The following is a 42,364-nucleotide window of genomic DNA, read 5'->3' as shown; positions in this document are numbered from 1 at the left end:
AGGCCTGCCGCCAGCGTTCAATCTGAGCCATGATCAAACTCTTCAATTTAAAGTTTGATGCTCAAAGAATTCTGACTAATTAGTTCGTAATGAATTAACTGTTGTTCACTCTTCAAGACTTTAAAACATATTTTTTTGTGATACGGTCTTGTGAGTGCCCACACAGATTGTCTGATTAATTGTTAAAGAGCAGGCTGAATCAAAATTTAATATTCTCGTTCAGCCGGGCTGCGTATACTACGCTTTTCGCCCGCAGAGTCAAGCACTTATTGGCTGGTTCTCTGCCTGACCTCACAATGTTTATCAGCGTTGTGTCGGTCAGTGGTGGCGCATTATAGGGAGTTCTTTGGCGCTGGCAATAGTTATTTTTAAAAAAATTGATCGCTTGATTAATTCCACAGCAAAGCTCTACTTTATACCCACTTACCAACAGATTTATCCACAAATGGCTAGTTGGATGAAAATTTATCGAGCATCACGCAAACGTTTTCGTTACAATCCGGTGGTTAAAATCATCAAACGATTTTATCTGACTATTATTGAAATGTTATTGCAGTGCCCATTTTTTATGTCCTGATATATACCCTATGGATTTCAAGATGCATCGTGACGGCAAGGGAATGAATCCCCGGGAGCATAGATAACTATGTGACCGGGGTGAGAGAGTACAGCCAACTAAAGAGGCAACTTGAAAGATAACGGGTATAGTGGGTTCTTCCCAATAACATGTTACTGCCTTACAAAATCCAAGGGATCAAATCCATGCAACAGCTTCGTCCAATCCGTCGTGCCCTGCTTAGCGTTTCCGATAAATCAGGGGTTGTTGAATTTGCAAAAGCCTTATCTCAACGCGGTGTCGAATTGCTTTCCACTGGTGGCACAGCTCGTTTACTCGCTGAATCAGATCTAAAGGTTACTGAAGTTTCAGATTACACCGGCTTTCCTGAAATGATGGATGGCCGTGTTAAGACGTTGCATCCTAAAGTACATGGCGGAATCCTTGGCCGCCGTGGACAAGATGATGAAATCATGGCACAACACCAAATCTCACCGATCGATATGGTGGTTGTGAATCTATATCCATTCGCTCAGACCGTAGCTAAACCCGATTGCACTTTAGCAGATGCTGTTGAAAACATTGATATCGGCGGTCCAACTATGGTTCGCTCTGCGGCTAAGAACCATAAAGATGTAGCAATTGTGGTTAATAGTCATGATTACGAAAAAATCATTGAAGAGATGGACAACAATCAGGGGTCATTAACACAATCGACTCGCTTCGATTTAGCCATTAAGGCTTTTGAGCACACGGCTGCTTATGACAGCATGATTGCTAACTATTTTGGCAAGCTGGTTCCTCCTTATTATGGTGATACTACTCAGCCATCAGGACGTTTCCCACGTACTCTGAATTTGAATTTTATTAAAAAGCAAGATATGCGCTACGGAGAGAACAGTCATCAGGATGCTGCTTTCTATATAGAAGAGAATCTCTCTGAATCATCTATTGCAACTGCAACTCAGTTACAAGGTAAAGCGCTTTCCTATAATAACATTGCAGATACAGATGCAGCCCTGGAATGCGTTAAAGAATTCACAGAGTCCGCATGCGTTATTGTCAAGCACGCTAACCCATGCGGTGTAGCCATTGGGAAAGATATCCATGAAGCTTATGATCGCGCATTCAAAACAGATCCAACCTCCGCTTTCGGCGGTATTATTGCTTTCAACCGCGAACTTGATATTAAAACCGCACAAGCCATTATCGACCGCCAATTCGTCGAGGTAATTATTGCCCCCTCAGTCAATAAAGATGCACTACCGGTGCTAGCTACTAAGCAAAATGTCCGCGTTCTGGCATGTGGTGAATGGGAAACCCGAACTTCTGGCCTTGATTTTAAACGAGTCAATGGCGGCCTGCTGGTACAAGATCGCGATCTTAGGATGGTAGCAGCAACGAACTTACGTGTAGTTTCCAAACGTCAACCCACAGAGCAAGAAATGAAAGATGCTCTGTTCTGCTGGAAGGTTGCTAAGTTTGTCAAATCCAATGCCATTGTTTACGCAAAAAATGATATGACCATCGGTATTGGCGCAGGCCAAATGAGCCGTGTCTATTCCGCAAAAATTGCGGGGATCAAAGCAGCCGATGAAGGCTTGGAAGTTCAGGGATGCGCAATGGCGTCTGACGCATTTTTCCCATTCCGTGACGGCATTGATGCCGCCGCGGCTGTTGGCGTGAGTTGCATTATCCAACCCGGCGGTTCAATCCGTGACGACGAAGTGATTGCCGCAGCTGATGAACACGGTATTGCTATGATTTTCACCGGCATGCGCCATTTTCGCCACTAATCAATAGCAGGAGTTAATCTGATGAATATTTTAATTGTTGGTAGCGGTGGACGCGAACATGCTCTGGCATGGAAAGCAGCTCAATCGCCTTTAGCTGATAAAGTCTATGTCGCGCCAGGAAATGCAGGAACTGCTCTAGAAAGCAATCTCGAAAATATTGACATCTCAGCGACAGATATCAACGGTTTGTTAGTATTTGCGCAAAGCCATGATATTGGGCTGACTATCATTGGCCCTGAAGCACCATTGGTGATGGGTATTGTCGATGCATTCCAAAAAGCCGGGTTAACTATTTTTGGCCCAACTCAGGCAGCCGCTCAATTAGAAGGTTCAAAAGCATTTACCAAAGATTTTCTGGCACGCCATCACATCCCAACTGCGGCTTATCAAAATTTTACAGAAATCGAACCAGCTCTTGCCTACCTGGATAAAGTCGGCGTCCCTATTGTTATAAAAGCTGACGGACTGGCTGCGGGTAAGGGTGTGATTGTTGCGATGACACGGGAAGAAGCCCAATCCGCCATAAAAGATATGCTAGCAGGAAATGCGTTTGGTGATGCAGGCCACCGTATTGTTATTGAAGAATTTTTAACCGGTGAAGAAGCTAGTTTTATCGTTATGGTCGATGGCAAGAATGTTATTCCAATGGCAACCAGTCAGGATCATAAACGTATAGGTGACGGTGACACAGGTCCAAATACCGGCGGTATGGGAGCCTACTCTCCCGCTCCAGTCGTTACCGATGAAATCCACCAGCGCATCATGGAAGAGATTATTTACCCTACCGTAAATGGTATGGCTGCTGAGGGTCATGTCTATACAGGTTTTCTTTATGCCGGTTTGATGATCAACGAAAATGGCGAACCAAAAGTCATTGAATTTAACTGTCGCTTTGGTGACCCGGAAACTCAACCCATTATGATGCGTATGCGTTCTGATCTGGTTGAACTCTGTCTAGCTGGCGCAAAAGGAGAACTTGCGGGTAAAACTTCTCATTGGGATGAACGCCCTGCTTTGGGTGTAGTACTTGCTGCTGGCGGGTATCCTGCTGATTATCACAAAGGAGATATTATTCACGGTTTGCCTCAACAAGAAAATGCAAGTAGCAAAGTTTTCCATGCAGGTACGGCAATGAAAGGCAATGACGTTGTTACCGCCGGTGGACGCGTTCTGTGTGCTACAGCATTGGGGGAAACCATTATAGATGCACAGAAAAATGCTTACCAACAAGCAGAAGAGATTGAATGGAATTGTTGTTTTTACCGTAAGGACATCGGATATCGGGCAATTAACCGATTGAAGTAATCATACAACTGACGAAGGTCAGAGGCTGTCCTTCGTCGGTTCCCAACGACAAAAGTCATTATTGGCTACCAACAATAATTCGCGGCCAGCAGGCGCTTCCAACCAGGCAATGGTTAATTGGCCGTAGCTGTTTTTTTCGCGCTGTTCAAGCCATGTCCTCGCGTAAGGTTCAAACTCAACAGAAATCGTTTCACCCGCACAGGTAGTGACTTTACCGTTACTCCAGTGCCCTTGCATCAAACGTACATTTCCCACGATCAACGCATCACTTAATTCAAGCGTCCGTTTAGCGTCAAACTGCATACGAACAATATCATCGCTGGAAAGTAACTCACGCCGCGTTTTCGACTGTTTTTGCATAAAAATCACCTCACCGGATTTATCCAAACGAAGTTGTTCAGACAGTGGATTTTTATCACTCAAAATTTCACGACGAATTTGGCGCAAATCGCCCTGCTTATATTCATAAAAAGTCACGACGGTATTGTCATTACGGTAGGGGCTGTAAACACTCATCAGCACCCGAGGTTTACTATCCTGATCATTGAGACGCCACAAGCGGACAACGCCATCATCGGCAATGAATCCACTTGCGCTGAAAGAAGGTTCTTTAGGTTGATTGGTACAGGCGCTGAGCGCGAAGACGAATCCTAGTGTCATCAGCCCCTGACGAACCAACAAAAGGGGATAAATAATACCCCTTCTATTTTTTCTTTTTTGCAATGAAATTATTTAACTGCGTCTTTCAGAGCCTTACCAGCAGAGAAAGCAGGTACGTTTGCAGCCGCGATGGTAATTTCTTTACCGGTTTGCGGGTTACGACCAGTACGTTCTGCGCGGTGGTTAACTTTGAAAGTACCAAAACCTACCAGTTGTACTGAATCACCCGCTTTCAGGGATTCGGTGATTGCATTCAAAGTTGATTCCAGAGCAGCTTTTGCCTGAGCTTTAGTCAGGTCTGTGCTTTCTGCGATTGCATCAACTAATTCAGTCTTATTCATAGATTATCCTTACAGTGTGTTTATCGTTTGCAAAGCATCGAGTGCGACGGATATGCCGAATGACAGCACCCCTGCATACACGCACCGATAGCCACTTCTTTTCACCCCCCAAATGTAGAACAGAGTGGGGGCAAAAGTGAAGCCTTTGAACATGGCATTTAAAGCATTAAATCACGTTTTTTCACTTTACTGCGTTAAATTTATGCCAATGTTGCTCGTTCCTGACTCCCGGAGGTCAGCTTTCAATCCTTTAATCAACTCAATATCCCGCTCTTCGCAGCTAACCAATAAGCGATAAATTTCCCATTGGATATCCCACTCTTGTTCAATAGCAGGTAACATTTTTAGTTCTTCATCGGTCATTTCTTTCCCGGCTTGGGTCATTTCAAGCATAGCAACGGTGCGAATTGAAATCTCACTCACTGCAATTGCATGCTCCAATGTTTCACCACTCAGACGAGTATGAATAGTTTCCCCTAATGCAATACATGCATCAATTGCCGGGTACACACCGTAAATATCGTAATCATCCGCTGAGGGAATAATTTGTTCCAACTTTTCTAGCTGATTATCAAAATTCACTTTGGCATCTTTTACAACTAATATTTCCCACACCAAATCCAGAATACGGCGGTAAAGAGCTGGTTCTGCAAACGCGGTCTGGCAACAGAACATCTGGTAATTTGGATACATCCGTTCGCACAGACTTGCCATAAAGGTCAGATGCTGCCAGCTTTCAAGTTTTTCCAGCCGTAAATGTATCGGGTTTCGTAACATTAGCTTTTACTCATTATGCACAATTTGCTTCGCAGTTTACCTGAAATTCAAGAATATCCACACGCTTACACCGAATTTAAGGATTTTTCTGTATCATTTGTTCAAAAAACGGCCTATTTGAGGCTGCGCCATCCGCCCAACGGGTTGTTTCAGGCAGACGATAGCCTTTCATACAACGTTCCACCCATAACAATGCACTCTCCAGGCTGATGCGGTGACCTGTTGAAATATACAGTGGATTGCAACGTTTTTTACTTCGCCATACCCAACCAATCTGTTCCTCTTTATCAATCAAAGGTTGACAACTTCCGGGCTGTTCTCCCAATGGTTCACTTTCACCACATAAACGACGCTTTGCCACACCAATCGTGGGTACATTAGCTAATAAACCAAAATGGCTGGCAACACCTAAACGACGTGGATGAGCGATGCCATGACCGTCCACCATCACCAGATCAGGTTTATGTTTCAACAACTGCCAAGCAGCCATTAATGCAGGGTATTCACGGAAAGAGAGTAAACCGGGAATATAAGGCAACATAGTTTCAATTCGAGCTATCTGATATTCCACCAGCTCAAGGGCAGGATAAGAGAGAACCGCTATTGCTGCGCGGGTAACCGCACCCTGCTGTTCGAAGCCCACATCAGCACCAGCAATCAATTTAGGCAGGGAAAAATCATCATAACGGATAACCTGTTGAGCCTTTTCTACTTGTTCCTGACGTAACGCTTTCGTATTAATCATATTCTTACTGATGATATTTAACTGAAAGTTTATGTACCGCCTCAACAAATACACCCGCGTGTTCCGGCAGTACATCCTGATGGATACCATGACCAAGGTTAAAGACATGACCAGCACCCGCGCCAAAACCTTGCAAAATTGTCGAAACTTCCTGTTCAATCCGCTCAGGAGAAGCATATAACATGGATGGGTCCATGTTACCCTGCAAAGCCACTTTACTCCCCACCCGACGGCGGGCATCGGCAATATCTGTCGTCCAATCCAGACCAAGCGCATCACAACCGGTTTCAGCCATTGCTTCCAGCCATTGTCCACCACCTTTAGTAAACAGCGTCACCGGCACACGACAACCTTCATTTTCACGGATCAGACCATCAACAATTTTGTGCATATAACGCAGGGAAAATTCCCGATAATCCCGCCCTGTCAGGACGCCCCCCCAAGTGTCGAAAATCATCACAGATTGAGCGCCTGCTTTAATTTGAGCATTAAGATACAGAATAACGCTGTCTGCCAGCTTATCCAGCAACAAATGCATTACGGCAGGTTCAACATACATCATTTTTTTGATTTTAGTGAATGCCTTGCTGCTGCCACCTTCCACCATATAAGTCGCCAGTGTCCACGGACTACCGGAAAAGCCAATCAAAGGAACCTGCCCCGCCAGAGCCTTACGAATCGCACGTACTGCATCCATTACATAACCCAGCTCCATTTCTGGATCAGGCACCGGTAATTCTTCCACATCAGCACGGCTGGAAACAGGAGATTTAAAACGCGGGCCTTCACCTGCTTCAAAATAAAGTCCCAGTCCCATAGCATCAGGAATGGTGAGAATATCAGAGAAGAGAATTGCCGCATCCAGTGGGTAACGCCGCAAAGGTTGTAAAGTGACTTCACAAGCGAGTTCAGTGTTTTTACACAAAGAAATAAAATCACCAGCTTCAGCACGAGTAGCTTGATACTCAGGTAAATAGCGGCCAGCCTGGCGCATCATCCAAACAGGCGTAACATCAACGGGTTGGCGTAATAAAGCTCGCAAATAACGGTCGTTTTTCAGCTCATTCATGACAGGCTCCATCTATTTATTGGCCGCAATATAATCTGACTATAATGATTAGGTGCCATTGTAACATGATAGGTAGCTCTCTCCCGTTGAATTGCGACAAACTGTACATTACGCATTTCGGCACAGAACAATCGTATCTTCAATCAACCGACGAGCAATAGTATTGTGTAGTGGAATCAATGGCAATTGCTCATAGTGATACCAATCCGCACTAATCAGCTCTTTCGGATCATGACGGATCTCCCCACTGTCATAATCAGCCAGAAATGCCATCATCAATGAATGAGGGAAAGGCCACGGTTGAGAAGCCACATAACGTAAATTGCGAATTTTAATATTACTCTCTTCCATCACTTCGCGGACGACAGCTTCCTCAAGTGTTTCACCAACTTCAACAAATCCCGCCAATACTGTGTACACACCTCCACGATGATGCTGATGTTGAGCCAGCAAAATATGATCATCCCGACGAATACCGACAATAATGCAAGGTGCTATCTGCGGATAATAACGTTCTTGGCAGTGATGACACAGACAAGCCCATTCATCAACACTATGGTGCATTTCATTGCCGCAATAACCACAATATTGGTGAGAGCGATAAAACTCCGCCAATTGCACTCCCCGGCCAGCTAATTGAAACAAGCCACGATCACTTGCAACAATTTGCCGTAAGGAAACCATATTTGCAGCCATTTTCTGACGAATAAGCCAAACTTTCTCACCTTGCCACTCACCGATAGGCAAGGCTATTTTTTCTTGCAGTGACCATTGAGTTGCCATTCCAAAAGGTAATTCGCCTTTAGGGAGCCAAATACGATTTTCATCGCTGATAACCCACCAGCCACGTTCTGTACCTGTAATTTGTTGTTGCATCATCATCACTATGACATCTTAATTTTAATATCTGTATATACCCGTCATCTTTCAAGTTGCCTCTTTGTTGGCTGCACTCGCTCACCCCGGCCACATAGTTCTCTATGCTCCCGGGGATTCCCTCCCTTGCCGTCGCGATCCATCTTGAAATCTATAGGGTATAAATCATACGCTTTTTAATCAAAAAAGCGTGCTTTATTACTATTGTCAAAATTACTATCGCCAAAATCGTATTGCCCACTTTGACGGTAATAGGCATTATTCTCAACTATTAATATACTTTGGGCTGAGGAACACAACGCTATGTCTCAATTACTTGCCGTGTTTGATCTGGATGACACCTTAATTTCCGGTGATTCCAGCGCTATATGGACAGAGTTTTTATGGGAAAAAGGCATCATTACTGATCCAAGTTTTATCGAAGCAGATAAAAAAATGACGGCTGATTACAGCGCAGGTTCATTGGATATGAGTGGTTATCTGGCATTTAGTCTGCAAACACTGCATCAAGTTCCACAAGAGCAAGTTGATCTTTGGCTGACTGAATTTGTTAACGAAAAAATTAAACCGCGATTTTACCCACAAGCCAAGGCCCTAATTACAGAGTATCAACAGCAACAAATTCCAATCATTATTATCTCAGCTACTGTCTCTTTTATTGTAAAAAAGATTGCTACCGAATTGAATATTCACACGGCACTGGGCATTGATATGGTAATGGAAAATGGCTGTTATACCGGCCAAATAGACGGTATTGCGACTTTCCGTGAAGGTAAAGTAAAACGGATAAAACAGTGGCTGGAACAGCAAAATAGTTATCCTGATATTATCCGCTTTTACAGCGATTCAATTAATGATCTCCCAATGTGTCAGTTTGCCGATGAAGTAATTACGGTCAATGCCGATGCCCGTTTAAAAGCCGAAGCACAACAACATGGCTGGAAACAATTAATCTGGTCACTGTAAATATTTTCAATCAGTAATGGGTTTATGGTTTCCATAATCCCATCTACACCCGTCATCTTTCAACAAGCAACCCAATTGCCGGGGAAGAATATTGCAATAAAATTGAGGTCTTGACGAAACAGAATAAGTCATTTTGTTTCCGCAAACCACCCACCTAATCGTGTTCCCCATGCTCTTAAGGTGTCATTTCACTCCCTATAAATAAGAACAAAAATGCCGATCTTGAATATCGGCATTTTGCTGTAAAAGAAGAGAAGATGAATTTAATGCTTTAACGCTTCAATTTTATCCCGGCTCAGTCCGGTACTGGTGACAATAATGTCCAAACTCACGCCATGCCGTAATAAGGCACGAGCCGTTTCCACTTTACCTTCCTCTCTACCTTCCTCTCTACCTTCCTCTCTACCTTCCATTTTACCTTCTTCTCTACCTTCCTCTCTACCTTGCTTGATACCCCGCTCAAGCCCTTTTTGTTCAAGCTGTTCTGCAATAGTCATCAACATCGTTTCATGCTCCGGAGATTGTTCAATCAGTTGATGGACAAATTGTGAGAGATCCAGCGTATGTCCATTCAGTAAAATATAGCGTAACACCACATTGCGCTGCTCGGTTGTATTATACCCTGCATTCAAGAGTTCCACCAATTGGAGGAGCCATTCCTGCATATCCCGGCAGCGGATGTGTTTTTGCACCAACTCCATCAGGGCAACCCCTTTATGCGTCAGGATCTCTTCATCGCTGAGCACACTGACGTCCACCAACGGAAATGCCTGACGGTATAAGCGAGCCGCCTGTTCGGGGAGCGTAAAACAATCCAGCCACCGGTTTGAGTAAGGATATGGTCGAACCTCACCATGATAAAACAGCAGAGGTGCCACCAAAGGGAGTTCAGTATGGCCTTTTTTCAGGTGAGCCGCCATAGCTAACATGGCATAATACATCAACCGCCAGGCCATTAACGGGTCAGGGGTGGATTGATGTTCAATCAGACAATAGATATAGCCCTGCCCCCGGGCCGTTTCAACCGAGTACAGCACATCACTGTGCAGTTGACGTAAATTCCGGTCCACAAAACTGCCGGACTCCAATTTCAATGTGGCTAAATCACACAACAACTGGATTTCTTCGGGCAGATAAAGGGATAGAAACTCTCTGGCCGTTTCAGGCTGCGTTAAAAAATGCTTAAATAACGAATCATGGTGAGGCCGTTTTTTTTTCTTTGCCACAATCTGTTTCTCTGTCTTTATCAGTTAGTCATTACCACTCATTGCCAAGGTATAGTATTTCTACCAAGTTACAAAAAACATTGTCTCAGATTTCCTCAAGCAAATCTTTATCGAATGCATTAATAGAAGAGCCTAAATAATAAAATATCAGAAAATAAAAAACGATAAAATATTATATTTACAACAACTACTTTATGAAACCCATTCATTTAAATGAGTTTTTAACTTGCATTCGCATAATAACCTCCCTCATCAAAATATATATTACTTATATTTCCTTTAATCTTGGATGTTCATATCTAAAAAATTGGACTTAATTCCCACCAGATGATCTATTATTTTGAAGTGTTATTTATATTTTTCCTTTATCAATCTGAAAATACTTATTAACTTCTGTCAACATGCCCATAAATCACCATAGTTTTTATCATAGAAAGAAATATAATATTGAGTAAAATAAGAATTTTTTCTTATCTTTCCCTAACAAGTTATAATTAAAAAATTAATGCTTAGCTAAACATGATTTAACATAAGGAAATTTTTCTATTTGTTCACTAAAAAATTAATAAACATGAGAAATTGATCACAAAGCAATCAACAACATGGCTGAAAACAATTAATCTGGTCATTGTAAATACTTTCAATCAGTAGGGGTTGTAGTTTTTATAATCCCTTCTATACTACTGTTTACTTTCTTGTCGGAGTGCCTAGCGTAAGCTGTTTTATCGCAGCATACACAGGCTGAGACCGTTAATTCGGGATCCGCGGAACCTGATCGGGTTAATACCTGCGAAGGGAACAAGAGTAATCAAGCGCTGTCAGCCCATCCCATTTTTTACGGGCCTGTCCAGCCATCAACTATTACTCCCTGCGAGCTCCAGACAAGCAACTTTCCCAATAACACAGTTAGGAATTTGCTATGTCTCATAACACTATTATCCCTGCAACTGATATTTCACCCAAACTCACCCCGGCACGCCCACGTAAAGCCCAACGCGATGCCGCTCAAGAATTTATTAATTCTATCCAAGGCGTGACATTCCCAAATTCACGACGCATTTATCTTCAAGGTTCCCGTGACGATATCCAAGTTCCAATGCGTGAAATCCAGTTATCGCCGACTTTGATTGGCGGTACCAAAGAGGAACCTCAGTATGAAGAAAACGAAGCCATTCCGGTTTATGATACTTCCGGCGCTTATGGCGATCCTGATGCCAAACTGGATGTACATGTTGGGTTAACCAAACTACGTCAACCGTGGATCGATGAGCGTCAAGATACTGAACCTGTCGCCGCCCTCAGCTCCGATTTTACTCAGCAACGCCTGACGGATGCCGGTCTCGATCATTTACGTTTCAATCATCGCCCTCACCCATTAAAAGCCCGTAAAGGCAAATGCGTTACTCAACTGCACTATGCTCGTCAAGGCATCATCACTCCGGAAATGGAATTTATCGCACTACGAGAAAATATGGGACGCGAACGTATCTGCGGTGATGTGTTACGCCAACAGCATCCCGGACAAAGTTTTGGCGCTCAGTTGCCGGAAAATATCACACCAGAATTTGTCCGTCAGGAAGTCGCAGCCGGTCGGGCAATTATTCCTGCCAATATTAATCACCCTGAATCAGAACCGATGATTATTGGTCGCAATTTTCTGGTTAAGGTTAACGCTAATATCGGTAACTCTTCCGTCACCTCTTCAATTGAGGAAGAGGTAGAAAAGTTAATCTGGTCCACCCGTTGGGGCGCAGATACGGTAATGGATCTCTCCACTGGCCGTTATATCCACGAAACCCGCGAATGGATCTTACGTAACAGCCCGGTTCCTATCGGCACAGTCCCTATTTATCAGGCGCTGGAGAAAGTCAATGGCGTGGCGGAAAATCTCACTTGGGAAATATTCCGTGATACCTTGCTGGAACAAGCGGAACAAGGGGTAGATTACTTTACCATCCACGCCGGTGTATTACTGCGCTATGTACCGATGACAGCCAAACGCCTCACCGGGATTGTTTCCCGCGGTGGTTCAATTATGGCGAAATGGTGTCTGTCTCATCATCAAGAAAACTTCCTTTACCAACATTTCCGTGAAATTTGTGAAATCTGCGCCGCTTATGATGTTTCCCTATCATTAGGAGACGGTCTGCGCCCCGGTTCTATTCAGGATGCTAACGATGAAGCGCAGTTTGCAGAACTGCACACATTAGGCGAGCTGACTAAAATTGCTTGGGAATACGATGTTCAGGTGATGATCGAAGGCCCCGGGCATATTCCTATGCAGATGATCCGCCACAATATGACAGAAGAATTGGAACATTGTCATGAAGCCCCTTTCTATACTCTTGGCCCCCTGACAACAGATATTGCACCCGGTTATGACCACTTCACTTCCGGTATCGGTGCGGCCATGATTGGCTGGTTTGGCTGCGCCATGCTCTGTTATGTGACGCCAAAAGAGCATCTCGGCTTGCCAAACAAAGATGATGTCAAACAAGGGCTAATTACCTACAAAATTGCTGCTCACGCCGCCGATCTCGCCAAAGGCCATCCCGGTGCACAAATTCGCGATAACGCCATGTCTAAAGCACGTTTTGAATTCCGCTGGGAAGATCAATTTAATCTGGCTCTTGATCCCGATACTGCTCGCGCCTATCACGATGAAACTCTGCCACAAGCCTCCGGCAAAATTGCCCATTTCTGTTCTATGTGTGGGCCTAAATTCTGTTCTATGAAGATTTCTCAGGAAGTACGCGATTACGCCGCGGGTATGGAACAGATGTCTGAAACATTCCGCGCCCACGGCAGCGAGTTGTATCACAGCGTAGAGGATGTCTCTCATGAACAATCTGCCTAACGCGCCATTTGCCCCAACCGAATATAAATTGGGCTTGTATCCCGTCGTGGATTCGCTAGCGTGGATTTCCCGCTTATTAAAGGCAGGCGTCACTACAATTCAGTTGAGAATTAAAGATCTGCCAGAAGATCAGGTGGAAGAAGAGATTCAACAAGCCATTATGCTCGGCCGCCAATATAACACTCGTCTGTTTATTAACGACTACTGGCGACTAGCAATAAAACATGGCGCTTATGGTGTTCATCTTGGGCAGGAAGATTTAGTTATCGCTGATTTGAACACCATCCAAAAAGCGGGGCTACGGTTAGGAATCTCTACTCACGATGAACAAGAGCTGACACGGGCTAAATCTCTGCGTCCGTCTTATATCGCTCTCGGCCATATTTTCCCAACCACGACCAAAGAGATGCCATCTTCCCCACAAGGACTGGCGGCACTGAAGCGGCAGGTAGAAAACACACCAGACTATCCTACTGTCGCCATCGGCGGCATCTCTCTTGAACGCGTACCGGATGTCATTGCAACGGGAGTTGGCAGTGTGGCGCTGGTTAGTGCCATTACCAAAGCAAAAGATTGGCGTCAGGCCACCGCACAACTGCTTCATCTGGTTGAAGGCATTGAGTTGAAGGGATAGAGAGGTTCTTATGTTGAATGATCAAGAATTTATGCGTTACAGCCGACAACTGTTACTCGAAGATATTGGCCCGGAAGGGCAGGAAAAACTGAAATCCAGCCGCGTCCTGATTGTCGGACTGGGAGGGTTAGGCGCTCCCGCCTCTCTCTATCTGGCCGGAGCAGGTGTAGGAACAATTTACCTTGCTGATGATGACCAATTGCACATCTCCAATTTACAACGGCAAATACTTTACCGCACCGAAGAGATCCCTGCCGCAAAAGTTGAACTTGCAGCCAATCAACTCAATGCATTGAATCCGCTGATAAAAACAATGATCCTTAATCAACGTCAGAATCTGGAATCTCTGACAACCATCGTGAGGCAAGTCGATCTGGTTCTCGATTGCTGTGACAACATGACAACCCGCCACGCTATCAATGCCGCTTGTGTGGCAACACGAAAGCCATTAATTAGCGGCAGTGCGGTCGGTTTTAGCGGCCAACTTATGGTATTTGAACCCCCTTATCTTCATGGCTGCTATAGCTGTCTCTACCCTGAACAGGAAGAGCCACTACGAAATTGCCGGACCGCGGGTGTATTAGGTCCGGTAGTTGGCATTATCGGCACATTACAAGCATTGGAAGCCATCAAAATGTTAACCGGGCTTCCCTCTCCGTTAAGCGGTAAACTCCGACTGTTTGATGGTAAACAGCAAAGCTGGAGCACACTACAACTTAACCCGTCGCAGCAATGCCCGATTTGCAGAGATATCCCATGAAAATTACGGTAAACGATCAGCCGATGGAGCTTATGGCTCCTCTGGCTATACAGCAATTGTTAGAACAACTTGAACGAATACAACCGGGAATGGCACTGGCTATTAATCAAACCATTATTCCGCGTTCAGAGTGGAATACGCATCAGATTAATGATGGAGACAATATCCTTTTGTTTCAGGCTATTGCTGGAGGTTGATATGTTAAAAATTGCTGATACGACTTTTCATTCCCGTCTATTTACCGGTACAGGCAAATTCGCCAACGCAAATGTAATGACTCAGGCCATCGCGGCTGCCGGCAGTCAGCTTGTCACGATGGCAATGAAACGCATTGATTTGCAGAGTGGTAATGACGCTATTTTGGTGCCATTGCAAAAGCTTGGCGTCAAATTGCTGCCAAATACTTCTGGAGCCAAAACCGCAGAAGAAGCCCTGTTTGCCGCCCGTCTGGCCCGTGAAGCACTGGCAACCAACTGGATCAAACTGGAGATCCACCCGGATGTGAAATACTTGTTGCCTGACCCGGTTGAAACACTCAAAGGCGCTGAAATGTTGGTCAAAGAAGGATTTGTCGTTCTGCCATATTGCAGTGCTGATCCCGTTTTGTGTAAACGTCTGGAAGAAGTAGGTTGCGCGGCGGTCATGCCTTTAGGCGCACCGATCGGCTCTAATCAAGGGCTACTAACCCGAGATTTCCTGCAAATTATTATCGAGCAAGCACAAGTGCCGGTCGTCATTGATGCCGGCATCGGTGCACCAAGCCATGCATTGGAAGCGATTGAATTGGGTGCGGATGCTGTATTAGTCAACACCGCAATTGCCGTTGCGCGTAATCCAGTAAAAATGGCTCAAGCCTTCAAAATAGCGATTGAAGCGGGTGAATTATCCTATCAAGCTGGCCTAGCAAGTCCAAAACAACATGCTGTTGCATCCAGTCCACTGACCGATTTTCTAGGGGTATTTTGATGATTCATCATCTTATGAGCGGTAGTTTTAGTTACCGCTGGCAACAATTGGACTGGGATGACATCACCCTTCGCATTAATAGCAAAACCGCGCAGGATGTTGAACGGGCATTAAGCAGCAACAAATTAAATCTGGACGATTTCATGGCCTTGCTCTCTCCAGCAGCGAAACCCTATATCGAACCACTGGCACAACGGGCACAAAAACTGACTCGTCAACGCTTCGGTAACACTGTTGGTTTTTATGTACCGCTTTATCTCTCCAATTTATGTGCCAATGACTGCACCTATTGCGGATTCTCAATGAGTAACCGCATCAAACGCAAGACACTGAATAAAAATGAAATTATTGCCGAATGTCAGGCGATTAAAGCACTGGGCTTCAACAATCTGTTATTAGTCACCGGAGAACATCAGGGTAAGGTCGGTATGGATTATTTCCGCCGCTATCTGCCACTTATCCGAGAATATTTCAGCTCAATCATGATGGAAGTCCAGCCTATGACACAGGAAGAGTACTCAGAATTAAAAACGCTGGGGCTAGATGGTGTGATGGTTTATCAGGAAACCTATCATGAGCCAACTTACCTGTTGCATCATCTACGAGGTAAGAAACGGGATTTTCACTGGCGATTAGAAACACCCGATCGCCTTGGTCGAGCCAAAATCGATAAAATCGGTTTAGGAGCACTAATGGGCCTCTCTAGTCATTGGCGGACAGACTGCTATATGGTGGCGGAGCATTTATTCTTTCTGCAACGCACATACTGGCAGAGCCGTTACTCTATTTCATTCCCACGTTTGCGACCTTGTGCTGGAGGTATTGAGCCCGCATCGCTGATGAGTGAAGCAGAATTGGTACAACTGATTTGTGCTTTTCGTCTATTTGCGCCAGATGTTGAGCTTTCTATTTCTACTCGTGAATCCCCATTCTTCCGCGATCACGTCATACCACTGGCAATCAACAATGTCAGTGCTGGTTCTAAAACCCAACCCGGTGGTTACGCAGATAGTAGTCACGAAGAATTGGAACAATTTATGCCACATGATAACCGTTCTGTTTATCAGGTCGCGGAAGTATTAATTAAAGCCGGGTTACAACCTGTCTGGAAAGATTGGGATGGTTATTTAGGTCGATAATTTAATTTTCTCTGTTCTAACATAATTCTATTTTAGGTAAGAGCCTTTAACAGGTAATCATTACACGAAATAAGATTTAATATAAATAACTGTCTGGCACTAATACCAGACAGTTATATAATTCAATATATTCCCCATTATCATTATCACCTGCAAAATAATCTCTATTCAAAGGACCTATTCTGAATATAAAATTAAATATTTTATCTCTATCAATCCAACCAACATTAAAGATTCATTTCAATCCTCAACACACTATTGCAACAAGGCCATTTTACGCATGTTTTTTTATGACATATACATATATTACTCACAGAAATAAGAATATAAAAATCCAGTTTATACCTATATCGAATAAATAGAAAATACTATATTTACTGTATATATTTTAACTCCCCATTGTTTATTCCTTATTAATTTATACAAATTACAATTATCAATTAATAAAAAACACAATTGAATATCCTCCTATCATTGATAAAGTCATTCCCGAGCAATAAAATGCTTAAGAAAAGTTAAATTTATTACTATCAATTTTAAAAGGATTAATATATGAATATAAAAGAAATTCTGAATAATATAGATTATTCTGGTCAGAAAAGTTCTGATAAAGAATTGATTAACGGCTCATTTGATGAAGGATATAAAGGCTGGATAATCCCATTCCCCGAAACGGTAAAAATATTATCTGAGAATGGAATTAACTTTCTTAGAATCCACCCTAAGTCTGATGCCATCTTTCAAATTATAGAAGGATTAGAGCCTAACACTAAATATAAGCTAACAGGTAAAGCGCGCATATCACCCGCCATAGGCGTAATAGACGACGGCTTCCCAGCTATTTTTGGTTTACATAATGATACCTTTAATCATAACACTTTTGTTGTAGACTCCACGGAATTTATCACCGGTTCTGTAACATTAAGTACAGATGCAGAAGGATATTTACGCGTTTTCTTAGCAAAAACCACGATGGGAACTGAGTCCTCACCACCAGAAGTTACCGCTGATTTTACTGGTTTTATTTTCGAGAAAGCCTAATATAAACGTTTAACATCTGAATGCCCGAAGCTCACTACTCCGGGCGTTTTAATAATGTAGTTTTAATACTATATTTCAATGCTATGTTTTAACATTACAGCTATAGATATTACCTCATTATTCATTCTATTTTTTCTCTCAATATGACTAATATTTCAACATAACATTTCTGCAACAATAGACTTTACCACGAGCAACAAATTAGCCTACAAAAACACCTATCAGGATAAGTGCTTATAACTCATTTATTCTTGTATTAATTTATACAAATTACAACTCACCACCAATAAAAAATACAATTGAGTATTATCCCATTATTGATAAAGTGCCCACCAGAAAAACAAAGCGCTGAAAGAAATTAAATTCATTTCTATCTATTTAAAAAGGACTAATATATGAACGTACAAGAAATCCTGAATAATGAAGATTATTCTGATAGCAAGAAAAACTCTCATAAAGAACTGGTTAACGGCTCATTCGAAGAGGGATATAACGGCTGGAGAATCCCAGCGCCTGAGTCAGTAGAAATCTTATCTGAAAATGGCGTTCACTTTATCAGAATCCAAAGCGTTACCGGCTCTGGCGTCATTGATCAAATTATCGAAGGATTAGAACCTAACACTAAATATAAACTAACAGGTACAGCTCGCGTATCAGCGGAATGGGCCTCATCAGCTTATTTTGGTTTACAGAGCCATACCGATGGCCCCAACTCTTTTGCTGTAAACAGCACCGATTTTACAACGGGTTCGGTAGAATTAAGTACAGATCAAAAGGGACTTTTACGCGTTTATTTATTGAAAGATCAAGTTGGCCCTCGACCAGACGGAGAAACCGCTGACTTTACCGGTTTTATTTTAGAGAAAGCCTAAGTATTTAACTTCGATATATTTTAACATTTTAAACCCCCAGAGTTTACTGCTCTGGGGATTTTAATATTAGTTTAAAAAAACCAAAAAATTATAAAGTAATATTTTAACTGAAATATAGCTCAATTATTTAAAAACAAATCTCCATCGTAATAATTTCTTCGCCTCATTTATTCTCACACTAATTATCACAATCCTAATCTTCAATTAAAAAACATGATTGAATATTTTCCCATTATTGCTAAAGTACTTACAGAAAAAATTATTAAGAAAAATAAAATTCAATCGTTATTCATTTAAAAGGACTCATATTATGGATATGAAGAAAATACTAAATCGCGCAGATTATTCTGATACAAAAAACGCTAATAAAGAACTGGTTAATGGCTCATTTGATGAAGGATATCATGGCTGGAGAATCCCAACCCCTGAAACTGTAGAAATCTTATCCGAGAATGGCGTTAATTTTCTTAGCATCCAAAGCTATTCCAGCTCCGGTGTCATCGATCAAATAATAACAGGGTTGGAGCCTAACGTTAGATATAGACTGACAGCAACAGCACGCTTATCGATAAAAAAAATACCACAAAGGGCATTACCGGCATATTTTGGTTTACAAAATCGCACATTTGGCCCTGAATCATTTGTTGTAAATAGCTTCAATTTTACGACCGGTTCAGTTGAATTAAATACAGATGAAGAGGGACTTTTACGTATTTACATGATGAAAGACCAATTTATAGAACTTCCAGAAGAGGCAACTGCTGACTTTACGGGCTTTATTCTAGAAAGAGTTTAAACATCTAGCCTTGATATATATACCCTATGGATTTCAAGATGCTTCGCGACGGCAAGGGAGCGAATCCCCGGGAACATAGATAACTATGTGACCGAGGTGAGTGAGTGCAGCCAACAAAGAGGCAACTTGAAAGATGACGGATATAACACCCGAAGCACATTGCTCCGGGTGTTGAACCGTTTAGCTAACTTAAATCATGCAATGGTTTTTTTATTGGCGGCGTCAATTGGAAATCAGAAAACCGCACCTGTAATCCGTGCCGTTCTGGAGAACAACACATTGCACCAACAAAGACGGGTTGTTTATCTTCAAAAAAAGGAGACAACCTCAACAATGGCCACCGTAAACCATCAGTGGAATATTGCAGTCTTAAATATCCCTCTTCACGAGTCAAACGTAACCAGAATTTGCTAGAATCACCAAGAAATACGCCCATAGACCAATCAGAATGATGGCGTGTCAGTACACTACCAATCGTGGCATGACCATCAGAATATTCTATTCCGCCTTTCAACCAATGTTTCTCATCGACTAATAGCATGACTCCTGCTTGATCGTATAAATGTTCAAAACAGCCTTCAATACAGAGTTGAAAGGTGAAATCATCCTCAACATAACGCCCAAAAACATGGCCATTATGACGTTCAAAGCCATACCATGTTTTCTGCCAAAAGTCGGTCTTATGATCGGTGGTGACATTAAGCCAATCACTTCCACATTGCCAATCAGATGGCTCATTAACCCAATGATATTGTGACAAACCCATAGGAACTCCCTCTATTATCTTCCGCTCGAATTAATCAATTTATATCCTGCAAATAAGGAAATAGAGAGTAAAGCAATACAAGCAAAAGCGCCGTGTAATGTCACAATATGCGCTAATCCACCTATGATTGCAGGTCCCAGCAAAATCCCTGAATATCCCATAGTAGAAACTGCGGCAACAGCCAGCGAATCAGGCATAATTTTCTGTTGACCAGAAGCAGTAAAAAGCATTGGCGCTATATTGGATAATCCTGCGCCTATCATCAGAAAAGAGAACCCTAGCATCATTGCAGTCGATGCTGAGTAAATCAGGATAAATCCAGAAGTAGCCAATAAAGCACTGCTGATAAAAACCCGTCGGTGTCCATAAAAGGCAATGATTTTATCACCCATAAAGCGACCCGATGTCATAGCAATAGCAAACAGGGTATAACCGATACCAGCCTGATGACTACTGATATTATGTACGCTGGTTAATAATATACCGCTCCAGTCCAGCATTGCGCCTTCCATGATATAGGCAACAAAACAGAGAAAGCCCAATAAAATCACGATCCCATGAGGCACAGCAAAGAATGGCGTATTGCCCGTTTCGGCTTCGTTCAATAACCCATTCCATACCGGCAATAGCAGTAAAATAATCAGTAATACCGCCATTACCATCACCTGGAGAGGTGATATTCCCAGAGACAATAATGCACTCACCGATCCTGCACCGGCGATCCCACCCAAACTAAATAACGCGTGAAAGCCAGACATAATTGGCCGCCGAGCCATTTTCTCAACCATGACAGCATGGATATTGACCACAACATCCATTGCACCAATACCCGCACCAAAGACAAATAAAACGCAAGCTAATGTCAACGGCGTCGGTAATACACTTAACCCTGGCAACATCACTAACACTATCAAAGCACATAAAGTGAAAATTTTCCGGCAACCGAAACGTGCGGCTAACATGCCCGCTATTGGCATCATGATGAAAGAACCAATGCCGAATGCCAACATTAGCAGCCCCATAGCGCCATTATCAAGTTGTAGCCGTTCTTTAGCTAAAGGAATAAGGGGAGCCCAACTTGCAAGACTAAAGCCAGCAATAAAAAAAGCGGCGCGTGTCGCCATAATGGGTTGTTTTACCAAAGAGATAATATTTTGATCAGACAACTCATGTTCCTTCTATATAAATAAATGCCCTCCACTATGACTAATAATGGAAGGCATTAAGTTACCCAAAATTAATTTTAGAAAATTGCGGAATATCGGTCAGCGCCCCAATAATACGAGTCGCCTGTTGATACTGTTCCGCAACCGATAAAGCATGGGGCCAGGCATACACATAGGGAATACCCGCCTGCGTTGCCGCTGTAATCCCTAAATCGGTATCTTCAATCACTAATGTCTGATGAACATCCATAGACTTCAATTTCAACATCGCAAGATAGGGATCAGGATGAGGTTTCGTCCTCGCAACATCGTCACCAGAGATTAAAGCCGGGCTTTCATTCAACTCCAATAATCCAATATTCGCCAAACAGACTTCCCGCGGCGCAGTAGAAACAAAGCCAAAAGGGATACAGTGCTGTTGTAAAGCTGCTATCAACTTGGAAATCCCTGGACGAAGGTAACTTTTAGACAGCTTATCCTTGTAAACAGAGACGATTTGGGCAGTGATCTCTTTCTGTTGCTGAGCGGGTACCCCGATGTAATCCAACGTTTCTGCCAAACTCAGGCCAATAAGTTGCTGTGGTTGTACATGCGGTGTGTAGTCAGGAGCCAAATCACAAAGAACATCAAAGTGCAGTTGTTCACTGTCAACAATGACTCCATCGATATCAAAAATCACATTAAATCTATCCATGTGAAACATTCCATTATTTTAGATCGGAAATACGGATCAGCACTTTACAGTTCGGAGTAAACAGTGGTTTTTGGCTTTTGCACGCAATATCACAACCAACCGTGAGAAAAGCCTGCAAGTAATCATTAAAATCAAAAACTTGGCTGACCAGACGACCGGCGGGAATAATACCATCACGGATCATGGTATAAGCACGCTCAAAACTGTTATTCAGAGAATCAATGGAACCAATCACGGAAAGGCTCTTATCCGCAATTTTCAAAATATCAAGATTAGCGTGCTTATCTTTAAGCGCGACATTCAACAACTTCCCGCCAGGTGCCAAGTGTTCAAAAATGTACTCGGTTAACTGCCCGGTCGTATCCACACAGAGATCGATAAGCGCTGATTTATCACCATATTGCTGCGCCAATGCCTCATCAAAATCAGTATACAGCTCACATTCCGGCGGCAGATTTTCTTTGGCAAATTGAACACGACTTTCGTTTTTCTCGACCATGAAAGCCTTAACGCCTTTGGCATGTAAAGCCCAAATGTAGAGCATCCCCATTGGGCCTGCACCAGCTACCGCTGCACGAATATTAGTATGAGTAATGCCCAGTTTATCAACCCCGGTCAGTGTGCAACTCAGTGGCTCCGTCAGTGATGCCTCTTCCATGCTGACATGATCATCCAGTTTTATCAGCGAACTCTCTTTAGCCAGATATTGCTCAGCAAATGCCCCGTCATAGGAAACCCCCGCTTCGGTTCCCAATTTTTTCTCGCAATGATTTGGGCTGCCTGTCTGACACATCCGACAGTGCCCACAGGAATAGGTTGGATTGATAACAACACGGTCACCCACATTAAAACGCGTGACACCCTTCCCTATTTGCGCAATAACTCCCGTTGTTTCATGGCCCAGAGTGGTTCCCGGAATAGCAACAGGGTAAGATCCGGTGATAATCCCAACATCCGTACCACAAACGCCACACACCGCAATATCAACGACGACATCATCAGATTCAACACAGCGTAACGGTTCAACATCCTGGATTTGCACATCCCATACCCGATTAAATTTAAGTGCTTTCATTACGCTACCTCCTTGTTGTCAAAAATATTTAACGTCATATCAGCAAAAGTCAGATCAAGCTTATGCAGAATTTCATTTAAATGTTCCTGAGTACAAATCAACGGCGGACGAACTTTAAGTGCGCGACCTTTACCATAACGGGAACCACGGATGATCAAGTTATGAGAATTCGCTATTGCAATCGCTTGTGCCGCAAATTCCGGTGATGGCGTATCAAAGCCAAACATATAACCAACCCCCCTAACACCGGTAATTTCTGGGTATTTATGCTGTAATGCTAATAAGCCATCACGTAAATAAACTTCATTACGCTGCACATTCTCCAGAACCTGTTCGTCTTCGATGATATCGATAATTTCGTTGAGTGCGGTTAATGAAAGAGGGTTAGCGCCTGATGTACTGGAATGTTCGAATGACTCTAATACATCTAATGAACTCCGCATCAGCACACCACCGGTAGGAATACCTATGCCACCAGCGCCCTTAGCGAAAACAATAATATCCGGCTCTAATTCTTTAGCGTAACCGGTTGAAGCAAAAAATGTCCCGGTACGGCCAAATCCAGTCTGTACTTCATCCGCGATAATAATAATGTCATGTTTATGGCAGATGTCTCTGATCTTACGGTAAAAATCGACTGGGAAAACGTTATTTCCGCCGTTTCCTTGAATCGGTTCAATAATAAGACAAGCAATATTGTCATTTGAACCCAATTGAATAAATTGTTCTAAATCAAAATATTGATTGGGTTCTGTATTTGGTCCAAGTTCTGACATAACACTAGCAGGGGTTGGGACTTTTAAAGAACCATCAATGTTGACATGGAAATCTTTAATTCTAAAAGCATTACCCGAAATTTGCGCTGTGGCTAAAGACTGACCATGATGAGCCAGAAAGAAAGAGATAACTCCTGAACGCCCTGTTGCTTTTTGCGCGATGCGAATTGCGCATTCCACTGCTCCAGAACCGGAAACATCACGCAACCATATTCTATCAATGCCCTTAGGGGTATGTTTAACTAATTTAGCCAAAATATATTGTGATATTTCATGGGTATAAGCTGAACTCAGATGTGTACATCTATCAATCTGCTGTTTTAATTTTTCTGTTATTCTGCGATTAGTGTACCCAAGTGGAAGGTTAAATGTCCCCGAAGCTGCATCGATATACTTTTCACCATCAATTTCCAAATAAGGCCCGTTCCCAACAAAGCGAGAAAGCATATCTTCAAACCGTTTACCATTTTCCATCATTTCATTACCCTAATTAATCATTTATAACTATAAGAAAGCACAATAATCTTTAACAGGTAAGAGAATATTTACTAAAAATTAATTTAGATCAACAAAGAACATGTAAAAACCCAAAAAACATTTAAAATATTAAAGTATTTTGTATAAAATACATTATTGTTTTGAATGATTAATTAATGGCATGCAAAACTGCTGATCTATCGGGTTATGACAAAAAATTCTATTAAAAATCCTGCAAAACTGTACGAAAATCTCTCCCTTTCCGACTTTTGCACTGATGATTAAGAGCATTTATATTTACGCGTGGTTATTTTCTAACAGGTGATAAAATGTAATAAAAAATTCTCGATTATTTCTATTTGTCTGAAACGGTGTGCTTTTCATACACTGAATATAGCCAGACTCTCGACTGACATTCAAATGTCGAGTGCAGAACGCATTGATTATTACAGAGAGATATTGTTTATCTGCATTTATAATATTTTGACATTAAAAATAATTAAATATCACTATTAGGTATAGCCTTTTGATGTGATATATCAGGTATTTTTTTCCTATATAAAATTCTTTTAAAAATACCCACACAAGCTAGTCGGTTTACACCGGTGAATAGCTCGTATAAAGTTCAGTCTTTAAAAAAAGTAAAGGGTTCAGTCTGTGGGTGATCCTTGAACATCCCTATCGCCAGCTTGAAATGATTTGCCAGTAGGATTTCTGGTGTATCCAAGATCTTTGGTCGCACTAAAGAATCAATTCCACTGAGCCTATCCACCAATAAAACCACTACCATTATTGAAATTTAACACACATGCAAAATTATATTCTTCTACTACTTAGCCTGGCACTTTTTGGACCTTTAGGTGTCGATGTATTCTTGCCTACCGTCCCGGCCATCGCCGAGGATTTTAAAGTTAACAATGAAGTTATTCAGTCAACGATTTCTTTGTTTTTATTGATTATGGGGCTAGGTCAGTTAATCTCTGGGCCACTGGTAGATAAATTCGGCCGTCGGCCAGTGGCCCTAACGGGTATCACCTTATATATCATCGGTTCTGTCATTGCGGCGCTCTCTACTTTTCCTGAAATTTTTATTGCGGCACGAATTATTCAAGGATGCGCTGTCTGCTGTACCAGTGTCGTCTGCATTAGCGGTGTGCGTGATCGCCTAAACGGTGATGAAGCGGCCAAAGCCTATGGATTTATTAACGGTACGCTAAATATTATTCCTGCTCTCGCGCCATTACTTGGCGGCATTCTGGCTGAAATTTTCAACTGGCGGGCACCATTTTGGTTTTTGACTTGCTACTCGGTTATTGCGCTACTGATCATTGCTACCTGGTTGCCAGAAACACGCCCCGCTAACACCAAGCCAGTTCACGGGCTACCACTAAAGCAATACTTTCAAATTCTTAGCAACAGCCAGTTTATACATTTTGCCCTGGTTAACGCCGGCATTATGGGAATAGTGGTTACCTATGTGTCATTTGCGCCAACCGTGCTAATGACTGAGGGCCACATTTCACCGCTAGCATTCTCCTTGATTTTTGGCGGCAACGGACTCTGGACGATGATCGCCTTCCTAACCGCCAATAAAATCATCCCTCGAATTGGCCGTCCTTACTGCCTGCTGGTAGGGACAATCCTAATGGCGCTGGCTAGCCTATCTCTATTCTTTGGCATGCATCTGCCGACTGTCGCCAGCCAACACTGGCTAAGCTATATGTTGCCGGTTTCTTTCGCCTGCACAGGTATGGCATTTGTTATGGGGCCTGCCACCAGCTATGCTCTAGAACCTTATTCTGACGAAGCCGGTGTCGCTTCTGCACTGATAGGATTCATCCAAATGGCTGTCGGCTCCGCTCTCTCACTCATCGCGATGGCGTTACCATTTTCGCTCAAACAATCACTGGTGTTAATTATGCTACTCGGTACCACGCTAACCCTGTCAGCACACATACTCAGTCGTAACCTGAAAGGACGGGCTGTTTCGCTAGAATCCTAAAATATCTGTCACACACCTAACCCCATCATCTGCATCAGTTGCTGTGCTTGCTGAATCGCCTCCTGGCGATTCGCAATCCCCAGCTTCTGATACAGATTCCGTATATGCGTCTTGATAGTCGTCGTCGCGACATCCAACTCTGCGGCAATCTGATCATTACTGTAGCCTGAGTAAATCAACCCCAGCACCTGCCACTCACGCTGTGTCAGTGGGCTATTGCGAATAAGCTCTGGAACATCAGGGTGTGTTAGCAACTGAGTGACAAAACTTTCATCAAAATGAGCGAATTTATGACGATGTTGACGATTGATATCCCGCAAAATGCGCTGCGCCCGATGCAACTCCAGCTCAGACAAAGTATTGAGCTGAATAAGCTGACGTAGCTGTTGAGCCATCAACTCGCCTTCAATGACAAAATGGCTAATAAATCCTGTACGGTTAGCCAGAGACAATGCCTCAATAAGAACACTCTGTGCTTCACTTTTGCGCCCGATATGCCAGTAAAGCAAGTTACACAACAGTAAATTCCGATTCAGATCGCTGATTAATTGCAATTCTCTCGCATGTTGATTCAATGTATCCAAAATGGACTCAGCTTCATCATACAAACCAAGCAGAATCTGAGCACGAGCAATATTGCGCCACTGGCCCTGATTAAAATGATTACTGACGCTTTCTGGCCGCTCGGTCTGTGCCAACCACCGAATAGCGGCGCTTTTGTCGTCCATACTCTGCCAGATGATGACTCGCAGCTTGTCAGTATTCGTACGCCAATCTCTATGATATTGCCCATTATTTAGCAGGTTTTCACAACGCGCCAGATAACGTCGGGCGTTATCAATATCGCCTCTGGTCAAAGAGCATTTAGCCAACTGGGTTAAACACTGCAACTGCTGTTGAGGTTGGAAGTTAGACAACACTTCCAGCCCACGACGCGCAGCATCTTCGGCTTCATCAAGACGAGACCAGCACCATAAAAGCTGTGAACGGATACGCAACAAAAATTCATGCATTGGCAACTGCTCCAAATGCTGTTCACGGATCAATTCAAATGCCTTGCTCTGCGTTTCATAAGCCGTCTGCAAATATCCCTGAGCTAATAAAATCTCACTTTGCTGTAACAGCGCCCACAACGCATAGTGATGAACATGGAAACAACGCGCAAGCTGCTCGGTTTGTTGCATCCGCGCCAATGCATCAGCCAACTCACCTTTACAATGTAATACTTCACCTTCCACGGAAGTCGCAACAATACGACTGTATTCATTCTGCGGAAGCAGGGCCGCCAACGCTTGTTTCGCCAACTTATCAGCCATCTCCGGCTTACCGCTGTTCATCGCCACCTGAGCCCGTAACGCATCGAATTCAGCTAGTAGATCCGGCTCAATAGCAATTTGTTTCTGTTGCAGTGCTTGTTCCGCCTGATTTAACAGGGTATTGACCTCTGAATAACGATGTTGGCTTTGAGCCAGCCAAGCCTGGAGCAGCACCAGACGCGGACTCTCCAATAGCTGCTCATAAGGCAGTGCATTCATACACTCTTCCAACAACGATAACTCACTGTGGTTAAACAGCGACCAAGCATGCTGCAACAAAATATCGCGTAGCATGGCCGTATCACCCGCCGCCAAAGCATGATGAATCGCCTCGCCCGGATACCCCTGTGCCAACCAACCTTCTGCGGCCGCACGATGAAACTCCGGCAATTGCAACGCCATTTCCCATTGACAGCGTTGACGCAGAAATGAAGCAAAAAGCGGATGAAAGCGAAACCACTCGCCAGAATCATCCATACGCTGGATAAACAGCCCCTGACGTTCAGTTTCTTCAAGGCGCTGCTGACCATTCTCTTCGCCGGTTAGACGAACAATCAAACCATCATTCATGGAACGCAGGATAGAACTGCGCAACAAAAATTCACGTGTTGAACTATCCACCTGATTGAGTACCTCATCCACCAAATAATCGGAAAGATGGCTGGCGTTAATGCCCGACAAACGCTTAGCCGACAGTTCAGCGGCATCACATGACTGCCGCGCTGAAAGCGCAATAAGCTGGAGCGCCGTTGCCCAACCGGCGACTTCATTGCATAGACGCTTACAATCATCGGCATCAAGGGATGTGGTTAAACGCTTATCAAAAAATTGCTGCGTTTCTTGATAATCAAAAGCCAGTTGCTGGCTATCAATCTCCAGCAATTGCTCACGCACACGCAGATTAGCAACTCCAAGAGAAGGCAGATTACGCGATAAGATGGTTAACGTCAGATTCTCAGGCTGGTGACGCAGGAAGAACCGCATCGCCTCATGAATAATGTTATTTACAATCAGATGGTAATCATCAATCACCAAGGAAATAGGCCGCCGCCACTCACTAAGTTCAATAAATAATTGAGCGAAAAGCGCGGGTAAATTGGCATACTGATGTTTTTGGGCCAACACTTCACTTTTAACACAGTGTCCCTGCGTAGCCTGCTGAAACGCCGCGATAAGATAGCTGGCAAAACGTTCCGGCTGATTATCGCTCTCATCCAAAGAATACCATCCCAGATTATCCTGCCCGGCAGCCCACTGAGAGACCAATGTGGTTTTACCATAACCAGCGGGGCTAGTTATTAGCACAAGACGATAATTAGACGACTCATTCAGTCTGATTAACAGACGCTTACGCAAGACTGTATTATTCAGACGAACGGGACGACTCAGTTTTGATGGGATAAGCATTAATTTCCGTGCCCAAAGAAGCGATAAGTAAGTAAAACCAGTGCCGGAACCATATATACCCGTCATCTTTCAAGTTGCCTCTTTGTTGGCTGCGCTCACTCACCCCGGTCACATAGTTTGCTATGCTCCCGGGGATTCGCTCCCTTGCCGTCGCGATCCATCTTGAAATCCATAGGGTATGTGTTATTTAGATGATTTATTTCATGGTCCGTAATAATGCCATTAATCGGCCCAACCAAATTTAGTGAAATAGATGGCTTTTGCAAATATGTTTACGAACCCCATAGTATTAAGTTGCGCACCCTATCACATTATTGAACAGCAAATTCCATTTTCTACATACAAGTTATGGAAGCGATTAGCAAATTACCTTAATCGATCCGTTGGAAAAAAATGAACTCAATAAATACAAAAATGATACGCAATATAGTTACTGGCTACGCCCTTCTACTCCTCCCTGACTAATACCTCTCCAGGATGATGCTTTAGATCTTGAGAGCATTCAGCATAGTGCTTAAATTTTCCTTTTCAGCTACAGGATGAAGACTCCATGCAACAGTCCAGATTAGATAAAGCCCAGTTTCAGGCTGCGCTGACACGTCAATGGCAGCGCTTTGGCCTCGGTTCAGCACAGGAAATGACTCAGCATCAGTGGTGGCAAGCCGTCAGTGCGGCCCTGTCAGAGCTGTTGCCCGCATGCCCTGTCATCGATCATTCCGACCAACAACGCCATGTGAACTACATCTCGATGGAGTTTCTGATTGGCCGTTTAACCGCAAACAATTTGCTTAACCTTGGTTGGTATGAAGACGTTCAGGCTTACCTGGCAGAAGAAAATATTATTCTGAGTGATCTTCTGGAACAGGAAACCGACCCCGCTTTAGGTAACGGTGGATTGGGACGGCTTGCCGCCTGTTTTCTTGATTCGATGGCAACCGTCGGTCAGTCGGCCATTGGCTACGGTCTGAATTATCAATACGGCCTGTTCCGCCAATCCTTTGAACAAGGGCAACAAATTGAAGAACCAGACAACTGGGGGCGAGAATCCTATCCCTGGTTCCGTCACAACGTTCAGTTAGATGTTGAGGTGAATTTTGGTGGCGAAGTCGTCATAACCGATGATGGACGCGAAACTTGGGTACCTGACTTTACCTTGATTGGAGAAGCTTGGGATCTACCGGTCATTGGTTATCGTAATAGTGTTACTCAGCCATTACGCCTGTGGCAAGCAACCCATGCTGCACCATTTGATCTCGACAAATTCAACGCCGGACAGTTTCTGGCCGCGGAACAGCAAGGTGTTGAAGCCGCTAAGTTAACGAAAGTTCTCTATCCGAATGACAATCATCAAGAAGGCAAACGCCTGCGTCTGATGCAACAATATTTCCAGTGTGCCTGCTCCGTCGCAGATATCTTGCGTCGCCATCATCAGGCAGGCCGCAAAACAGAAGATCTGCCTAAGTATGAAGTTATCCAGCTTAACGATACCCATCCAACGATTGCCATCCCTGAAATGATGCGCATTCTGCTGGATAAACACCAGATAAGTTGGGACACAGCATGGGAGATAACCAGCCATACTTTCGCCTATACCAACCATACCCTGATGCCAGAAGGTTTGGAATGTTGGGACGAGGAGCTAGTCAGCCACCTGCTGCCACGCCATTACCGCATCATTAAAGAAATTAACTATCGATTTAAAAAATTGGTAGACAAAACCTGGCCCGGCGAGCAAGCCGTATGGGAAAAATTAGCTGTACATTATAACCATCAGATACGCATGGCGAATCTTTGCGTTGTCGCAGGCTTTGCCGTAAACGGGGTCGCAGCACTGCACTCACAACTCATCGTTAAGGATCTGTTTCCTGAATACCATCAACTATGGCCGAATAAGTTTCTCAACGTGACAAATGGCGTTACCCCACGTCGCTGGATCAAACAGTGTAACCCGGCACTGTCAGGATTACTTGACCGTACACTTAATCGCGAATGGGTTAACGATCTTGATGCCCTTAAAGCACTTGAACCCTATGCAGATGACGCCGCTTTCCGCGAAGAGTACCGAGCTATTAAACAAAGCAACAAGATCCTGCTATCCAATTATGTCAATAAAGTGATGGGGCTCAAGCTAGATCCAAACGCCATTTTTGATGTGCAAATTAAACGTTTACATGAATATAAGCGTCAGCATCTAAACCTGTTACATATCCTATCGCTCTACAAACAAATTCAGGAAAATCCGGCGCTAGATATCGTGCCACGTGTATTCTTATTTGGTGCAAAAGCCGCGCCCGGCTACTATTTGGCAAAAAACATTATCTCTGCGATCAATCAGGCTGCGGAGAAAATTAATAACGATCCGATTGTCCGTGATCGCATCAAGATCGCTTTTATCCCTGATTACAAAGTTTCTGTCGCGGAGCTAATGATACCGGCTGCCGATGTTTCAGAACAAATCTCCACCGCCGGTAAAGAAGCTTCCGGTACCGGCAACATGAAACTGGCACTGAATGGGGCATTGACTATCGGCACATTAGATGGAGCGAACGTTGAAATTGCCGAACAGGTAGGAGATGACCACATCTTCATCTTCGGGCATACCGTAGAAGAAGTGAAAGCCTTAAAAGCTGGCGGTTATGACCCACTGAAACTACTCAAGGAAGATCAACACCTGGACAACATACTCAAAGCACTGGCTAGCGGCGAGTTCAGCTATAGCGACAAACGAGCATTCGATATGCTGCTACATAGCCTGATTGAAGGTGGCGATCCTTATCTGGTGCTAGCTGATTTTGCCTCTTATTGCGATGCGCATAAACGGATCGATACTTTGTACCGCGATACTCAAAGCTGGACACGCAGCGCCATTCTGAACACCGCCCGGATGGGCATGTTTAGCTCTGACCGGACAATCCGTGATTACCAACAGCGTATCTGGCAAGCAAAGAGATAAGGAAAAATCATGGAGGAAAAAAGCCTCGATCATTTAGCGACCGAGGCTGGCATTGTCGCCAGCTACATTAATGCTTATGGCAAGCCACAAGCGATTCCAACGGAAACCCGACATCGCTTGTTGGATGCGATAAGCGTAAACAAACCGGCCAATGCGTCGGTTTCACCCTTACCAACAGTAAAAGTTTTTACTCAAGGTGAACACTTCACTATCACCCTGAAAGATGAAGAGCACTACCAATGGCAGATACGAACAGAACAAGGAGAGGAATTTCAGGGGCATTGCCGCCATCAACTGATGCTGCCTGATACGCTTGCTCTGGGCTACCACCACCTCACTCTGACACAAGAAAACCAATGCTGGTCTATGCCGATTATCGTGGCACCCAACCGCTGCTATGAACCAGACGCCCTGCTAAGGAAGGAAAAACTTTGGGGTGCCTGTGTACAACTCTACACCCTGCGCTCAGAAAACAATTGGGGAATCGGAGATTTTGGCGACCTGAAACACATGCTGAAAGAGATAGCAGCACGCGGAGGCTCCTTCATCGGGTTGAATCCGTTGCATGCACTGCATCCAACCATGCCAGAAAGCGCCAGTCCCTATAGCCCCTCTTCACGCAACTGGCTTAACGTGATTTACATTGATGTTAATCAGGTTGAGGATTTCAAACATAGTGAAGAAGCACAGAGATGGTGGCAAACAGCGACGACGCAACGCATGTTACAGGATGCCCGCAACGCGGAATGGGTGGATTACACCACGGTTATGGCGTTGAAAATGGCAGCACTGCGTCTGGCACATCAACAATTCAGCACCCGTCCAGAACATGACCCGTCAAAAACCGCTTTCCGCCAATTTGTTATTCAGGGTAGCGAGTGTCTCTACTATCAAGCCGCCTATGACGCCCTACATTGTCGGCTATACGCCGAAGATAATTCCTGTTGGGGCTGGCCGGTATGGCCGGAAAAGTACCGCGATCCGCACGGTGAAGAGGTGCAAACATTTTGCCAATCTCACCCGCAAGAAGTGGAGTTTTTCCTCTGGCTACAATGGCTGGCTGATACTCAGCTTGCAGACTGCTTTACCCAAAGCCAAACAAGTGACATGCCGATTGGAATTTACCGTGATTTGGCCGTCGGCGTAGCGGAAGGCGGTTCAGAAACCTGGTGCAATCGGGCTGTCTACTGCACCAAAGCATCAGTGGGAGCGCCACCGGACGCACTGGGACCACTAGGTCAAAACTGGGGCCTACCACCAATGAATCCTCATGTTTTGCAAGCCCAAGCTTACCAACCGTTTATTAAGCTGCTGCGCACAAATATGACCTACTGCGGTGCGCTACGCATTGACCACGTTATGTCGATGCTCAGGCTTTGGTGGATTCCCTACGGCGAAACCGCCGACAAAGGAGCATATGTACACTACCCAGTGGATGATCTGATGGCGATTCTGGCATTAGAAAGTCAACGCCATCGCTGTCTGGTCATTGGTGAAGATTTGGGGATTGTACCGGAAGAGATTGTGGGCAAGCTGCGCGATAGAGGTGTCTATTCTTATAAAGTGCTCTACTTTGAGCGTCACGGCAATGGGGAATACCGCGCACCAGAAGATTACCCGATACAAGCGATGGCGACCATCACCACTCATGATTTACCTACTTTACGTGGATTTTGGCAAAGCGCCGATTTGACACTTGGGGAATCACTCAAGTTATATCCTGATAAAAACCTGCTTCAAGGGTTACATACCGAACGTCAAGCTAGCAAACAAGGGTTATTAGAGGGCTTACATCGCTACGGCTGTATCCCGGAACATATCGGTGACACGGCACAAGAGGTTGGAATGTCACCGATAATAAACCAAGGGTTACATCGTTACATTGCCCACAGTGCCTGCGCACTATTGGGACTGCAACCCGAAGATTGGCTGGATATGGATAAACCGGTCAACATTCCAGGTACGGTAATGGAATATCCTAACTGGCGACGTAAACTGAATACCACATTGGAAACCCTGTTTGGTAATGATCATGTCAATCAATTGCTGAAAGATGTAGATAAATGCCGTAAAAAAACCGGAACGGCCAGAGACTAAATACCGTAACGCCTGTTTCTCCTGCGCAGGCGTTATTCTTTCCAGTTTAAAGGATGGTTTTAATCCATAAATCATCCTTCATATTGCTGATTTTTAACGCCTTGACTACTACAACTGAGTTTTCACCAATAATAAAACAGTATTCAGAAAAGCCTTTTTTATCTGTCAGTGTGGTTTTAAAAGCGGGAAAAGAAGCCAAGCGTACCTCGGAAAAAACAGATAAAAACTTTAATCATCAAAAGTAAAAAGCAGTAATTAATAAGGCTTTTTTTAATTGGGTAAAAAATCCGATACCATACTGATATTAGAAGAGAAAACATTAGAAAAAACAGGTTTTAAATTGATTAAATAAGGTAAAAAAAAAATAACAGCGTTAACCCGATAACAAGAATATATCCTAGCAAAGCATTTAACAGTATTAACCACATTAACAGCTTTAACAGCTTTAACAGCTTTAACAGCTTTAACAGCTTTAACAGCTTTAACAGCTTTAACAGCTTTAACAGCTTTAACAGCTTTAACAGCTTTAACAGCTTTAACAGCTTTAACAGCTTTAACAATATTAAACCAATTTTCTTAAATAAAAGATTTTTCCTGACTGAAACAAGTTTACGAAAAATCAGAGACTATAATTTCAGAAAACCGAGAGGCATCCCCGAAAAAGTAAGAATATTTAAATAAAATCCCAAAATAGTGCTACATTTTATACCACTCATAATTCTATGTATAACAATGAGTTGAAGATGGCTATGTGTAGCATAATTACGAAATGTTATTTAACAACATTAAAAATAATTAAAAAAATTGGCATTAACTTTAATACTGTTAGCTATCTGCTACCCCCACTGGTTTTAAATCTAAAAAATCAAATATAGAAAAAGGAGAAACGAGAAAACCTAAATATCATTTTAATGAAAACAAGGACATTAAATACGGTTCAGAAAATGTAAAAGCTATTAAACTTACCACAATTAAGCAATAAAAACCGTTCGTTACAACAGGTTTCCAATTAAAAACAAGCACCCCGTCAGAATGAAAACCACAGTACAAGCTTATCATATTTTTAACATTACTTTTTTAACTTACATTTCTCTTTTACCGGTAATTAATCAACTAAGGATTAAAAAATAGGTAGTACACTGATGCCAACTTTTTAAAAGGCATAAAGTGACTAAAAACAACCTATTCTCCGCTATGTTTAATCCATTTATCGGTAATACATACTATCCTCCACTTATTTTACATTTACCTAACCAGTCATGATTATTTAAAAAGACAAACAGGGAGAGATTAAACATTTCACTCAACAGACTGATTTAACACAACTAATCAAAGTTTTCAGTAGTGTGATTAATAACATTTAGTCGAAATTCACTAACCATTAACCGAGGGTTGAAAAGCAATAATCACGTAAAATAACATTAATAGAATAAACTGACATTCAAGTATGTTCTCACTATCATTTTACGAAGCAATCAATAAAAATGCGATTAAAGAAGAGATAAAACGATTAATTTAGCTGGATTTAAGCGCTAAAAAAGGCGTTATCCTAAAACATTAACGGCATTTTTATACTATCAAGCTATTTATCAGCGATTTATAAAGAAAAAACAAAAGGTGATAATTTATAAAAGCTCGCAGAATTGCCAGTAAAACAGTATTGGTAAAACAACATTGGTAAAACCATGTCGGTAAAATAGTGTCAGTCAAAATAAATCGGATATGATTAATGTTCGTTTAAACGTAAAACCACGATATACCCGTCATCTTTCAAGTTGCCTCTTTGTTGGCTGCACTCGTTCACCCCGGTCACATAGTTATCTATGCTCCCGGGGATTCTCTCCCTTGCCGTCGCGATGCATCTTGAAATCCATAGGGTATATATCATAATGTTTAAATTTAACAAAAAGCATATATCCAAAAGATAAAAAACGATTAAAACCAGATACCGATTAAAATCATACGTTAAAAAAACAACTTTTAATCACAGTTTAAAACCTGCTCTGGTTTTATGGGTATTTCAATTAAAGGCTTTAGCATTTGATAGTTATGACCGTACCTTTAATCGACAATCGCCGGTCGGGCAACCACAATTAACAAGGTTCCCCTCCAGCGCGACAGGTATTCCTTGTATATTGAACAAGTTAGAACCTTCCGCAACAGCGCCGGTTTGTTTACAGGCGGGACAAAACACCGGGTCACCTTTACAGGCAACCGATAGTTGTTGATTTACCAAATCGAAACCCTTTAAAACCTCGCCTCCGGTTGTTGTGGTATCGCCTTTAAGGATAATTTTTTTCCCTTCCACTACACTACGCATTATTTACTCCGTTGTATTTTCCGTTTCTCGTATTAAATGCCAGAGGGTTGTGCCCGGTTCTGCACCTTCAACATCAAAAGCCATCGTACCCTGAGCAAAGAAGTACTGTTTGCCCGGCAGGCTGTCGGTTCGCCAGATCCCGCTGACCAGTGCCGGATGGTTGCCTCTCAAAAGGGTCACCTGTAGCGGTCCCCGGTCATAACGGGCATACCAAGCCAAGGTGGAAATATCATCAAAATGACCTTCACCATAGAAGTGCAATGAATGGCCTTCACGAGGTATCACCCGTATCGGACGTATCAACTGGTTAATAGCAAAATAACTCTCCGGGACACTGCCCGGTAGTGGCGTTAAATCCGGGTATTGACCGGCCCGGATTATCAGACCATTGGAATAAGAACTAATCACCACATCCCGGTAGGGGCGCAGCACCTGACGTATCCAGAATTCTCCACCCAGTCGGTTTACAAATCGTTTGGACAGCAGGGTGATCCAGTTAATGCCCCGGATGGAGTGTTCATACTGTAATACCGCAGTATGAACCGTGGAGTTGACTTGCAAGGCGGGGTAGCGTTGCGCTAACTGATATTCTAGGGAAAAGTAGTCATGGTAATCATTGGGTAAGACTAGGCAGTAACCACAGTCCCCACTGTCAGGTTCAAGCTGTTCACACAGAAAGTCCAGCCAGGCCATAAATCGGGCCATGCCCTCTTGTTCTTTCAGATAATCCCAGGGCAACACCAGACTGAGGTAAGAGCTATCATCGTCACCATCATCCTCATCAGAATCCAAGTAATGCATCAGATAGCGAGGAGCTTCATAGATATTTTTAGCATCACTGACCACCCAACCACAAGGCTGGTTTTTTTTCTGATTAAGAATACCTTCTTCTACTTTGGCAATATTTTCCGGTGAATATTTTTTTAGCCCTTCCAGCTCATGACGGTGAAAACGTAGGTGGGTACCAAACTCTTCGCGAAAGCGCCGGTAACAGGCCAGAATGCGTTGCTTTTTCTCTTGAGTGTAGCCTTGTTTAAAAAACAGGGTGATAGAAATCCCAAGACGAGAAACGGTCAGCCCATCGCCATTGAGGAAGGTAAACGCGGCCAGTTGTGATCTCAACTGGGCAAAGTTATCTACAGTTTCCATCATTTTCTCCGTAAGTTATGAGTCGGTGGATAATCTGTTATTCCCACATACTTGCCGCTTCCCGTATCAGATGCCAGATAGTTGTACCCGTCTCTGCACCTTCAACATCAAAAGCCATCGCCCCCTGAGCAAAGAAGTACTGCTGGCCAGGCAGGCTATCGGTTCGCCAGATCCCACTGACCAGTGCCGGATGGTCACCTTTCAAAGGTGTCACTTGTAGCGGTCCCCGGTCATAACGGGCATACCAGGCCAGTGTGGAAATATCATCAAAATGACCGGCACCATAAAAGTGCAGGGAATGGCCTTCACGAGGTATCACCCGTATCGGACGTATCAGTTGGTTAATGGCAAAATAACTCTCTGGGACACTGCCCGGTAATGGCGTTAAATCCGGGTATTGACCGGCCCGGATAATCAGGCCATTGGAATAAGAACTAATCACCACATCCCGGTAGGGACGCAGCACATGACGTATCCAATATTCCCCACCCAGTCGGTTTACAAAGCGTTTGGACAGCAGGGTGATCCAGTTAATGCCACGGATAGAGTGTTCATACTGTAATTTAGCTGTATGAACTGCGGAGTTCACTTGCAGGGAAGGGTAACGTTGCGCCAGTTGGTACTCTAAAGGAAAATAGTCATAGTAATCTTTGGGCAGGACCAGACAGTAACCACAGTCACCACTGTCCGGTTCAAGCTGTTCACACAGAAAATCCAGCCAGTCTATAAACCGGGTCATACCCTCTTGCTCTTTCAGATAATCCCAGGGCAGTACCAGACTCAGGTAGGAGCTATCATCGTCACCATTAGCTTCCCGAGAATCCAGGTAACGCATCAGATAACAAGGTGCCTCATCTTCATTTTTGGCATCACTGACCACCCAACCACAAGGCTGATTTTTTTTCCTGGCGAGAATGCCTTCCTCTATTTTAATGATATTTTCCGGGGAATATTTTCTTAACCCTTTCAGCTCATGACGGTGAAAACGCAGTTGAGTACCAAACTCTTCGCGAAAGCGCCGGTAACAGGCCAGAATGCGTTGCTTTTTCTCTTGAGTGTAGCCTTGTTTAAAAAACAGGGTAATAGAGAGGCCCAGACGAGAAACAGTCAGCCCATCGCCATTGAGGAAGGTAAACTCGGTCAGTTGTGATTTCAACTGGGCAAAGTAATCTACAGTTTCCATCATTTTCTCCGTGAGTGATGAGTCGGTGGATAATCTGTTATTCCCACATATTTGCCGCTTCCCGTATCAGATGCCAGATCGTTGTACCCGTCTCTGCACCTTCAACATCAAAAGACATCGCACCCTGAGCAAAGAAGTACTGCTGGCCAGGCAGGCTGTCGGTTTGCCAGATCCCGCTGACCAGTGCCGGATGGTCACCTTTCAAAGGGGTCACTTGTAGCGGTCCCCGGTCATAACGAGCATACCAGGCCAAGGTGGAAGTTGAATTGAAATGCCCTTCACCATAGAAGTGCAATGAATGGCCTTCACGAGGTATCACCCGTATCGGACGTATCAGTTGGTTAATGGCAAAATAACTCTCCGGGACACTGCCCGGGAGTGGCGTTAAGTCCGGGTATTCACCGGCCTGGATAATCAGGCCATCACGGTAAGAAGTAATCACCACATCCCGGTAGGGGCGCAGCACCTGACGTATCCAGAATTCTCCACCCAGTCGGTTTACAAAGCGTTTGGACAGCAGGGTGATCCAATTAATGCCACGGATGGAATGTCCATACTGTAATTTAGCTGTGAACACTGCGGAGTTAACTTGCAAGGAAGGGTAACGTTGCGCCAGTTGATACTCTAAAGGAAAGTAGTCATAGAAGTCATTGGGTAAGACCAGACAGTAGCCACAGTCACCACTGTCCGGTTCGAGTTGTTCACACAGAAACTCCAGCCAAGTCGTAAAGCGAGCCATGCCCTCTTGTTCCTTCAGATAATCCCAAGGCAACACTAGACTGAGGTATGAACTACTGTTATCACCATCAGCTTCATCGGACCCTAGGTAACGCATCAGATAACGAGGCGCGTCATCTTCATTTTTAGCATCACTGACCACCCAACCACAAGGCTGGTTTTTTTTCTGATTAAGAATGCCTTCTTCCACTTTGGCAATATTTTCCGATGAATATTTTTTTAACCCTTTAAATTCATGACGGTGAAAACGCAGGTGAGTACCGAATTCCTCCCGAAAGCGCCGGTAGCAGGCCAGAATGCGTTGTTTTTTCTCCTGGGTGTAACCCTGTTTAAAAAACAGAGTGATAGAAATCCCAAGACGAGAAACGGTCAGCCCATCGCCATTGAGGAAGGTAAATGCGGTCAGTTGTGATTTCAACTGGGCAAAGTAATCTGAAGTATCCATATTCTCTCCGTTAATTATGAAGCGGTGGCGAATGTCACACTCGCCAATATTGCCAGGACGGCAGCTAACGCGGCGGCGCTAACTGCGGCAGCGGCAGCTAAAATTTCCACCAGTGCAATCAATGCGGCAGCGACGGCAAGGGTGACAAGGATAACAACGGCAACGCCGGCAATAATCACCACCATTTCCAGCATCCCTTCCCCCACCTCTTTTAATATCTGCATCCAGCTGATATTTTTTAGCTCTTCCAGGGTGATATCTGAACCCTGTTGCACCGTCTGCCACCGGGCTTTTATCTCACTCTCCGTCCAGGTCACGATTTTCCCCGTTTGTTCATTAACCCAGGAAAAAGCGTAGCTGACCTGATGGCTTATCGGGTCAATAATCTCTTCACACACCCATTTGCCGGTTTGATTGAGCCAGGTACCAAACTGGGCAAGAAGCTCCCGGGTACTGTCGCGGACATAATTCAACCCGTTTTCGGCCAGACCCGCCACCTCCTGCCCGAGGACAACCCAGTCTTCATAGCTGGGTAAAAACGACCAGCGGGAAGTGCTGAGAAGCGGTGGATTTTTTGTCAAGGGTTGCGGAATGGTCCCCGGCACACCCTCTGCGGGCGGTACGGGTAAAGCTTTATCATCAGGCGGCGAACCGGGCGGCAGCGGGGCTAGTGGGATGGGATTTTTATAGTGCTGGGAACCGGGCTGATAAAGTTTTCGCCATGCTTCATCATACTGCTTTTGCTCCTCAGTGCGATTATCCGTGACACGCATCACCCCAAAGCGATCTTCTGTCGCAATCTGGATGTAATCAGCTTGTTGTGCCTGAGTTAGGTCGTCCCCCGGAAATTTCACCTCAATTAGCATTTTCAGATTATCCGGGTGCACAGAATCATCGAAGTAGGTAGCATTTCTGCCCGGCCAGCGGAGAGTCTCATCTTTAACCAAAATAATATCGGGGCGCCGAATACGTTTAACACCGAATTTCTCTGCGTCTTCGGCAGAAGGCCGGGCAAACGGATTACTGGATTGCGGCAAATTACCACCATAACGCTGCTTAGAGTCTTGACTGGTTGCCAGCATGGGTAAGGGGACATCTTGCTCTCCTCGGATAGCAAACACCACTTCTGCTTTATAGGGCCACAGGAAGTCATGCTTAAGCTCCTCAACCTTAATCAACCCACTCATAATGACTTGATTAAGAAAGCGAATAGCCCCCAGTTTGGTGATAATCATTGCCGGCAGACGCAGAGCGTATTCGGCTTTTCTCGCCAGATAACAGGGATCTTCATCGGCGGGAAAGACCCCTATTTCCATCGTACAGGTGATTGATGTGACAGCCGGGCACATCTTGCCGTTGTTGGATATTGCCATACTTATTCCTCCGTAAATTCCATAACATGCTCTACCGGTGTGTTATCACTGGCCTGATATAAGGTTTGCTTCGGCTTGGATGTTGCTTCCGGTGAACGCAGTTGCAGATTTTCTTCTGCCGCACTCTGCACCGTCACCGTCCTGCCCAACGCGTCAGTTTTACCCGGGATAACCTGACCATCGCCGGTGGTGATGGTGTAGGGGACATTCACCAGCGGCTTATCGCTCTGCTCACTGAGCAGGGTATAGCGGGCGGAGTAGTCAAACAGCGCACCGGCGGATTTCTTGCCGGTGATATGGTCGGTCATGGTGATGCTGACGCCTTCAATCCGGATATTGCCCATCGGGTCAATGACTATCTGCCCGCCTGCGTTCCCAATGATGATTTGCCCGCTTTCAGAGTGCACCGTGATATGTTTACCCACGGTAATTTGCTGGTTATCGGCGATGTTTAATTGATGGCTTTTACCCACGGAAAGGGCTTGCTGACCTTTAATGGTCACCGTTTGATTCTGACCAACTTCAAGCGTCTGGCCGCCTTGCACGGCTTCATCATCATCGTTTTTAATTATCGCCGTGCGGTTATGCGCCACTTCTGTTTGCTGGTCATGGCCTATCTGCGTGGTTTTATCCCGGAGAATCTGGGTATTCATATCCCGTTGAGCATGAATAAACACTTCCTCGCTTCCTTTGTTATCCTCAAAGCGCAGTTCATTAAATCCCTGCCCTCCGAGAGTCCGGGTTTTAAAGGTGGTACGGGTTTTCTCCGCCGGTAAATTAAGAGGCGGGCGGTTGAGGCCGTTATAGGTACACCCCGTCACAATCGGGCGGTCGATATCGCCGTTGAGATAGCTGACGATCACCTCCTGCCCGACGCGCGGTATCGCCATAAAACCGAAACCGTTGCCGTTCCAGCCCTGTGCCACCCGTACCCAACAAGACGCGTTGTCGTCCGCTTTATCGTAGCGGTTCCAGTGGAAATGAATCCGTATCGCGCCGTGTTCGTTCACATAAATCTCTTCGCTTCCCACCCCGACCACCGTGG

34 protein-coding genes and 1 riboswitch are annotated in these 42,364 nt (G+C 44.1%); of the genes, 15 read left to right on the top strand and 19 right to left on the bottom strand.

Annotation, left to right across the window (positions count from 1 at the left end; translation table 11 throughout):
• Positions 1–762: 762 nt before the first annotated feature.
• Together purH and purD are read left to right on the top strand one after the other, a co-directional pair.
• Positions 763–2,352, top strand: coding sequence for a bifunctional phosphoribosylaminoimidazolecarboxamide formyltransferase/IMP cyclohydrolase (gene purH, locus EAE91_RS21435; protein WP_214090255.1), 1,590 nt, complete (start codon positions 763–765; stop codon positions 2,350–2,352).
• A gap of 21 nt (positions 2,353–2,373) precedes the next feature.
• Entirely contained in the window at positions 2,374–3,657 is a 1,284-nt protein-coding gene (purD, locus tag EAE91_RS21430; RefSeq protein WP_214090254.1) for a phosphoribosylamine--glycine ligase, read from the top strand.
• An 18-nt stretch (positions 3,658–3,675) separates the two neighbouring features.
• On the opposite strand, the gene EAE91_RS21425 is transcribed toward purD, so the two are convergent.
• The 6 genes from EAE91_RS21425 to nudC form a co-directional block, all read right to left on the bottom strand.
• Positions 3,676–4,317 (bottom strand): DUF1481 domain-containing protein, encoded by a 642-nt coding sequence (locus EAE91_RS21425; RefSeq protein ID WP_244868979.1) that lies wholly within the window; start codon positions 4,315–4,317, stop codon positions 3,676–3,678.
• Between the two features lie 68 nt (positions 4,318–4,385).
• Positions 4,386–4,658, bottom strand: a complete 273-nt coding sequence (gene hupA, locus EAE91_RS21420; protein WP_012776594.1) for a nucleoid-associated protein HU-alpha — start codon at positions 4,656–4,658, stop codon at positions 4,386–4,388.
• A gap of 186 nt (positions 4,659–4,844) precedes the next feature.
• Positions 4,845–5,435 (bottom strand): YjaG family protein, encoded by a 591-nt coding sequence (locus tag EAE91_RS21415; RefSeq protein WP_214090252.1) that lies wholly within the window; start codon positions 5,433–5,435, stop codon positions 4,845–4,847.
• Positions 5,436–5,511: 76 nt separating this feature from the next.
• Positions 5,512–6,180 (bottom strand): deoxyribonuclease V, encoded by a 669-nt coding sequence (gene nfi, locus EAE91_RS21410; protein WP_214090251.1) that lies wholly within the window; start codon positions 6,178–6,180, stop codon positions 5,512–5,514.
• Positions 6,181–6,184: 4 nt separating this feature from the next.
• Positions 6,185–7,249 carry a uroporphyrinogen decarboxylase gene (gene hemE, locus EAE91_RS21405; RefSeq protein WP_214090250.1) on the bottom strand — a complete coding sequence of 355 codons (1,065 nt, stop codon included), beginning with the start codon at positions 7,247–7,249 and terminating at the stop codon, positions 6,185–6,187.
• Positions 7,250–7,357: 108 nt separating this feature from the next.
• Positions 7,358–8,125: an NAD(+) diphosphatase gene (nudC, locus tag EAE91_RS21400; RefSeq protein WP_214090249.1), complete on the bottom strand. Its 768-nt coding sequence runs from the start codon at positions 8,123–8,125 to the stop codon at positions 7,358–7,360.
• A gap of 303 nt (positions 8,126–8,428) precedes the next feature.
• Here nudC and EAE91_RS21395 point away from each other — a divergent pair, with 303 nt between their 5' ends.
• Entirely contained in the window at positions 8,429–9,091 is a 663-nt protein-coding gene (locus EAE91_RS21395) for an HAD family hydrolase (RefSeq protein WP_214090248.1), read from the top strand.
• Positions 9,092–9,354: 263 nt separating this feature from the next.
• Here EAE91_RS21395 and EAE91_RS21390 read toward each other — a convergent pair whose 3' ends face one another.
• On the bottom strand, positions 9,355–10,317 hold the full coding sequence (locus EAE91_RS21390; protein ID WP_214090247.1) for an Rpn family recombination-promoting nuclease/putative transposase: 963 nt from the start codon (positions 10,315–10,317) through the stop codon (positions 9,355–9,357).
• A 689-nt stretch (positions 10,318–11,006) separates the two neighbouring features.
• Positions 11,007–11,132: riboswitch (TPP riboswitch) on the top strand.
• Between the two features lie 104 nt (positions 11,133–11,236).
• Here EAE91_RS21390 and thiC point away from each other — a divergent pair.
• The 9 genes from thiC to EAE91_RS21345 all read left to right on the top strand — a co-directional run bounded on the left by thiC (position 11,237) and on the right by EAE91_RS21345 (position 19,382).
• Positions 11,237–13,174, top strand: a complete 1,938-nt coding sequence (gene thiC / locus EAE91_RS21385; protein WP_214090246.1) for a phosphomethylpyrimidine synthase ThiC — start codon at positions 11,237–11,239, stop codon at positions 13,172–13,174.
• Complete coding sequence (gene thiE / locus EAE91_RS21380) at positions 13,158–13,808, top strand: thiamine phosphate synthase (protein WP_376744767.1); 651 nt, start codon at positions 13,158–13,160, stop codon at positions 13,806–13,808. Before thiC ends, thiE begins: the two co-directional genes overlap by 17 nt.
• A gap of 10 nt (positions 13,809–13,818) precedes the next feature.
• The gene (locus EAE91_RS21375) at positions 13,819–14,568 is read left to right on the top strand and encodes a HesA/MoeB/ThiF family protein (RefSeq protein ID WP_214090244.1); all 750 of its coding nucleotides are present in this window, start codon (positions 13,819–13,821) and stop codon (positions 14,566–14,568) included.
• On the top strand, positions 14,565–14,765 hold the full coding sequence (gene thiS, locus EAE91_RS21370; RefSeq protein WP_214090243.1) for a sulfur carrier protein ThiS: 201 nt from the start codon (positions 14,565–14,567) through the stop codon (positions 14,763–14,765). Before EAE91_RS21375 ends, thiS begins: the two co-directional genes overlap by 4 nt.
• Before the next feature lies 1 nt (position 14,766).
• Positions 14,767–15,534, top strand: coding sequence for a thiazole synthase (locus tag EAE91_RS21365; RefSeq protein ID WP_214090242.1), 768 nt, complete (start codon positions 14,767–14,769; stop codon positions 15,532–15,534).
• A 14-nt stretch (positions 15,535–15,548) separates the two neighbouring features.
• Positions 15,549–16,673, top strand: a complete 1,125-nt coding sequence (gene thiH / locus EAE91_RS21360; RefSeq protein ID WP_214090257.1) for a 2-iminoacetate synthase ThiH — start codon at positions 15,549–15,551, stop codon at positions 16,671–16,673.
• A gap of 552 nt (positions 16,674–17,225) precedes the next feature.
• Positions 17,226–17,714 carry a hypothetical protein gene (locus EAE91_RS21355; protein ID WP_214090241.1) on the top strand — a complete coding sequence of 163 codons (489 nt, stop codon included), beginning with the start codon at positions 17,226–17,228 and terminating at the stop codon, positions 17,712–17,714.
• Between the two features lie 395 nt (positions 17,715–18,109).
• The gene (locus EAE91_RS21350; RefSeq protein ID WP_036814783.1) at positions 18,110–18,586 is read left to right on the top strand and encodes a carbohydrate binding domain-containing protein; all 477 of its coding nucleotides are present in this window, start codon (positions 18,110–18,112) and stop codon (positions 18,584–18,586) included.
• Between the two features lie 310 nt (positions 18,587–18,896).
• Complete coding sequence (locus tag EAE91_RS21345; protein WP_214090240.1) at positions 18,897–19,382, top strand: carbohydrate binding domain-containing protein; 486 nt, start codon at positions 18,897–18,899, stop codon at positions 19,380–19,382.
• A gap of 184 nt (positions 19,383–19,566) precedes the next feature.
• On the opposite strand, the gene EAE91_RS21340 is transcribed toward EAE91_RS21345, so the two are convergent.
• The 5 genes from EAE91_RS21340 to EAE91_RS21320 all read right to left on the bottom strand — a co-directional run bounded on the left by EAE91_RS21340 (position 19,567) and on the right by EAE91_RS21320 (position 24,333).
• Positions 19,567–20,148 carry a DUF1349 domain-containing protein gene (locus EAE91_RS21340; RefSeq protein WP_214090239.1) on the bottom strand — a complete coding sequence of 194 codons (582 nt, stop codon included), beginning with the start codon at positions 20,146–20,148 and terminating at the stop codon, positions 19,567–19,569.
• 14 nt (positions 20,149–20,162) lie between these two features.
• Positions 20,163–21,314: an MFS transporter gene (locus tag EAE91_RS21335; protein WP_214090238.1), complete on the bottom strand. Its 1,152-nt coding sequence runs from the start codon at positions 21,312–21,314 to the stop codon at positions 20,163–20,165.
• Positions 21,315–21,375: 61 nt separating this feature from the next.
• The gene (locus tag EAE91_RS21330) at positions 21,376–22,008 is read right to left on the bottom strand and encodes an HAD family hydrolase (protein ID WP_214090237.1); all 633 of its coding nucleotides are present in this window, start codon (positions 22,006–22,008) and stop codon (positions 21,376–21,378) included.
• Between the two features lie 13 nt (positions 22,009–22,021).
• Entirely contained in the window at positions 22,022–23,083 is a 1,062-nt protein-coding gene (locus EAE91_RS21325; RefSeq protein ID WP_214090236.1) for a zinc-dependent alcohol dehydrogenase, read from the bottom strand.
• On the bottom strand, positions 23,083–24,333 hold the full coding sequence (locus EAE91_RS21320; RefSeq protein WP_376744770.1) for a class-III pyridoxal-phosphate-dependent aminotransferase: 1,251 nt from the start codon (positions 24,331–24,333) through the stop codon (positions 23,083–23,085). The genes EAE91_RS21325 and EAE91_RS21320 overlap by 1 nt, the downstream gene beginning before the upstream one ends.
• Positions 24,334–25,144: 811 nt before the next feature.
• On the opposite strand from EAE91_RS21320, the gene EAE91_RS21315 reads away from it, so the two are divergent.
• The gene (locus EAE91_RS21315; protein ID WP_214090234.1) at positions 25,145–26,338 is read left to right on the top strand and encodes a multidrug effflux MFS transporter; all 1,194 of its coding nucleotides are present in this window, start codon (positions 25,145–25,147) and stop codon (positions 26,336–26,338) included.
• Between the two features lie 8 nt (positions 26,339–26,346).
• Here EAE91_RS21315 and malT read toward each other — a convergent pair whose 3' ends face one another.
• Positions 26,347–29,061: an HTH-type transcriptional regulator MalT gene (malT, locus tag EAE91_RS21310; RefSeq protein ID WP_214090256.1), complete on the bottom strand. Its 2,715-nt coding sequence runs from the start codon at positions 29,059–29,061 to the stop codon at positions 26,347–26,349.
• Positions 29,062–29,611: 550 nt separating this feature from the next.
• On the opposite strand from malT, the gene malP reads away from it, so the two are divergent.
• Together malP and malQ are read left to right on the top strand one after the other, a co-directional pair.
• Entirely contained in the window at positions 29,612–32,014 is a 2,403-nt protein-coding gene (malP, locus tag EAE91_RS21305; protein WP_214090233.1) for a maltodextrin phosphorylase, read from the top strand.
• 9 nt (positions 32,015–32,023) lie between these two features.
• The gene (gene malQ, locus EAE91_RS21300; RefSeq protein ID WP_214090232.1) at positions 32,024–34,111 is read left to right on the top strand and encodes a 4-alpha-glucanotransferase; all 2,088 of its coding nucleotides are present in this window, start codon (positions 32,024–32,026) and stop codon (positions 34,109–34,111) included.
• A 2,047-nt stretch (positions 34,112–36,158) separates the two neighbouring features.
• On the opposite strand, the gene EAE91_RS21295 is transcribed toward malQ, so the two are convergent.
• From EAE91_RS21295 to EAE91_RS21270, 6 genes are all read right to left on the bottom strand, one after another.
• On the bottom strand, positions 36,159–36,431 hold the full coding sequence (locus EAE91_RS21295; protein ID WP_214090231.1) for a PAAR domain-containing protein: 273 nt from the start codon (positions 36,429–36,431) through the stop codon (positions 36,159–36,161).
• Positions 36,432–36,434: 3 nt separating this feature from the next.
• A complete protein-coding gene (locus EAE91_RS21290; protein ID WP_214090230.1) occupies positions 36,435–37,580 on the bottom strand; it encodes a DUF3396 domain-containing protein in 1,146 nt (381 codons plus the stop codon).
• Between the two features lie 37 nt (positions 37,581–37,617).
• Positions 37,618–38,763, bottom strand: coding sequence for a DUF3396 domain-containing protein (locus tag EAE91_RS21285; protein WP_214090229.1), 1,146 nt, complete (start codon positions 38,761–38,763; stop codon positions 37,618–37,620).
• A gap of 37 nt (positions 38,764–38,800) precedes the next feature.
• Entirely contained in the window at positions 38,801–39,946 is a 1,146-nt protein-coding gene (locus EAE91_RS21280) for a DUF3396 domain-containing protein (protein ID WP_214090228.1), read from the bottom strand.
• 14 nt (positions 39,947–39,960) lie between these two features.
• Positions 39,961–41,319 carry a VRR-NUC domain-containing protein gene (locus tag EAE91_RS21275; protein ID WP_214090227.1) on the bottom strand — a complete coding sequence of 453 codons (1,359 nt, stop codon included), beginning with the start codon at positions 41,317–41,319 and terminating at the stop codon, positions 39,961–39,963.
• Between the two features lie 2 nt (positions 41,320–41,321).
• Positions 41,322–42,364 (bottom strand): type VI secretion system Vgr family protein (locus EAE91_RS21270; RefSeq protein WP_214090226.1); only part of this gene is annotated, 1,043 nt, incomplete at its 5' end.

The sequence above is a fragment of the Photorhabdus noenieputensis genome (genome assembly GCF_018448935.1).
Lineage (GTDB): Bacteria > Pseudomonadota > Gammaproteobacteria > Enterobacterales > Enterobacteriaceae > Photorhabdus > Photorhabdus noenieputensis.
This window is presented reverse-complemented; position numbering and strand designations above follow the sequence as displayed.

What these genes read in the sequence shown, in the direction of transcription:
- EAE91_RS21345 (WP_214090240.1), top strand. Translation starts at nt 18,897, where the DNA reads ATGGATATGAAGAAAATACTAAATCGCGCAGATTATTCTGATACAAAA.
- EAE91_RS21425 (WP_244868979.1), bottom strand. Translation starts at nt 4,317, where the DNA reads ATGACACTAGGATTCGTCTTCGCGCTCAGCGCCTGTACCAATCAACCT.
- EAE91_RS21285 (WP_214090229.1), bottom strand. Translation starts at nt 38,763, where the DNA reads ATGGAAACTGTAGATTACTTTGCCCAGTTGAAATCACAACTGACCGAG.
- EAE91_RS21330 (WP_214090237.1), bottom strand. Translation starts at nt 22,008, where the DNA reads ATGGATAGATTTAATGTGATTTTTGATATCGATGGAGTCATTGTTGAC.
- thiE (WP_376744767.1), top strand. Translation starts at nt 13,158, where the DNA reads ATGAACAATCTGCCTAACGCGCCATTTGCCCCAACCGAATATAAATTG.
- EAE91_RS21415 (WP_214090252.1), bottom strand. Translation starts at nt 5,435, where the DNA reads ATGTTACGAAACCCGATACATTTACGGCTGGAAAAACTTGAAAGCTGG.
- thiS (WP_214090243.1), top strand. Translation starts at nt 14,565, where the DNA reads ATGAAAATTACGGTAAACGATCAGCCGATGGAGCTTATGGCTCCTCTG.
- nudC (WP_214090249.1), bottom strand. Translation starts at nt 8,125, where the DNA reads ATGCAACAACAAATTACAGGTACAGAACGTGGCTGGTGGGTTATCAGC.
- EAE91_RS21350 (WP_036814783.1), top strand. Translation starts at nt 18,110, where the DNA reads ATGAACGTACAAGAAATCCTGAATAATGAAGATTATTCTGATAGCAAG.
- hupA (WP_012776594.1), bottom strand. Translation starts at nt 4,658, where the DNA reads ATGAATAAGACTGAATTAGTTGATGCAATCGCAGAAAGCACAGACCTG.
- thiH (WP_214090257.1), top strand. Translation starts at nt 15,549, where the DNA reads ATGAGCGGTAGTTTTAGTTACCGCTGGCAACAATTGGACTGGGATGAC.
- malQ (WP_214090232.1), top strand. Translation starts at nt 32,024, where the DNA reads ATGGAGGAAAAAAGCCTCGATCATTTAGCGACCGAGGCTGGCATTGTC.
- nfi (WP_214090251.1), bottom strand. Translation starts at nt 6,180, where the DNA reads ATGATTAATACGAAAGCGTTACGTCAGGAACAAGTAGAAAAGGCTCAA.
- EAE91_RS21315 (WP_214090234.1), top strand. Translation starts at nt 25,145, where the DNA reads ATGCAAAATTATATTCTTCTACTACTTAGCCTGGCACTTTTTGGACCT.
- EAE91_RS21275 (WP_214090227.1), bottom strand. Translation starts at nt 41,319, where the DNA reads ATGGCAATATCCAACAACGGCAAGATGTGCCCGGCTGTCACATCAATC.
- hemE (WP_214090250.1), bottom strand. Translation starts at nt 7,249, where the DNA reads ATGAATGAGCTGAAAAACGACCGTTATTTGCGAGCTTTATTACGCCAA.
- malT (WP_214090256.1), bottom strand. Translation starts at nt 29,061, where the DNA reads ATGCTTATCCCATCAAAACTGAGTCGTCCCGTTCGTCTGAATAATACA.
- malP (WP_214090233.1), top strand. Translation starts at nt 29,612, where the DNA reads ATGCAACAGTCCAGATTAGATAAAGCCCAGTTTCAGGCTGCGCTGACA.
- EAE91_RS21340 (WP_214090239.1), bottom strand. Translation starts at nt 20,148, where the DNA reads ATGGGTTTGTCACAATATCATTGGGTTAATGAGCCATCTGATTGGCAA.
- thiC (WP_214090246.1), top strand. Translation starts at nt 11,237, where the DNA reads ATGTCTCATAACACTATTATCCCTGCAACTGATATTTCACCCAAACTC.
- EAE91_RS21290 (WP_214090230.1), bottom strand. Translation starts at nt 37,580, where the DNA reads ATGGAAACTGTAGATAACTTTGCCCAGTTGAGATCACAACTGGCCGCG.
- EAE91_RS21295 (WP_214090231.1), bottom strand. Translation starts at nt 36,431, where the DNA reads ATGCGTAGTGTAGTGGAAGGGAAAAAAATTATCCTTAAAGGCGATACC.
- EAE91_RS21395 (WP_214090248.1), top strand. Translation starts at nt 8,429, where the DNA reads ATGTCTCAATTACTTGCCGTGTTTGATCTGGATGACACCTTAATTTCC.
- EAE91_RS21365 (WP_214090242.1), top strand. Translation starts at nt 14,767, where the DNA reads ATGTTAAAAATTGCTGATACGACTTTTCATTCCCGTCTATTTACCGGT.
- EAE91_RS21325 (WP_214090236.1), bottom strand. Translation starts at nt 23,083, where the DNA reads ATGAAAGCACTTAAATTTAATCGGGTATGGGATGTGCAAATCCAGGAT.
- EAE91_RS21355 (WP_214090241.1), top strand. Translation starts at nt 17,226, where the DNA reads ATGAATATAAAAGAAATTCTGAATAATATAGATTATTCTGGTCAGAAA.
- EAE91_RS21280 (WP_214090228.1), bottom strand. Translation starts at nt 39,946, where the DNA reads ATGGATACTTCAGATTACTTTGCCCAGTTGAAATCACAACTGACCGCA.
- EAE91_RS21375 (WP_214090244.1), top strand. Translation starts at nt 13,819, where the DNA reads ATGTTGAATGATCAAGAATTTATGCGTTACAGCCGACAACTGTTACTC.
- purH (WP_214090255.1), top strand. Translation starts at nt 763, where the DNA reads ATGCAACAGCTTCGTCCAATCCGTCGTGCCCTGCTTAGCGTTTCCGAT.
- purD (WP_214090254.1), top strand. Translation starts at nt 2,374, where the DNA reads ATGAATATTTTAATTGTTGGTAGCGGTGGACGCGAACATGCTCTGGCA.
- EAE91_RS21320 (WP_376744770.1), bottom strand. Translation starts at nt 24,333, where the DNA reads ATGGAAAATGGTAAACGGTTTGAAGATATGCTTTCTCGCTTTGTTGGG.